Genomic DNA, 41,784 nt, shown 5'->3' with positions numbered 1-41,784 from the left:
CGGCATCGAAATCTTCACGCAATCGCACCGCTGCCGCCATGACGAACCTCCCTCGGTTCGCCAATAAGAATCAGACATTTGCCGATTCGGGAATCCGAGGTGAGTCAGACTCACGGCAGGTTGGTATAAGCCGGCAGCTTCGATCACTTCCCGGGTTTCGCCCCGCAGTTCGTCAACGGCTTCGGTGACGGTATTATTGGCCGCCTTCGCGCGCTCAAATTCCGCGAAAGCCGCGAAGATCGGATCGTCCGCCGCGGCGACGCCAGCAATGGCGGGAAGCCCTGCGACGCGCGCAGCGGCTAGGCCGGCCATGACGGCGCGGCGGGTGGTTTGGGGTCTGCTCATGAGATGGCTCCAGATGCTTATAGGGCGCTTATACGCGCCCAACTGATGCAGTCAGGAAGCCGCCTGGAGCCGATTAAATCATTGTATCAAAGCAACCTTTTTCTGGACGCGAAGCCTTTCAATTGTGAAAGACTATCAGAAGTGCGCGGCGTAGCCGCCGCCGAAGATTTCTTTTACCTGCAATAATCGATCGCGAAGACGTCGTTGGTGAAGGCGCCCGAATATAGGACCTGCCGCGGAAGAGAAGTGACGAGCGTAATGTGCGCGTTCAGGATCTTGCCGTAGGCCTGTATGACATATCCCCCGTTGTCTCTTGTCACGTCTTCGACGGGATAGGCGTCGGTTCGCCCATTGTCGGTTATTGCGAGTGTCGCGCTCGTCGGGGAATAGGCGACCGAGTAGGGGCGCGCATAGAGATTGTCGCCATGGCGGCAAAGCAGCGTCAGGGTCTTTGCTTGCGCCGAATCCGTGAAGCCGAATGCCGCTGCAACCGCAAAGGACGCCGCTGCAATATGTGCTGTCGTCATCCGCGAGCGTCCTTGAAGTTCAGGCCTGAGGCGAGCGTGAATCATGCCCTGTTTCGGGCGGGCCGACAAGCACGCGCTCATGCGTTTCGACTGGACTGCGGACCGTTTGCGGCTTGATGACGAAATCGGCGTCGCTACCATTTTTCGACCAGTCTATGTAACGTCTGCCCGTGCCGCACTGCGGCGGGCCGGCGCGTGGCCAGCCCCCTTGGGCGATCCAAGTCCAACGGTTGTTTAAGAGCGGCGTTTGGAGCAGTGGCTGATCGCCCGGCGGAGCACGCCTCGCGGATCGCTGTCGCCGCGGCGCCCCTCGCGAACAGACGCGATAATTTTCCTTTTAGTCGAACGATGGCCCGTGGAACCTTTTTCAGGAATTGGGCGTTTTTTTAAGGTCACGCTTAAGGGGGATGGTCATGCATAGAGCAAGGGTATCGCTTTTAACCTTTCTGTTTCTGATGGGAAGCGCATTTTCGATCGCGGAGGCGCAATCTTCCCGCGGGTCTTCGGCGGTTAATGCGCTGGCTCAACAATACTCGGTGAGACCAGAGAAGGCCGCATGTTTTGGTTGGGGTCCGTTTTGTCCGCCAGGATTGGTGCGCAGATGCGGCCCTTGGCGTTGTTGGTGTGGTCCCTGCTTTTGATTGACAGGGATGAACTCAAGTGGATCTCAATCATGTATCAGGAGAGAAATTACATGCGAGCGGCGCTCTCAGTTTTACTGGCCGTCGTCTTTCTGGGTATTGAGCTTTTCGCCATCGGTTACGTTTCGGCAAATCCTTTCGGCGGCCCGGTGAGAGTTCACTCGGGTCCAGGACCGAAATGGTCGGTGGTCGGAGAACTCCACGCAGGGGACGAGGTCTCGGTTTCGGACTGCGTCAGGGGCTGGGGTCAGCATGACTGGTGCAAAGTCAGCTCCGCCGGGATTGAGGGCTTCGTTCACGAAGGTGCGCTCGCCCCGTCGGGAGATCGCATTTTCGTCGCGCCCGTTGTTGCGGGCGCGCCCGCCAAACTGAGAAAGAGGCCAGGCTCGGGTTCTGCCGTGGTGGCTACAATCCCGGCATCAGCCCAGGTGCATGTTGCACACTGTACTCATGGCTGGCTCCGCGGCTGGTGCAAAGTTAATTTGGACGGAAGGACCGGTTTCGTCAGATCCGAATCCCTCCGGCGGGGCGTCGCCGCCCAATGAGCTTGCCCTGTCGGGGCCAGCAAAATATTCATGGTGAGATATTCCGCGGAATCGGATCGGCGCGTGGGGAGGGACAGATCCCTGCGCGCCCCGCGCGCCACGATTTTCCGCGATAATTATTCGAAGCGCCGCTCTGGCCGGAGAATCGCGCGCGTGACAAACGCCTTATGGGTTATTGTTGCGACGGCTTTCGCCGCGGCGGCGATCTTTGCGTCGCCGGCGCAAAGGCTCAAGCGCCCTTGATCAAGGCGAAGAACGCCCCGACGAGCGCCAAGGTCGCGGCGAGAATGATAAAATTCTGGGTGAGTTCGAGGGCCTTGTGGGCCTCGGTCAGGACTGCGGCAAAATAGTTGCTGTGCAGCAGAGCGTCCATGTTTGCTCCCAAGTCCGCCACGCGCCGGCGCGGCGATGTCATGAAGGGTCAGACTCCGGCAAGTCCGCGAAGGCTTAGGGCTGCGAGCGTGTCGACGAGCCGCTCGAGCGCGTCATCGTCAAATTTGAGCGAGAAGGGCGGCTGCGCCAGCCGCTCGGCTTCGCGCACGAAGAACATCGGCTGCTGGGCGAGCCACAGCATCGCGAATGTGACGGTCTCCGCAGAGGCGTCCCGCGGCAGAAAGCGCCGTACGACGCGCTCCGCCAAAACGAAGATTCGTGGCGGTGAGTGAGCGACGAAAGCGCTGAAGACCTCGCTCGGCCGCACGCTTTCCCAGGCGAAGATGCGCAAATAGCGGCTGACGCGATCGCGCTTGACGAGCGGCAGGAGAAATTGATGCAGATAGCGTCGCAGCGCGTTTTCCGGCGAAAGCGAGTCGAGTTCTTCAGGGTCCAGGAACGCATTTTCTTCGAAGGCGCGCGTCGCTTCGATCAGCACTTCGCGATAGAGTCCGTCCTTCCCGCCGAAGTGGTAGTTGACAGCGGCTTGGTTGGCGATCGCCCTTTGGGTGATAAGCCGCACCGAGCCCCCGTCATATCCATATTCGGCGAAGACGGACGTCGCGGCCTTGATGAGCGCCGTGCGCGTCGTCTCCGTCGAGCGAGTAGCGACACGCCCCTGATCCAGATTGCTCAATCCTGGTCCTCAAAAATGATAGGCGCTGACGAAGCTCGACACCGCGCCGGTGAGCGATGTCGCGCCGTTCCAAGCCTTTTGTCCGAGCGGAGCCAGTTTTGACGGAAGCCCTCGCGGGTCGAGTTTCGCCAACAAACTCACTTCCTGCTGCTCCGCGTTCTCGCCCGTTGTCTGGGCGGCGGCGGCCGGCGTGGCGTTCTCGGTCGGGGGCGACGGCACCGTCGCCTCGACAGGGATTCTCTTGTCGGCGGAGGTCTTACGCAGAGCGACCAGTTTGGTCGGCTTGACGGGGCTCGTCGCAGTTTTTTCGGCGGGGCTGTCCGTCGACCAGTCGGAGATGCGCTCCTGCGGATAGACGGCAAAGACCGCCGGCGCCAGGGAAACGCCTCCTGTCTCGAAAGACGGGCGCTCCGTTTTCGGAGTTTCGATCCGGTCGATGATTTTGCCGCTCACCGGGTCGGTCGTGAAAACGATGTCCTTCAGCGCTTCGCCGCTCTTCCATTGCGGAGGCAGCAAGGCGACGAGCGAGGTCGCGACGAAACACACCGCGGCGTCGACCAGCAGCCGGCGCGACTTGGCGCTGACCACAGCAAATTTTGTTTCGAGATGGTTCCCCATGGCGAACTTCCGTATCAGACTGACCGAAATTCAAACGGCCGTTTGAAGCGGAATTATGGCGTCGCGACTGGCGGCGAGGCGATGTGCGTCATTTTAGCGCTTGGGGCCCTGGCCTCGGCCCGCGACGGCGGCCGCTCTTCCCGTCGCGCCTTCGCCGTGATAAGCGACCCCTCTCACGATGCGCGTCCCAGGGACCGGCTTCGCCGCTAAATGCCGGGAGCCGGTTTTTGCTTTCGTTCCGCGCCGTTAGGCATAGAGGTCCATTCAAATGAGCCATTCTGGTTTCTTCACCGCCTCCGTCAGCGCTTCCGATCCGGAAATCGCAAAGGCGATCGAACTCGAACTCGGCCGCCAGAGGCAGGAGATCGAACTGATCGCGTCGGAGAACATTGTCTCCAAGGCGGTGCTAGAGGCCCAGGGCTCGGTTCTCACCAACAAATACGCCGAAGGCTATCCCGGAAAGCGCTATTACGGCGGCTGCCAGTTCGTCGACATCGCCGAAAATCTTGCGATCGACCGCGCCAAGAAGCTGTTCGACTGCGGCTTCGCCAATGTGCAGCCGAACTCGGGGTCGCAGGCCAATCAGTCGGTTTTCCTTGCGCTGCTGCAGCCGGGCGACGTCTTCATGGGCCTCGACCTCGCCGCCGGCGGTCACCTGACGCATGGCTCGCCGGTCAATGTCTCAGGCCGCTGGTTCAAGCCGGTGAGCTATACGGTGCGCAAGGACGATCAGCGCATCGATATGGACCAGGTCGCCGCGCTCGCCAAGGAGCACAAGCCGAAGATGATCATCGCCGGCGGCTCGGGCTATTCCCGCATCTGGGACTTCGAAGGCTTCCGCAAGATCGCTGACAGCGTCGGCGCCTATTTCATGGTCGACATGGCGCATTTCGCCGGTCTGGTCGCCGCGGGGCTGCATCCGTCGCCCTTCCCGCACGCCCATGTGGTTACGACCACGACTCATAAGACGCTGCGCGGTCCGCGCGGCGGCATGGTGCTGACGAATGACGAAGATCTCGCCAAGAAGATCAATTCGGCGGTCTTCCCCGGCCTGCAGGGCGGGCCGCTGATGCATGTCATCGCCGGCAAGGCCGTGGCCTTCGGCGAGGCCCTGACCCCGCAGTTCAAGACCTATCAGCAGCAGGTCAAGGACAATGCGCAAACGCTCGCGCAGACGCTCGTCGACGCCGGCCTCGCGATTGTCTCGGGAGGCACCGACAATCATCTGATGCTCGTCGATCTGCGCCCCAAGAAGATCACCGGCAAGGCGGCTGAAGCCGCGCTTGGCCGGGCGCACATCACCTGCAACAAGAACGGCATTCCCTTCGATCCCGAAAAGCCTTTCGTCACCTCCGGCATCCGTCTCGGTTCGCCGGCGGCGACGTCGCGCGGCTTTGCCCAGAGCGAGTTCAAAGAGGTGGGGCGGATGATCGTCGAGGTGCTCGACGGCCTTTCCGCCAAGGGTGAAGAAGGCAACGCCGCGACCGAAGCGGCGGTGAAGGAAAAGGTTCACGCGCTGACCGCGAAGTTCCCGATTTACTGAGCGGGCGCGCTGCGTCGCACGAACTAGCCCTCACCCGACCCCGCTTGGCGGGGCCACCCTCTCCCGCAAGCGGGAGAGGGGAAAGGCGCCCAACATGCGCTGTCCCTATTGCGGTTCCGCCGACACGCAGGTGAAGGACTCTCGTCCTGCCGAGGACTCGTCCTGCATTCGGCGGCGCCGCGTCTGTCCGACCTGCGGCGGCCGCTTCACCACCTTTGAGCGCGTGCAGCTGCGCGACATCATCGTCGTAAAGAAGTCGGGCCGCCGCGCGCCGTTTGATCGCGACAAGCTGACGCGCTCAGTCGAAATCGCCTTGCGCAAACGTCCGGTCGAGCCGGAGCGCGTCGAACAGATGATTTCGGGAATCGTGCGCCAGCTCGAAAGCCTCGGCGAAGTCGAGGTGGAAAGCCAGCGCATCGGCGAACTCGTCATCGAAGGCCTGCGCTCGCTCGACGCCGTCGCCTTTGTGCGATTCGCGTCGGTCTATCGCGATTTTCGCGAAGTCAGCGATTTTTCGGCGGTGATCGATGAATTGGAGAGCGGTGGCGACGGCGCGGCTTTTGCACCGGACGCCGGCGACCCCGAGAAGGCATGACGATCCACGAATCCTTTCCGCAGACGGCGACCGACGACGCCTATATGGCGGCGGCGCTGGCGCTCGGACGGCGCAATCTGGGCCGCACGGCGCCCAACCCCGCGGTCGGGGCGCTGCTTGTGCGTGACGGGGCCGTCATCGCCCGCGGCTGGACCGCGCCGGGCGGACGTCCGCATGCGGAAGCGATCGCCATGGCTGCGGCTGGCGAGGCCGCGCGCGGCGCGACGCTTTACGTCACCCTGGAGCCTTGCGCGCATCATGGGGCGACGCCGCCTTGCGTCGACGCCATCATCGCCGGCGGCGTGGCGCGCGTCGTCACTGCGCTGGAAGATCCCGACCCTCGCGTATCGGGCGACGGCCACGCCAGACTGCGCGACGCTGGGATCGACGTCCTTATCGGTCCGGGCGCCGCGGCTGCGCGCGCCGATCATCTCGGGCATATTTTGCGGGTCACCCGTCGCCGGCCGATGATCACGCTTAAGCTCGCCAGGACGGCGGACGGCTACGCCGCCGGCGCGGCGCATGATCCGCGCCTCCACATCACCGGACCCGTCACTGACGCCTTCACCCATGTGCAGCGATCGCTGCATGACGCGATCATGGTCGGCGCCGGCACGGCGCGCGACGATGATCCGCTGATGACCGTGCGCCTGCCGGGCATGCAGTGCTGCAAGCCGCTTCGCATCGTGCTTGATGAGAAGCTGTCGCTCTCGCCGCGTTCGCGTCTAGCTTCGACGGCGCGCGAAACGCCGCTGCTGGTGATCACTGGCGCCGCCATCTCCGATGAAGCGGTCAAGGCGTTCGAAAGCGCCACTGGCGCGGAGGTCGTCTGCGTCGGAACGCGCGACGGCTTGCTCGATCTGACCAGCGCGCTCAGACTTCTCGCCGACCGCGGCGTCACCCGCGTGTTCAGCGAAGGCGGTCCGCGCGTCGCCGAAAGTCTGCTCGCCGCCGATCTCGCCGACGAGGTGATTCTGCACACCGCCGTCAAACCATTGGGGCGGGCGGGGCGCCCGGCGTTGACGTCGGCGGCGCGCGCGGCGCTCGAGGACGACACGCGCTATCGTCTGATCGAAACGCGCGCGCTCGGCGGCGACGCGATGACCCGATACGCGCGGGTCGACTGATGTTCACCGGCATTGTCACCGATGTGGGCGAAGTGGTTTCGATCGCGCCGCGCGGCGAATTGCGGCGCCTGCGCATCGGCTGTTCCTATGAATCCGACAGCATCGCGCTTGGCGCCTCGATCGCTTGTTCGGGCGTCTGTCTGACGGCGGTCGCCGTCGCCCGTGAAGGCGCGCGAACCATCTTCGAGGTCGACGCCGCCGCCGAGACGCTTGCGGTCACGACGGTCGGAGCCTGGGTCGAAGGAACGCGCCTCAATCTTGAGCGCGCGTTGAAAATCGGCGACGAACTCGGCGGCCATATCGTCACCGGCCATGTCGATGGCGTCGCGCGCATCATATCGCGCGACGATTTCTGCGATAGGGCGCCCGAAGGACGCCCGTCCGAAGAAATAAGCATGTCCAGGTTCTGGATAGAAGCCCCGCAAGACCTGTCACGCTTCATCGCCAAGAAGGGCTCAGTCGCGCTCGACGGCGTGTCGCTTACGGTGAACGAAGTCGACGGCGATCGCTTCTCCGTGCTGCTCATTCCGCATACGCTGGCGGTCACGACACTCGGCGCGCGCCGGGCAGCGGATTCGCTCAATATCGAAGTCGATCTGATGGCGCGCTATGCGGCGCGATTGAGTGAAGTGCGATAAGCTGGCTGACATCCGCTCTGGCTTATGACATAAGGCGCGGCCAACACTTCTGGGCGCGACAACCCTCTCCCGTCGGGAGAGGACCGGAGCGTGGGGTGTCAGATTTGAACGAATGCGCGTGATCGCGCTTTGGCGTTTCGCCCCGACTCTCAAACACGTCGCCGCCCCTCACCCGGCTGCTTCGCAGCCACCCTCTCCCCAAGGGAGAGGTTTGTGCGCATTCCTGGAGTCGCCTGAATGGCAGGTTTTGCACCCGACGACGCTGACTCTGCGCCCGTTCCCGGCGCGCGCATTCTCGTCGTCGCGACGAAGTTCAACGCCCATATCGTCGCCATGCTGCGCGAAGGCGCGCTTGACGCTTTGCGCGCGCTGCAGGCGCAGGCAAAGGTGATCGAGGTTCCCGGCGCGCTGGAGATCGCCACCGCGACCGCGATCGCGCTCGACGACGCCGAGCTTGCCGGCGCGCCCTATGACGGCGTCGTGGCGCTCGGCTGCGTTATCCGCGGCGAGACCTATCATTTCGAACTCGTCGCCAATGAAAGCGCGCGCGCGCTGACAAATCTTTCGGTCTCGCGCCGCATGCCGCTCGGCAATGGCGTGCTCACCGTGGAGAATGAAGCGCAGGCGATCGTCCGCGCGGACCCGAAACAGGGCGACAAGGGCGCCGACGCCGCCCGCGCGGCGCTCGCGCTCGTGCGCCTCAAACGGGGCGTGGCATGAGCGTCGATCAACGCTCGGCGGCGCGTTTGGCGATTGTCCAAGCGCTGTATCAGATGGAAGTCGCCGGCAAGGGCCTCAACGAAATTTTCGCGGAATTCGAATCTCACTGGATCGGGCGCGAGATCGAGGGCGCGCAATATAAGCCGGCCGACGCCGGCTTCTTTCGCGACGTGCTGCAGGGCGTGCTGACCGATCAGGTCGCCATCGACCGGCAGATCGATCGCGCGCTTTCCGGCGGCTGGCCGCTGTCGAGATTGGAGTCGGTTATGCGCGCCGCCTTGCGCGCGGGCGTCTATGAGCTGCGTTCGCGCAAGGACGTTCCGGCGCGCGTCGTCATCAAGGAATATGTTGACGTCGCCGGCGCCTTCTTCGGCCCGACCGAGTCGGGCATGGTGAACGCCGTGCTCGACCGGATTGCGCATGAGGAGCGCGCCGAGGAGCTGAGTTGACAGGAAAGGAGCCTCCGGCTTCCTCGTCCTTCGAGACGCCCGCTTCGATCTCGGGTTTACCCGAGATCGGCATTTGAAGCCCAAGTCGAGCAAGCCCGACTTGGGTGCGTGCTCCTCAGGATGAGGAAGCCGGCGGCACCGAACCCTCGCCCTCATGCTGAGGAGCGAGCGAAGCTCGCGTCTCGAAGCATGAGGGCGAAGCCATGCCGCGCTATAGCGAAGACGACATCATCGCCCGCATCTTCGCGCCGATCGCCGGCGCGGCGGCGCTAGGGCTAAAGGACGACGCTGCGCTGCTCGCGCCGCAAAGCGCGCCGCTCGTGCTCACGACCGACATGGTTGTCGCGGGCGTGCACTTTTTCGCCGACGACGCGCCGGCGCTGATCGCCAAGAAGGCGCTGCGCGTCAATCTCTCCGATCTTGCCGCCAAGGGCGCCGAGCCGATCGGCTTTCTGTTGGCCTTGGCGCTGCCCGCCGACTGGACTAACGACTGGCTCGAAGCTTTCGCCGCAGGGCTCGCCGAGGATGCGCGCGTCTATGGCGCGCCGCTGATCGGCGGCGACACAGGGGCCACGCCCGGTCCGCTGACGATTTCGATCACGGCGCTCGGGCGGGCGCTGCGTTTCGTGCCGCGCAGCGGGGCAAAGCCCGGCGATGACATCTATGTCTCAGGGCCGATCGGCGACGCGGCGCTCGGTCTCGCGGTTCGGCGCGACCCTGCGCTTGCGGAGCACCTGTCCGAAGAAACGCGCGCCTATCTGATCGGCCGCTATCTGCTGCCGCAGCCGCGCCTCGATCTTACGGGCTGGCTCGCCGCCAACGCCAGCGCCGCCATGGATATTTCCGACGGCCTCGCCGGCGATCTCGCCAAGCTCTGCCGCGCCTCGGGGGTGAGCGCGATCGTCGATCTTCCCTCCGTTCCGCTGTCCGGCGCCGCGAGAGAGGCGATCGCCATCGATCCCGCTCTGTTCGAAACGGCGATAACGGGAGGAGACGACTATGAAATCCTCATCGCCTGCGGCAGAGGCGCGGCGCCGCCCGCGCCGGCCTGCCGCATCGGCGAGATTGTGGCGGGTAGCGCGCCGCCGAGCTTCCTTGACGCACAAGAAAAACCCGTTTTTTTCAAAAAATTGTCCTTCCAGCACTTCTAAAAAATAGACGCGCGCCCAGCATTGCCGCCCGGCCACGTTTCTGGCAGAAAGCCCGCCGGAAAGCTGCTGTCCCCGCCCGATTCGCTCGGCGGGGCAGCTATTCTTTTTTCCGTTGCGCGACATCCGTTCGCGGCGACGCGACCAATTCGACCATTCTCCCGGTCGAAGAACGAAAAGGCGAAGCCAAAATGGTTCTGTTTCTAACCATCGTCTTCGGATTGATGTCCATCGTCTATGGCGTGAAGACCTCGCAGGAATTGCTCGCGGCTGATCCGGGATCGGCGCGGATGCAGGAAATTTCGGGTGCCGTCGCCGAGGGCGCACAGGCCTATCTCAACCGCCAATACAAGACCATCGCCATGGTTGGCGGCGTGATCTTCGTCATTCTCGTCATTCTGCTTGGCTGGGCGGTCGCCTTCGGCTTCCTGCTCGGCGCCGTGCTTTCCGGCGCGGCCGGCTATATCGGCATGAACGTCTCGGTGCGCGCCAATGTCCGCACGGCGCAAGCGGCGACGAAATCGCTCGCCGGCGGCCTCGACATCGCCTTCAAGGCCGGCGCGGTCACCGGACTGCTCGTCGCCGGTCTCGCGCTGCTTGGCGTCGCCGTCTATTACGCGATCCTGACCTGGTTCTTCGGCTACGCGCCCTCGGATCGCACGGTCGTCGATGCGCTCGTGGCGCTCGGCTTTGGCGGGTCGCTGATTTCGATTTTCGCGCGGCTTGGCGGCGGCATCTTCACCAAAGGCGCTGACGTCGGCGCCGATCTCGTCGGCAAGGTCGAAGCCGGCATTCCCGAGGACGATCCGCGCAATCCCGCGACGATCGCCGATAACGTCGGCGACAATGTCGGCGACTGCGCCGGCATGGCGGCCGACCTCTTCGAGACCTATGCGGTGACGGTCGTCGCCACCATGGTGCTCGCTTCGATCTTCTTCGCCGGCCAGGAAGGGCTGACCTCGGCGATGGTCTATCCGCTCGCGATCGGCGGCCTTTCGATCCTCACCTCGATCGCCGGCACCTATTTCGTGAAGATGGGCGATGACGACACGCCATGGGGCGCTTTCGCCGCTCCCTATTTCAAGCAGCTCGGCATCGACGATTCGATCATGGGCGCCCTGTATAAGGGCCTCATCGCTGCAGGCGTTCTGTCGGTCGGCGGCCTGTTCCTGGCGACGACCTTCACCGTCGGCTGGGGCGAGATCGGCAAGGCCAATGGCGAAGCCATTCACGGCTATGGTCTGTTCCTCTCAGGCATTCTGGGCCTGATCGTCACCGGCGCCATCGTCTACATCACCGAATATTACACCGGCACCGGCAAGCGTCCGGTGGTCTCGATCGCTCAGGCGTCGGTGACCGGACACGGCACCAACGTCATCCAGGGCCTCGCCGTGTCGCTTGAATCGACAGCCGCGCCGGCGCTCGTGATCGTTTTCGGCATCATCCTCACTTATGAGCTGGGCGGTCTCTATGGCACGGCGATCGCGGTGACGACGATGCTCGGCCTCGCCGGCATGATCGTGGCGCTCGACGCTTTCGGCCCGGTCACCGACAACGCCGGCGGCATCGCCGAGATGGCGGGCCTGCCGAAAGAGGTGCGTCGCAACACCGACGCGCTCGACGCCGTCGGCAACACCACGAAGGCGGTGACCAAGGGCTACGCCATCGGCTCGGCCGGCTTGGGAGCTCTGGTGCTTTTCGCCGCCTACACCAATGATCTGAAGCATTTCATCGAAGCGGGCGTGCCTTTCTTCAAGGGCATCGAAAAGGTCGATTTCGATCTCTCCAACCCATACGTCGTGGCCGGCCTCCTGTTCGGCGGCCTCATCCCTTATCTCTTCGGCGGCATCGCGATGACCGCGGTGGGGCGGGCCGCCGGCTCGGTCGTCGTCGAGGTGCGCCGGCAGTTCAAGGAGAAGCCCGGCATCATGGCGGGCACGGACCGTCCGGATTACGGCCGCGCCGTCGACATGCTGACGCAGGCGGCGATCAAGGAAATGATCGTGCCGTCGCTGCTCCCGGTGCTGGCGCCGATCGTCGCTTTCGTCGTCGCATGGATCCTCGGCGGCAAGGCCAACGCCTTCGCCGCGCTCGGCGCGCTGCTGTTAGGCGTCATCGTCAACGGGCTGTTTGTGGCGATTTCGATGACGTCAGGCGGCGGCGCCTGGGACAACGCCAAGAAATCCTTCGAGGACGGCTTCATCGACAAGGATGGCGTGAAGCATGAGAAGGGCTCCGAGGCCCACAAGGCGGCGGTGACCGGCGACACGGTCGGCGACCCCTACAAGGACACCGCCGGTCCCGCCGTGAATCCGGCGATCAAGATCACCAATATCGTCGCGCTGCTGATGCTGGCGATCCTGGCGCACTGAGCGAAGCGCGACGCGCGATAAGGGGCGGGGGAGACCTCGCCCTTTTGCTTTGTTAGGCGAAGGTCTGCGAATTTTGCGGCGATCGCTGTATGATCGCGTCATGACCCACCCCTTCTATTGTCTGCACACGCATGGCTTCGTTCGGGCCGCCATCGCGACGCCGCATGTGAGAGTCGGCGATCCGGCGTTCAATGTTGCGCGGACGATCGAATTGGCGCGGGAAGCCGATACCCATGGCGCTTCGCTCGCGCTGTTCCCCGAATTGGGGCTGTCCTCATATGCCATCGATGATCTCTTGCACCAGGAGGCGCTGCTCGATGCCGTCGATGCGGCGCTCATCGAACTCGTCGAAGCCTCTTGCGGCATTCACTCGCTGATCGTCGTCGGCGCGCCGCTGCGCCATCGCGGCCGGCTTTATAATTGTGGCGTCGCGATCCTGCGCGGCCGCGTGCTGGCGGTGACGCCGAAGGTCTATCTGCCGAATTATCGCGAATTCTACGAACAGCGGCACTTCTCTTCCGGCGCTTTCATCGCCGACGAAGAGATCGAGATCGCTGGCCAGACTGCGCCCTTCGGCTCCGACACGCTTCTGGAAGCGACGGATTTCCGCGGGCTCGTCATCCATATGGAAATTTGCGAGGACGTATGGGTCGCGATCCCGCCTTCGGCGCGCGCCGCGCTGGCGGGCGCGACCGTGTTGCTCAATCTCTCGGCGTCCAATGCGATCGTCGGCAAGTCGGACTATCGCGAGACTCTCTGCGCGGCGCATTCGGCGCGCTGCCTTGCAGCCTATCTCTATTCGGCGGCGGGGCAGGGCGAGTCGACGACGGATCTCGCCTGGGACGGCGAATCGCTGATTTGTGAAAAAGGCGACGTTCTCGCCAAGGCGCCGCGCTTTTCCGATGAACCGCAGTTGACGCTCGCCGACATCGACATTGGCCGACTTCTCGACGAGCGCATGCGGCAGGGGACATTTGGGGCCTGCGCCGACGTGGAGCAGGGCGCGACGCGCTTTCGCCGCATCCCGTTTGAACTCGCGGCGACTTGCGATCGTGATCTGGGGTTTTTGCGCGAGGTCGGGCGCTTTCCCTTCGTTCCTGCCGACCAAGCGCGTCTCGCTGAGCTGTGTTTCGAGGCGTTCAACATCCAGTCGCATGGGCTTGAACAGCGCTTGCGTGCTGCGCAGATAAAAAAGGTGGTGATCGGCGTCTCGGGCGGGCTGGATTCAACCCAGGCGCTGCTGGTGGCGGCGACGGCGATGGATGCGCTCGGCCTTCCACGCGAAAATGTGCTGGGCTTCACTTTGCCGGCCTTCGCCACGAGCGCACACACCAAGGCGAACGCATGGCGCCTGATGAAGGCGCTCGGCGTCACCGCGCAGGAAATCGACGTGACCGCCGCCTGCAAGCAGATGCTCGTCGATATCGACCACCCCGCTGCGCGCGGTGAAGCGGTTTACGACGCGACTTACGAGAATGTACAGGCGGGGGCCCGCACGTCGCTGCTGTTTCGTCTCGCCAATCGCCATGGCGCGATCGTCGTCGGCACCGGCGATCTCTCGGAACTCGCGCTCGGCTGGTGCACCTATGGCGTTGGCGATCAGATGTCGCATTACAATGTCAACGCCTCGGTCCCCAAGACGCTCATCCAGCATCTGATCCGCTGGTGCGCCCGCGACGCGCGCTTTGGCGCGGAAACGGCGCCAGTGCTTGAGGACGTGCTTGCGACGGAAATTTCTCCCGAGCTTGTGCCAGGCGAAACGACGCAGCGAACGGAGGAAACGGTCGGACCTTACGCTCTGCAGGACTTCAACCTTTACTACGCGACGCGACACGGATTTACGCCGGCGAAGATCGCCTTTCTCGCCTGGCGCGCCTGGCGGCATGAGGCGGCCGGATCTTGGCCGACCGGCATCGCGGAAAGGGACAAGGTCGCCTATGAGCTGTCGGCCATCAAGCATTGGCTCGGCGTTTTCGTGAAGCGTTTTTTCGAGGACAGCCAATTCAAGCGGTCGGCGCTGCCGAACGGTCCCAAAGTCAGTTCGGGAGGATCGCTGTCGCCGCGGGGAGATTGGCGCGCGCCATCGGATGCGAGCGCAGACGCATGGCTACGTTCGCTCGACGACATTCCGTGAACTCACCGAGCCGGCCGCTCCAAAAAGAGCGGTCGGCTCGTGGACTGCAGGCGGTGCGGGTGGCCGTTCAGGCGCGCCGGATCAGGCCGACGACCACCGAGACGATCAACAGAACCAGCGCAAACCAGAACAACAGTCGCGCGCCTTCGACCGCGACCCCGGCGACGCCTCCGAAGCCTAGAAATCCGGCGATGAGCGCAACGACCAGGAACACGACGGCCCAATACAGAAGGTTGCCCATTTTAACCTCCGCGATTCAACTCACGTCCTAGAACGCGCTTACTGTGCCGATGTTCCGAAGCCGAAAAGCGCGGAACTGCGGGGAACGCACTGCCCAGGTCTCGACGCCGCCAAAATTGGCGTTAGAATGGTTGATAGCATCCACGTCACTTGCCCTTGGACGTCATGTGCTATTCGCTTGAGGCAAGCATTACCGCCGGGTTCGGGCTGGGACTGGCCGGTTACGGCATGGTCGCAAAAGCGCTGCGCCACGACAGGCGCATGTTGCTATTCGCCCTGTTTCCGGTGGTGTTTTCGGCGCATCAGTTGGTCGAGGCCGGGGTTTGGTTCACGCGCAGCGATCCGGTGGCCGGCCAGCCGTTTCGATATCTCTATACGCTGATCGCCTTTACGATGTGGCCGGTGTTGACGCCTTTGGCCGCCGCGTATGCGGAATCCGATCCGGAACGAAAGCGCATTTGGCTGAGCATGGGCGGCGTAGGCTTCGTTCTGTCCGCCTATCTCATCGCCAAGCTTGCCGGCGCCGACGGCATCGACTTGTCGGTGTATCGGCATTCCCTCGCCTATGACCCGTTGTTCGAGCGTCCGCCGCTCGTAACCGATTTTCTTTACCTCCTGCTAACCGTGACGCCGCTTATCCTCAGCGATCGCAGGGCGATCAATGTTTTCGGGGTTGCGGTGCTGACCACGTTTTTCCTGGCGCTCGCATTCAATCGTCCGGCCTGGTATTCCGTCTGGTGTCTCGCCGCCGCGGTGTTCAGCCTGGTCATCGCGTTTGCAATCGAGGAGGAGCGCAGCTCCGACTACGACGAACTGGAAATGCAGCGTTAGCGCGCCGCGCCGGGATTCGTCGCCCATTCGATGTAGAGCGTTCGAAGCAGGCGACTCTTCGCGCCCGGCGCGCCTGACCCGATGGGACGGCCGTCGATCGAGACGACCGGCAGGACGAGATTGGAGGCGCTGGTGAGAAAGGCCTCCTTCGCTTCATAGGCCTCAGTCACCGAGAAGCTGCGCTCCTCGAGCGTCAGTCCTTCGCGGGCCGCGAGCGATTGAACGGCTTTGCGGGTGCAGCCGGGGAGAATCGCGGCCGAGTTCGGTCGGGTCACGAGCGCGTCCGCCTTGGTGAGGATGAAAGCGGTTGAGGACGAGCCTTCGGTCACGAAGCCGTCGTCATCGACCATCCAGGCTTCCTGACAACCGGCGTCGAGCGCCGCCTGCTTCGCCAGCACCTGCGCAAGAAGCGCGATGGATTTGATGTCGCGCCGCGCCCAGCGAATATCGGGGACGGTGAGGACCTTCACGCCGGTCTCGGCGGCGGACGAGGCGAGGATGTTCTTCTTCGTCGCGAAGGCGATGAATGTCGGCGTCGCTCCGCTTGGAAAACCGAAGTCGCGATCGCCGGCGGCGCCTCGGGTGATCTGCAGATAGACGAGGCCTTCGTTCAATTCGTTTCTTGCGACAAGTTCGGCTTCGACGTCCGCAATCGTTTGGATCGGTAGGGGACTCTCGATGCCCAGTTGGCGCAACGAATTCTCAAGCCGCGAAAGATGCGCTTCATTGTCGATCAGTCTGCCTCCGATGACGGCGGCGACTTCATAGACGCCGTCGGCAAAGAGGAAGCCGCGGTCCAAAATTGACACGCGCGCGTCGGCAAGAGGAAGGTAGGCTCCATTCACATATGCGATATCAGGCAAGGTCGGCTCCGGGCGCAGGCGTGCAAATCTACCGCAGCGCTTGCGGCTTGTCCCGCCGCCGCTCCGGTTTTATCGATAAGGCTGACGGCCTACATTAGAATGATCTGCGGCTCTCGAGGCCGCTTGTCGAGAAACGCCGCTGTGCGCACGGGCGGAAGGGGAAGTCTTGGGCGAAGAAATCAAGGCGACGGGCTTCACTCCGGCCGACAAGGCGCGTTTCGCCAGCCGCCTTGCGCACGAAACCAGTCTTGCCAGGACGCTCTACGAGCGGGACAAATTTTCGCGCGACGGCCACATGGTGGGTTTCGAAGTCGAAACCTGGATTGTCGATCACAATTACGCGCCGGCCTCGATCAACCAGACTCTCCTCGAAACCCTCAATCACCCGCTTGTCGTCCCGGAGCTGTCGCGATTTAACCTCGAGCTGAATTGCGCGCCGGTCCGCCTCGCCGGCGACGCGCTGACGCAAGCGCACCAGTCGCTGACGCGCCTGTGGGCGACATGCAACGACGCCGCCCACCGGCTCGACGCCAATCTCGTGCTGATCGGCACGCTGCCGACGATCCGCGACTCCGATCTGACGCTGGCCAATATGTCGCCGCTCAACCGATACTATGCGCTGAACCAGGAGGTGCTGCGGCTTCGCGGCGGTCAACCGCTGCATGTCAACATCGCCGGCCGCGACCGGCTTGCCTCCGTCCACACGGACGTGATGCTCGAGGCGGCGACGACGTCGTTTCAGATCCATCTCAAAGCGCCGGCCGATCTTGCGCATCGCTATTACAACGCCTCGGTGGCGGCTTCCGGGCCGATCCTCGCGGCCTGCGGCAACGCGCCCTTTTTGTTCGGCAAGGCATTGTGGGAGGAAACGCGCGTTCCGCTTTTTGAGCAGGCGGTGAAAGTGCCGGGACCGGCCAGAGTGTCCATGGGCTCTGGCTATGTGACGAGATCTCTGATCGAAATCTTCGAGGAGAATTTGCGCGACTATGACGCGCTCCTTCCGATGGCTTTTGACGATCCGCCAGAGGAGATGCGGCATCTGCGCCTGCATAATGGCGTGATCTGGCGCTGGAATCGCCCGCTGATCGGCTTCGACGAGAGCGGCGCTCCGCATTTTCGCGTTGAGCACCGCATCCTGCCGGCGGGGCCGACCTTTATCGACATGATAGCGAACGTGGCGCTTTATCTCGGTCTCGCGCGCACCCTCGCCATGGCTGGAGAGGGCAATGGAGGGCTGGCCTTCAACGACGCCAAACGCAACTTCTATTCCGCGGCGCGTTTTGGCCTCGATGCGCGGCTCGACTGGCCGGGGTCGGGCGAAATCGCAGCCGATCGACTGCTGCTCGAGCGTCTCATTCCCGAGGCCAGGGCAGGGCTTCGCGACCTGGACGTCGACGAAAACGGCTTCCTCGACATCATCGAAGCGCGGGTGCGAACCCGCCAGACGGGCGCGGCCTGGCAGCGAAAAGCGCTTGAGGCGCGCGACGGCGATCTTTATGGCCTGATGGCGGCCTATTGCGAGCGCCAGCGGAGCGGCGCGCCGGTCCATCAATGGGAAACATGAGAAGCAAAGTGACTGACGCGCCCTGCGCCCTGCTCGATCGGCTGCCTGACGGATTTCTCGACTGCCCCGCCAACCGCCTGAAGGACATCCTGCCTCGACCAACCCTGTTCGATCTTCCAGGCCGCGATCCGCAACCGCTGTTCGTCTCGACCCTGCTGCATGGAAACGAAACCAGCGGGCTTGCCGCGGTGCAGGAGACGCTGCGCCGGCAGACCGAGCGCGGACTCAACAGATCGCTCATCCTGTTCATCGGCAATGTCGAAGCTGCGGCGGAGAATATGCGAACGCTGCCGGGTCAGCGCGACTTCAACCGGGTTTGGCCGGGAACGGCGTTTCCTGACGATCCGCTCGCGCATATGGCGCAGTGGATTTACGATTATGTCAAGAAGCGCGACGCTTTCGCCGCCGTCGACATCCACAACAACACCGGCTTCAATCCTCATTATGGCTGCATCAGCAAGCTCGAAGCGAAATATGTCGCGCTCGCGCAGCTCTTCTCTCGCATCGTGGTGCTCTTTCAACGCCCGCGCGGGACCTGCGCGGCGGCTTTCGCCGAGCTTTGTCCGGCGGTCACGATTGAATGCGGCAAGCCCGGCGTCGAGGCTGGCGCCGAGCATGCCATCGAATTGCTGGAAGCCTGTCTCTCGATCACGCAGCTTCCTTGCCACCCGCCGGCCACGCGCGACGTGGAGTTGCTGCGCACGCACGCCATCGTGAAGCCTCCCGCTGGCGCAAGCTTTTCATTTGATGGAACGCCGGCGGATTTTCTCTTCCGTCCGGACATCGATCATCTCAACTTCAGCGAATTGGAGGCCGGCGCCTTGTTTGGCGCACTCGGCGACGGAAAGGCCCGGCTCGACGTCCTGCCGGGCGACGGATACGACACGCAGCCGACCAACTACTTCGATTACGCCGGCGGCGAAATCAGACTTGCGCGTCCGGCCATTCCGGCGATGCTGACGGTTGACCGGCGAGCCGTGCAACAGGATTGCCTGTGCTATCTGATGCATCGCATCGGCATGGACGGCGACGGCAAATAACGCGCGTTCGAAACCGACCTAAGGCTTCTCCGGCTGAACGTCCTCGATGACGTAAAGGCCTTTTGCGTCGCGACTGATCGTGAATTTGATCTTCACGCCTTTGGTCAGGGTAGAGAGGTCGACGCTCGGCGCGACACGAAACGCCATTGTCATCGGCGACATTTCCAAGGCACCCGAGACGGGACCGTGCGTGATCATGATCCGTCGCTCGTCCGCGTCGATGGCCCTGACGACGCCGTCGCCGTGACCGGTCGTCTTGCCCGCCGTCTCCGCGGCCTGGGCGATGACGATGCGCGCCGCATCACGGACCGCCGCGTTGGCCGAGGCGCCGCCGATCCCAGCGGAAACGGCGACGCCGGCCGTGATGAGCCAAAATGTAATACGCGTGGTCTTCATCGCGGCTCTCAGTCTTGTCGCTTTGCGTCGGCTAGGCTTTGCGGCACTCGTCGGCGCACTTTTGGCACGCTTTGCCGCAGGCCACGCATTCGGCGATCTTCGGAAACTTGTCGCACTGTTTCTTGCAGTCCTCGCAAATCAAAGCGACCGTTTTCGCCAGCGCGACGGCGTGCGAAGAGTTGAGCGCCGCCAGCGATGCGAGCGCATTGCATGCAGCGACAAGCTGCAGCGAGGCGTCCGCACATTCGGCCATGCTCGTGTCTTTCATCGCAAACATGCCAATACAGTGCCGAAGGCAGTCATTTCCGGTGGAGACGCATTCGATGGTGGCCTTTTCCAGGTCTTTGTAGAGAGCCGGATGCATATCCTCCATTTTGGCGCCGCTGTTTGTCTCAGCGAACGCTTGGGTGGCGGTCGCAACAGCGGCGGCAGTCCCGACAGCAATAAATTCACGACGTTGCATGGTCTCTCTCCGAGTGGTTTGACTGGAATTCACTGACGCTGACGCGTAGCGCCGATGGAGCAGTTGGGCTCCATCGGGATGGTTGCGGTCACGCTACTTCCGAGCTGCGGGGAAGGATGACCGGCGTTTGCACGATCTAAGGGCCTTTCCAAATCCCTATCTTGTGCGGACGCGGACCCTTGCGGCCGCTTCCAGTTCCGCGCACGCCGCAGGCGGCGTTGAGAGCGCAAAGGCTCGCCTCGAACGCCGCATCGCCTCGGCGCGCTTTGCGCGCCGCCGCGCCAGTATGAACCGTATAAATAGAGCGGCGCACGTTCAGGCAAGGTCCGGCGAGCGCCCTCGAACAAGGCGTCCACAGCGCTCAACGGCGAAATGTGAATCACATCGATGCAGATCATCGCGTCAGTAGCGCCGATGGGCCGGGAAGTTTCTTCGACATCAAGCGCAAGCGGCGCACGCACATTGCGACTCCAGCGGCGGCGCACGCCGCGCTTCAGCGTGTGAGTCCGAAGGATCGGCGTGAAGATTCGCTTGTCATTCATTATCGCTCTTTGCTTGCGCGCGCAACGCCGGCCGCAGGAGTTCTAGCGGCGTTCGATCGCATGCTCATGACACGGGCCTGAGGCTGCGGAACTGCGCCGCGGGGCCGCGTCCCGCTCTGTGGGCGCGGCGTCAGGACAGGCTGGCGCTCGACCGCCGCGCCGACCGTGAGACGATATAGGTCCTGGAATTGCATGGGTGATGAGCGCCGGCGGGCGCCTCAGAGCGCATATTCATGAACGGCGCCTGACGCCATCGCCGCGTCGCTTGCTTGTTTGACCTGCGGCGGGTGCCAGGAAATGTCGCAAATGTTCGAGCTTTTGGCCGCCAGTCATCGGACGTTTGTCGCATTGGCGACGCTGAGCCTTCCCGGCCACCCCCCGCGCCGCTTTACGAGAGAAGAAGCGGGCATCCTTTCGCGGGCCCTCGACTCAGTCGCAAACGGCTATCGCCGCGACCAGCAGATCTATATGAGCCCGATCGGCAGCAATCACGATTTCGATGCAAGAGTCGAACAGATGGGCCTTGTCGTTTCCATCGAAGGTCATGAAGACGTCACGCTCGACTGGAGCGAAACGCGCGCCCTGGCCCAAGTGCTGAGATCGTTCGCGTCTGAATAATCACAGGGGCTTACTTGGAGGTAAGTTGAAACTCAGCGACTACCGGCGCGTGCAGCGACGTTTCAATGAACTGCTTCGCATAGACTTCGTCCTGAAGCCCTTCATTCAAAATCGTGGTTTTGCGCCAGGCGGCGGCGAGCGCAGGCGATGCGAGGAGGTGGTCGATCAGCGTCGGACGACCTGCATGGATGACGGTGAAGCGCCGCGCCGGCTCGACGCACTCTTCCAAAGGGACGAGAACGCGCGATCCTTCGGCGCCGTCATCTCCCCCGCCGCGAAGCAGTCGCGTCGGCGCGTCATGTTCGTCGGCATTGAAGTCGCCGGCGACCGCGATGAGCGCTTCCGGCTCCGCGTCGAACAGCAATTCGGTGAACAGCCGGGCTTCGAGCGCTTGGCCTTCGCGCTTGAGCGCCGCCACGAACTGCCCCTCGATCTGCGCACGGCTTGATCCCAGCCCGCGGGCGGTGGCCACGGGAAGGGCGCGCGGCGCGCGCAGATGCAGATTGACGATATGGAGCAAGGGGCCGTCGGGAAGCTCCACAGACGCGTAGAGCAGCGGCCTGTCCCAGACGATCGCCACCGGCTCGGATCGGGAGCCGTCCGCCTCGCGCGGCGGCGGCCAGTCCCACCGCGCGACGATGTCGTGATGGATCTGGCGGCGCGCGCGCATCGGCCATCGCGAAAGGATTGCAAGGTTATGGACGTCGGCGGGAGCGTCGGTGCCGGGCCTCACCGTCGTCGCCCGATGAAAAGCTTCGTATCTTGTGCTCGTGAGCAATCGTTCCAGCGCGATATATTGCCGCGCGCCGCGCTTATGAATGCGCTGCGCATGGATTTCCTGCAGACACAAGATATCGGCGTCGAGCGCCTCCAGCAGCGGGCGCAGCGCGGCGGTTCGGCGCGCGAAAGCATCCGCCTTGGTCGCGGACCAGTCGAGATTTTCCAGATTGAACGTCGCGAGTCGGAAGCTTTGCATCCGCCGATCATCGCCCGAAGAGTCTGCATCCGCCAGCAGATTGCGCCTCGACGACGTCGACGTTTCGCGGCAATATCGGCGCTATTTCTAATCCGGGAGCGCAATGTGTCCCTATTTGACGGGATTCCCTTTTTCGCCGGCCTCGACCCCGCGCGCAGCGAGCAGCTTGCGCGGCAATGCGTGCGCAGGCGTTACGCCGAGCAGGAATTGGTACTCGATTTCGATGATCCGTCGACCGATGTCTATTTCATCGTCAGCGGCGACGTTCGAGTGCTCATTCGTACCGCCGCCGGCAAGGAAATGATCTTTGGCGACTTCGGGCCGGGCAAATTCTTCGGCGAGATGGCGGCGATCGACGGGGCGAAGCGCTCCGCCAACGTAACAGCGCTCACCAACGCGGAACTTTTGCTGGCGCCGCCGGCGGTCTTCAAGGAAATTGTATTCACCGAGCCGGTAATATGCGAGCGGCTGTTGCGTCTGCTGACGTCGCGCGTACGGGAGCTGAATACGCGCCTCTTCGAGCGCTCGGTGCTAGACCTTAAGCATCGGCTCTATTCCGAATTGTTGCGCATGTCGGCGCCGCGCAAAGGCTCGCCGGAGCAGTCGATCGTCTCGCCGCCGCCGTTTCAGCACGATCTCGCCGCCCGCATCGGCTGCCGGAGAGAACAAGTCAGCCGCGAACTTTCGGCAATGATCGACGAAGGCCTTGCCGAAAAAATCCGCGGCGGGCTCGTGCTCTTGCGCCCGTCGGTTCTTGAAGCGCGCGTACAGGAGGCGCTCAACGAAGCGGAATGACCCGTGTGCGTTCTCGCACAAACAGATGATGAACGACGCGCTACCGTCGCTATGTTGCCGGTAAGAGGCGAAGGCCCCCGGCAGGCCAAGCGATTGGGAGAAGCCAAATGAATCCCGAATTGATGCCGATCGGGCGTTGCGCGGAGATGGCGGGGCTGCGCAGTCACGAACTTGTGTTGGGCGTGAGCCCGAGCGACAAGCACCATCAGATGCTGGCGCGATATCGCCGCGCCGTCTCGCTCGATACGGCACGAGGGCGAGTCGTCGCTGACATCCGCAGCGCCGTGAAGATCGGCGCGGCGCGACGCGCCGCCGACCTGCTGATCGTGCTGCGCTGGCTGCTTGCCCCGGAAGCGTCTGTCGACGAGTCGCGCCCGACCGCACGCCCCCGCCGTCGAATCCTCTCGGCCCGCCGGCGCCGAACGATTGATCCGTCGGCCCTCGCGCACGAGTCGTTGAAGAGAGTCGGCGAAATTGTCCGTCTCTCCGATCGCGGGCGCCGCCGCCGCTAGCCGCGCCGTCGCCTGTGGTTTTCGCGCCACACTAGTGAATTTGTCTCATCCGCTGCTTGGAGGCGGATGAGGATGCACAATGGCGATAAGTCATTGCTGCATAGAGTAATCCGCAGCAAAAGCATCGAGCCGTCCCGGTTTTGGAGCGGAGGCGCGCGCCGCGCGCCAGCTTGCCGCGTCAGGCGACATGAGTCAGCTTCCCCTTGAGCTGACGGTCAGCGCGCGGGGAGCCGTTTTTCCAGACTTTTAGGAAGGTTGCCTTTGATGTTTTCATATAGAGCGGCGACGAGGCTTGTTGGCGCAGTGTTCGCCGCGTTCGCGCTTTTCAGTGCGGCGGCGAGCGCGCAGGAAGACCCGCGGGCCGAACAGGCACGCCTCGCAGCCTATATTCAGCACAATCCGACGGACTATGAGGCGACCTATCGCTACGTCCTGCTGTCGACCGAGCTGCGTGACTACGAGGCGGGAATCGGCGCCCTCGAACGCATCCTGATGTTCAATCCGAATCTGACCCGCGCCCGAAAGGAGCTTGGCTTTCTCTATGCGAGGCTCGGGTCGTATGAGCTTTCGGCCCAGCATTTGCGCAAGGCGCTCGCCGAAGGCGGTCTCGATTCGATCCAAGTTGCGCAGATCGAGGCGCAGCTCCCAGATATCGAAAAACGCACCCAGGCCAACCGCCTCTATTTGCGGATTCACACTGGTCTGCGGGCGCAATCGAACGCCAATTTCTTTCCGACGAACAATCTGTTCCAGGTTGGCGGCGTCGGCGTTGCGTCGGCGGCGTCGCGAAAGTCAGACATCAACGCCTTCCAGATGGTGCAGGCGGCGCATGATCTCGATTTTCAGAATGCGCGCGGCGATCAACTCGAGACGCGAGTCACGGGCTACGCCACCGAGCAGTTTCGCCTGCCGCAATATAGCGTCGCCCTGTTCGCGGGGTCGATCGGGCCGCGCATCCACATCGCGCCTGTTCTCTATCCGGGCCTGTCGATCAAGCCATACCTGACCGGCGCCGTGGCCATGCTCGGCGGAACGAACTATCTGAACGCCGGCGGCGCCGGCATGAGTTTTGGGGCCGAACTCAACCCCGACTTCTGGTTGGAGCCAGGCGCTGAATGGCGGTCGATCTGGGTCAATCCCGCGCCGGGCTACCTCAGCTATTTGGGCGCGTCGCCATACCAGACTGTGTCGACGCTGGCGACGGGCGACGTCGTCACCGGCTATGTGAGCGGGACATACAGACTGACCAATGACCTGCGGTTCGAGGGTCGCGTCGCCTATACCCGCGCCTTTGCGGGCAATCCGCAACAGTCTTCAGATCAGGTCGACGTTCAGGCGATGCTGCGACTCGAGCTTGATCCGCCATTTCAGATCATCCCTCGCAGATGGACAATCGCGCCTTACGGCCGCTTCACGAATCTTGCCTTCGACGCTGCCAATCCGGTGATCAATCCGTTCGTCGCGCGTCGCGACAATGTTTGGATCGGCGGGCTGATGGTCGACTTGCCGGTCTCGCCAACGTTCGGTTTCGCCGGAAACGTCGAATTCGCGCGCAATGATTCCAATTTGCAGAATTTCAAAACCGAGAACGTGTCCGTCAGCTTTGGTCCGACGGCGAAGTTCTGACGGAGACGATCATGAAAAAGCTCTCCGCAGCCGCCACAACCGTTCTGACGCTCGTCGCCGGCCAGGCGCTCGCAGATAATGTCGGAAATGTTGGCGCAGTGAATCAGACCGCGCATGGCACGCCGCCGGGCGCGGCGAAGCGCTCGCTTTCGGTCGGCCTTGGCGTGCAGCGGCGCGAACGCATCGAGACCAGTCCCCAAGGCAGCGCCCAGATTGTCTTCAACGATACGTCGACGATGACCGTCGGCCGAAACAGCGCGATCACCATCGATGACTTCGTCTATTCCGGCGGCGGGCGCGGCCAGCAGGGCGTGTCGATGGCGAAGGGCGTGATGCGCTTCGTCGGCGGCGGCGTCAGTCACGAGGGCGGGGCGAAGCTGCGAACCCCGACAGCATCGATCGGCGTGCGTGGCGGGACGGCGCTGATTCAAATTGGCGGCTCGTGCGGCACGCTCGTCGTGCATCAATATGGCTTTATCGACGTAGGCGGGCAGACGCTCACGCGCTCCGGTTACGGCGTTTGCGCGCCGCGCGGCGGCCCGGTGTCGGAGCCTTTCCTTGTGCCGCCGGAAAAGATCGCCGAAATCATTGCGGCGTTGGAGAGCGGCAAAAGGCAGCGCGGCGGCGCAAAACGCGAGCCGACGAGCGAGGAGGCGCATCTTGCGCTCGGCAACGATCGTCCGCCGGACGTCGTGACTCCGCCGGGGCTGGACGCGCTTGGCCCTGTATGGTTCGGCAATGCGCTGGTCCAGAGCCGCGCCAATGTCGACAATCAGCCTGCGCCGCTGCCGACGCCGGCGCGCCAAGGCGGACATGACGACCATCACGGCGGCGGCGACCACGGGGGTCACGGCGAGGGCGGCCACGGCGAGGGCGGCCACGGTCACGGCGGTCACGGCGGTCATGGCGAGGGCGGCCACGGTCACGGCGGTCACGGCGGTCATGGCGAGGGTGGCCACGGTGGCGGATCCGAGGGTGGTGAAGGCGGGCAAGGCGGCAATTATGGCGGCGGCCAGGGCGAAGGAAGTCATGGCGGCGGCGAAGGCCAAAAAGGTGGCGGCCTGTACGGCGGCGGCCAGGGCGGAGGCGGCCAGGGCGGCGGATCCACAGGCGGTGAAAGCGGGCGAGGCGGCGATTCCGATGGCGGGCAAGGCGGCAATTATGGCGGCGGCCAGGGCGAAGGAAGTCATGGCGGCGGCGAAGGTCAGAAAGGCGGCGGCCAATACGGCGGCGGCAGCGGCTACCACGGAGGCAGCGGACAATATGGCGGCGGCTACGGAGGCTACGATCAAGGAGACGGACCTGTTGCGCTCGATGGGCCTGGCGACTAGTTCTGCGGCTTGGCCAGCCTTGCCGAGCGCTGCGACGACGGCGTAACCGTGATGCGAGGTGGATGTGCTAAACCGGCGTCGCGCTTATCTTCTCGCGCTTATCGCCGCTGCGGTGCTCATTTTCCCTTGGGGCGTCATTCAGCCGCGGGCGCTCGACGATCTGCGTAACTTCGTCTTCGACACGTTCCAGCGTCTGGCTCCCCGCGCGTATGATCCGGAGGCGCCCACGCGGGTCGTCGGCGTCGACGAGAAAAGTCTCAGCGCATATGGGCAATGGCCTTGGCCGCGGGCGCGGCTGGCGGAACTCGTCGACCGGCTGCGCGAATTGGGCGCGGCGTCCATCGCCTTCGACTTCATCTTCGCGGAGCCGGATCGCGCGGGAGCGTCCCAACTCCTCGACGCAATCTCCGACGCCCGCGCCCGCGCCGAGGTGGCGAAGCTCGTCGCCAAGGCGCCGGGCGGCGACCAGCTTTTCGCCGAAGCGCTGTCGCGGGCGCCGGCGACGCTCGGAGTCACTCTTACGGACGCTGTCGTTGCGCCGCTGCCGACGAAATCGGGGTTGGCGATCGCCGGCGACGATCCTGCGCCATTCCTCGCCTCCTTTGCCGGCGCGGTTGGGCCGGAGCGGCGGCTTGCCGATGCGGCGCAGGGGCTTGGCGCGACAAACTGGCTGCCGGATCACGACCAGATCGTTCGCCGGGTGCCGCTCGTCACGCGCGCCGGCGACGTCCTGATGCCTTCGCTGGCGCTCGAAGCCCTGCGCATCGCGCAGGGCGAGTCGGCGATCGTGATCCGCTCTTCAAACGCCAGCGGGCAGACGGCTTTCGGCAAGCAGACCGGCGTGAACGCGATCAAGGTCGGCGCCTTCGAAATCGACACTGGGCCCAATGCAGAGGTTCGGCCGCGCTATTCGCACGGCGCCGCCGCGCGTGACATTTCCGCCAAGGACGTACTCGAACGTCGCGTCGGACGTGATCAAATCGAGGGACGCATCATCTTCATTGGCGCGCTGGCGACGGGGCTCGGCGACGTCCGCGCGACTCCATTGGAGCCGGTGGCGCCCGGCGTGGACGTGCACGCGCAGATCGTCGAGTCAATCGCCGCTGGCGCGCTGCTGGCGCGACCGGACTGGGCGCCGGGACTGGAGTTCGTCGTCGCCGCGCTTGCGTTCGTGTTGATTATGGGTCTGCTCTATGTCGCGCCGCCGCTCGTCTCGGCGGCGGCCGCGCCGCTCATCGTCGTCGGGCTTTTCGCCGGCGCGTTTTATCTGTTCGATCGTCACGGCCTGCTGCTCGATCCAGCCTATCCGAGTCTCGCGATGGTCGGGGGCTATCTCTTCGGCGCCGTCACGCTCTGGCGCGCCGAAACGTCGGCGCGCCGCCACGTGCGTCAGGCCTTCGGCAAATTCGTCGCCCCTGCTGTCGTTGACCGTCTTGCGGAACATCCGGATCGTTTGGTGCTTGGAGGCGAGACGCGTGAACTGACCGTGCTGTTTTCGGACCTGCGCAATTTTTCTCGCATTTCGGAAGGCATGAGCGCACGCGAACTCACACAGTTCATGAACGATTATCTGACGCCGATGACCGACGCCATCCTCGAACAGGAAGGGACGGTCGACAAATACATGGGCGACGCTGTGCTCGCCTTCTGGAACGCGCCGCTCGACATCGACGATCATCCGCGCAAAGCAGTGCGGGCCGCGCTGATGATGCGAGATGCTCTCATTGGTCTCAACAAGCGGCGCGCCGCCGCCGCAGCAACCTCAGGCCATGACGCTCAGCCCGCCGCGATGGGGCTCGGCCTCCATCTCGGGCCGTGCAGCGTCGGCAATATGGGGTCGATCCGCCGCTTCGACTATTCGATCCTCGGCGACACTGTGAACCTTGCGTCAAGGCTCGAAGGCGCCAGCAAGGCGTTTCAGACGGACATTGTCGCGTCAGGCGCAGTGCGCGACGCGGCGCCCGACTTCGCCTGGATCGATCTTGGACGAGTCCAAGTGGTTGGAAAAAGCGAGGCCACTCACGTTTTTGCGATCGCCGGCGATAGCGGCGTGGCCGGTTCCGACTCGTATGTGCGCTGGCACAATGCGCACGATCTCATGCGCCAAGATTATGAGTCGGGCCGATTCGAGGTCGCCGCCGAGCGCGCTTCGGCGTTGGCGAAATCGGTTCCCGAGCCTTGGCTGGCTCTCTATGTCGCTTTGGAGGAGCGATATCTAATGCTGGCGCGGGAGGGGTTGCAGGTTAACTGGTCTTCGGTATGGAAGCTTTCGAGCAAGTGAGGGCTTCGTCCGATCGCGTTTTTTCTCGTCCACCGTGTAGTCGCAAGCGTTACGTTTTCTCTCAGGATCTCTACTCGCGCATGATCTCAAATCTGGTAAAGACTTATTGGGACCTGATCGCATCGAATCACGACCCGAACGCCTTCGCGGCGCTGGACGCCGCCTATCGCGAACCGCAACGCGGATATCACGATTGGGGCCATATCGGCGATCTGCTGGCGAAGCTCGACCACCTTAAGTCGCTGGCCCTGCGGCCCGACCTGATCGCCGCCGCGATCTTCTGGCACGACGCAGTTTATGTCACGCGCGACAGCGACGGTCTGCTCCGTCCTGATGCAGAAAACGTTCGCGCCAGCGCGGAGGCGTTCGAGCGCCACTCCAAATTCGATCGTATGGAATCCGAGGCGATTCATGATCTGATCATGGCGACGGCCAACCACCTCGATGCGGGCCCAACGACCGAGCATTATCCCGGCTTCGCCCGCGACCTCGATCTGTTTCTTGATCTCGATCTCTCCTCGCTCGGCGCGCCATGGCCCACATTCGCGCGAAATCTCGAACAGCTTCGCTTCGAATACAACTGGGTGCCTGAGCCGCTGTTTTGCCTCGGACGACTGCAGATGATCGACACGTTCGCTGCGCGCGGAGATGAGCTTTTTCGGCGCGACGAGACACGAAAGTTGTGGAGCGCGCAAGCGCATGAAAATCTCGTGCGCGCGCAGGACGAATTGCGGCGCCAGGTGGCGCGGCTCGCTTCGACAGCGTAGCTACAGAGCAAGCGCCTCGCGCACCTTTGCCGAATAGCCGTACAGATCGTCGTAAAGCTTCAGCGCGCCATCGTCGTCAACCACGGCGGTGAAATACTGGATGTGAACCGGTATCGGCTTGGCAAGATTGATGCGATGCTCCTTCTTGCCGATCAGGGCGCGCAACCGCTTTTCGTCGTAGTCTGGACTTCCGACCACTTCTTCGGCGAGCTTGAACGGGTCTTGCACGCGTACGCACCCGTGGCTGAACGCGCGCTTCGCTTGTGCGAAGAGTTTTTTCTGCGGCGTGTCGTGCATGTAGACCAGAAGGTCGTTGGGAAATACGAATTTCACCCGGCCGAGCGCGTTCTTCTCGCCCGGCGGCTGCTGAACGATGGCGCGGCCGTTGCGGTAGGTCACCTTGTATCCGCGCGCGCGAAGCTTGGAGAGCTTTCCGCCGGTTTTGGGCTCCAGCTCGTTCTCGACGATCGACTCGGGAACGTTCCAGGTCGGATTGATGACGATGTATCGCATCTCGTCCGAGAAAACCGGGGTCGGCGTTTTGGGCTTCCCAACGATCACGCGCGCGCTGCACGAGGCGATCGTCGCGCGTGAATTTGGTTTCGAACTGCGGAATGTTGACTTCAAGTCGCGTCCCGGCCATTTCGCGCGGCGCCCAGCGCCACCGCTCCATATTGGCGATGATCTCCGCCTCGACGCGCTTCGCCTTGGCTTCCGGAAGCGACGCGAAATTCGTGATCGATCCCGTGTCCGAAGCGCGGGCCGTGCTCGCCTCGCGCTTCGGATGCGCACGCGCGGCGCGCAATTCGGCGAGCTTCACGCGCAAAGCGGCGTAGGCTGGATGGTGCGGATTGAAGGCGGCGAGACGCGCGCCGGCATCGCGCCCAGCGCCGGCGACGGCGTCTAGCGCTTGCGCTGGCTTCGCGACCTTAGGGCGATTTCTGATTTCGTCGGAAATCTTTTCGGGATCGACTCTGGCGCCGCTCGCCTGCGCCGCATAATCGGCGACAGACTCGGACAGGGCGAGTTCGGCGGCGGCGCTCCAGCGAGACGTCTCCTCCGGAGCCTCAACGCGCAAGCCGTCACGATCAGCTTCGCGCAGGGCGCCCATCGCGCTCTTCGCGGACTCCGTGAAGCCGTCCTCGGCCCGCCAGAGCGGCGCGGAATGGCGCTTCTTGTAAAAGGCGGCGATCTCCGACCGCTTGGCCTCTCGGTCGACGCGCGGCTCTTCATTCGTCCAGCTTTGCAGCGCGTCGGTGATCGCTTGACGCGCGTCGGTAGCCTGCTGCTCATCGAGCCGCCGCCGTTCCTCGACCCGCTGGCGCTCATCGATCCGCTGCTGCTCATCAACTTCTCGCTGCGCGTCGGCCGAAGACTGGTCTGACGGCTCGCGTTCCATCGCTGGCGGCGCCTTGCGCTCCATTTCTCTTGAGGCGGGCGCATCGCTCGAGGCGCTCGACATTTGCGCCATCCCGGGGCCGGCGAGCAGGGCGGCTAGAACGGCGAATGGGGCGACCCGGCTGCGGAGCGATACGCGAAACCTGACTCGAAACTCCTGCGACCGTCACAGCGCCTTTCGGCAGACGAAGCGGATGGCCCGTCCGCGCACGCCATAGCCTTCGTCAGTCTCGACGAAGACGCCATGGCAATTCTGCGCGGGATCGGACTGCGCGACCGTCGTCGGCTCCTGCCAGTCGACGGGAAGGATGAACGGCTGCACCGGCGAGGCGGCCGCGGCGACGCGAGCAGGCTGCGATTCCGGCGACTTGACGAGGAAGGCCTTGGCGGCGGCGAAGCTGACGTTGGCGGCGAGGATCGCGAAGGCGATCTTCATTGCGAGCGCGACGCGCACCGGCCGCGAGGCGAAGCTGGTCCTTGTCTTGCGTTGCGTGCCGTTCATTGAGCGGATCATGGCGAGTTCCCCGTTGGCGCTGGGCCTGTACATCCGCCAGATCAGCGGATGGTCGGACCCTATAGCGCCGCTCGAGGAGTCGCGGTGCGCTGGCGCACAGGGCGCCAAATGCAAGAACTCCTCCCGGCCCTTGGGGCCGGGAGGTTGTCTTGTTAGACGTCGAAGCCGCCGTCGCCGCCGCTGTCGAAGCCGCCGCCGTCGTCGTAGCCGGGGTCGTAGTCGGCGTCCTGCGTCCCTCCGGCGTCGTCATAGCCGGCGTCAGTCGCGCCGGACTGGTCGCCGTAGTAGTTGTTGATGACCGTGTCGCCGCCGGCCGGCGCAAAGCCGGAGCCGATGCCAAGGTTGCCCATCCCGCCATAGCCGGCGCCATGGGTGAAAAGGCTGCGGATGCCGTCGGCAAGCAGGACGCCGCCCGCCACGCCTGCGGCGGTGCCGAGCGCGCCCCTCAGGAAGCCGCCGCTTTCAGCCGGAGGCTGCTGCTGACCCCAGCCCTGCGGCGCGTAGCCGCCCGCCACGGGGTTCATGCCGCCCTGCTGGGCGCCTTGAGCGCCCCAAGGTCCGCTCGGACGCGCCGGCTGGGAGGGGTTTTGCGGTCCCGGACGGGACCCGCCCCCGAACAGGTCGCCGAGGAAGCCGCCGGCAGGCTTCGACTCAAGCTCCTGCACGTGCGCTTCGAGCTCTTCGATGCGCGCGTTGGCGCCTTGCAACGCCTGGTCCTGCACGATCACGGTCTGCGCCAGGAGATAGGGCGCGGCAGGCTGGGCCTTGATCTGTTCGTTGATGAAAGCTTCCGCCTCCCGGTCGCGCGGCGTCGAGGCGGCGCCCTTCGTGCGCTCGAACAGACCCGCGATAAGTTGGCGTTCTTCCGGTGACATAGGGGTTCTCCATTGTCGCCGCCCTCAAAGGCGCGGCGCAGATCATATGGCCCCGCAACAAAACGCCGCCAAGGCCCAGGCGCAAGCGCGGCCGATTAAACTTTCGACATCTCCCGTCCGCATCGCATCGGGGATGAAGCGGAAGCCGCTAAGGGCTTCCGTTTCGACCCGCGCTACGACGCAAGCCGTGCGGCGCTTTCGGGGCTCGGGATTTGGGCGGAAATTGTCCAGAAGCGCGCGCCTGCGCTGAACATCTGCTGCGCGTCGGAGAACAGGCGTCGAGTATCCTCTGTCGTCAGTTCGACGTGCTTGCTCGTCCAATCCTGGAGAGCGGCCGCGGTGTCGGAGAGCGAACGCGACGCCGCAAGCTTTGAGGCAAGCTCCGCCGTCAGAGCCGCTTCCTGCTGCATATGCGCCGCCCAGACGCGATTGGCGTCCTGCACACAATCCCAAATCTCGTCGCGCGTCTCGGTGAAATCGTCCAGCCGCCGCCGGCCTTCCGCAGCTTCTTGCGATGCGCGGGCCGGTGCGCTGTCATTGCGCCGCTCTTCGTGCTGGGTCATTTCGCGTCTCTCCGTCTTCGTTTGAAACGCCAGCGCCCCCGAGGGGACTATATAACACCGTCATCAGGAATATCTGTGACGATCGCTGATTTCCGCGCGCTGGCGACGAGCATCTATCGGCGGCTGCTGGCTCGACAAGCGGCGGCCTTTCGGCTATGGACCGGGCCTCAACTAGAACAGCGTCCCGAAACGCTCGTCGGCCAAGCGGCCAAGACGAAACGGCAGGAGTTTACGTGATGAACATTATCGAGCTGCTCGAGGCGGAACACGCCGCCAAGCTCATCGAGGGCAAGAAGATCCCGGAGTTTCGTCCGGGCGATACGGTCATCGTCAATGTCAAGGTGAAGGAAGGCGAGCGCTCGCGCGTGCAAGCCTATGAGGGCGTCGTCATCTCCCGCCAGGGCGGCGGGCTGAACGAGAGCTTCACCGTCCGCAAGATTTCCTATGGCGAGGGCGTCGAGCGCGTGTTCCCGCTTCATGGGCCGCTGATCGACTCGATCAAGCTCGTGCGCCGCGGCAAGGTGCGCCGCGCCAAGCTCTATTATCTGCGCGACCGCCGGGGCAAGTCCGCTCGCATCGCCGAGCGCGTCGAAACCAAGAAAGCCTAGAAAGCGCTTAAGCCTGACCGGAACGAGGAGCGGGGCCGCTGACGGAGTGTCAGCGGCCCTTTTGCGTGAGTCCAGGTTTGCTCGCAGCGCGCTTGCGGGCAAGGCTAATTGCGGTATTTTGACGTTACAGAAGCGCCGGTTTTGGCGCCTGACGCGCGGTTTTGCGTGGGATCGAATGATTATTTTTACGGAGACATTGCTATGGCGTCATTGGCCGCGAAGAGAATCGTTCTCTGCTCGGACGGCACGGGCAACAGTTCCGCCAAATCCCAAAAGACCAATGTGTGGCGTCTTTATCAGGCCCTTGATCTTTCCGGTCCGGATCAAGTTGGCGCCTATGACGATGGCGTCGGGACGTCCCGATTCAAATACTGGGCGATCATAGAAGGAGCGTTCGGCATCGGGCTGAAGCGCAACGTGCTCGACCTCTATAAGTTCGCCTGTCGAAATTATCCCAATCCTAATGGCGTCGCGCCGAAATCCGACGTTCCTCCGCCAGATATATACGGGTTCGGCTTCAGCCGCGGCGCTTTTACGATCCGGCTTTTGGTCGACTTCATGATCCATGAAGGGCTGGTCTGTTATCGCTCCGAGGAAGAGCTGGAGCACAACGCCCGCGCGGCATATCGGAATTACCGCCGGAAGGCGTTTCCGGCCAAGTTGCATCTGCTCACATGGGTCGGACGCCCTATTCGCGATTTGCTTTTCTGCATCAAGGACTCGGCGCTTGGTTTCCAGCCGTATTCGGTGGTTCAGGAGCAAACCAAAACCGCAGGGCGCGCAGACATTCGCATCAAGTTCCTCGGACTATGGGACACGGTCGAGGCCTATGGTCTACCTGTGGCGGAACTCAAGGATGGCGTAAACAAATTCCTTTGGCCGCTTGTCTTCGGCAACCTGCAGCTCTCCCCAAATGTGGATCGGGCGTGCCACGCTCTGGCGCTCGACGACGAAAGACAGACCTTTCACCCGCTGCTTTGGGAAGAAGCATCTGAGAATCCCCAAAAAGCCGGACGCGTTACGCAGGTCTGGTTCTCTGGCGTCCATTCCAATGTCGGCGGGGGTTACCCCGAGGATCAACTCTCCTATGTGCCGCTCGAGTGGATTTTGAGCGAAGCGAAGGCGCATGGCCTCGCTCTCGATATGGGCGTCTTTCGTCAGTATGCGGACGCCAAATCGCCCTTTGCGCGACTCTATGATTCCCGGCAGGGGCTTGGCGCATATTACCGCTATGGTCCACGCCAGATTGCTTTGCAAAAAGACCATCAGGGCAATGATATCCTGCCGATTATCCATGGAAGCGTAATTACGAGGATGGTGCGGGGAACTGACGATTACACCTCGGTTCCCCTGCCTGGAAAGTTCTGGGTTCTCGCGCCCGATGGCGAACTCCTGCCGGGAGAATATGACGGGAATATTCCGGCCCTCGACGCCACAAAACGCTCGCCCGCCAGCATTCCCAGTCCGTTGGCCGATCCGAAAAAGATCGCCGCGGAAAAGGCGACGCTGATCGAAACGATCAAGCAATTGCCGCGAAGCGCGGACAGACAAAAATCAGTTGAACTCGTCCTCGACACGATCTTCTGGCGGCATGTCCTTTATGTGTTGACGCTTGCGCTCACATTGTATCTTGCGGCCTTTCGGTGGATTGGTGGAACCTTTACGACAGTGGCGGGCCACGTGTTGAAAAGAATTCCATACGTCAACGAAGTTTGGGAAAATTTAAGTCGCGCTGGCAACGCCACAACCGGCGGGGTCATAAGGCAAGGAGCCGATGTCGCTGGCGGGCCGATTCCCTGGTTCAATCCCTGGATTGAACAGTTTCAGAAGCATCCTGTTGAAGCGTTCCTTGTGGCAGCGTCGATCGTCGTCTGCCTTCGGGTGAGTTCTGCGTTGCAATTACGTATCCACGACCTTGCTCGCGCAGGGTGGAACGAAGAATTTCGAAAGGCATATGCTAGTTCGAGAAAAGATGCGAAGCACGCCGTCATTGCACGTGCGGCGATTTGGATTTTCGTGCCATTTATTGGCGGCTTCCTGGCCGCTTGGAGGGCCGCGCCGCCCTGGATCGTGAGCGCTCTGTTTGGCGCAAGTGGCATAGCCGCGGTCTTTGCGCTGTTCTTCCTGCCGCGTATATTGGAAGACGCTGAAAAGAAGGTCATGGCTTTCGAAGCAACGCGGGCTCAGCTTGTTGCGCGCTTTTTGAGGACATTCCCGCCATTTCGGTACGGCTATCCTGCAATCACCAAAGGCGTTGTTCCTGCTCTTTTTGCTATTACGGTCGTTGCGGTCAGCGCGCTGCTAATCAACCGCGTCGCCTATGTCGGAGTGAGCAGCACCAATCATTTTTGCAAGTCTTCGGGGAGCAACGCGAAGGTCGTTGAAGGGTCGGCGGAGGCGGCCGATTTCAGCGCCAATCAAATATGCTGGCCCACGAAATTGAAACTCGAGCAGGGCAAGACTTATCGAATTACGCTTACTTCAAATGGAGACTGGTTCGATCGAAGTTTCCGAACGGACGTGATCGGCTTTCACAATTCACGTAGTCTGATCCATGAATTGTATGCACCATTTAAGCGGTGGCCCGACTTGAACTGGTTCACACCGATCATCCGTGTGGGCGAATGGGGCGGACAAGAATATCCGCTCGTGGCGGGTCAGCAAGAGCCCAACAGCTATAATCAATGCGTCGCGGAAATCGAATATGAAAAGACCGCGTTCTATTTTGACGCTCCACTCACCGATGAATCAGCGAAGCGCCTGCAGGCCTGTCCGCCGACGGCTTCGACAGGACTTTTCGTTTCTCGGGACATTACGCCTGAACAAACCGGCGAACTTTTCGTTTATGTGAATGACGCCGCGCTGATGCTGCCGTTTCTCGCGGATTTTTTTACAGCGAACAACCGCGGGACCGCGACAATCAAGGTGGAGCGATTGGATCAGAACGTCGCGAGTTCGAGTTCGCCCGCTAGCTCTCCAGCGGGGCGTTGAGGATCCAGCGGTGGCCGAAGGGGTCGCGCAGAGACGCGTAGCGCGTCCCCCAGAAGGAATTGGTCGGGGCGGTTTCGATCTTGCCGCCGAGCTTGGTCACGCGGGAACAGATGTCGTCGACTTCCTGGGCCTTGTCATATTCGAGGCTGATGGAGATCGTCGAGTGCTCGCCGGGCATCGGCACCCGGGTCTGGCCGAATTCCGGAAAGACGTCGGCGAGCATGACCGAGCCGCCGTTGATCAAGAGTTCGCAATGGGCGATGCGCAGCCCGTCGACCGACGGCATGAGGGCGCGCTGCTGGGCGTCGAAGGCGCCGGTATAGAAAGCGATCGCTGCCGCGGCGGGGCTGACGGTCAAATAGGGCGCGACCCTCGGACGTGGTTGTTTCATCAAATTTCCTCCGCCGGGGCGCGCAGCGGATCGCCCCAGTCCTTTCTTCGAATCTTTTCGTAGCGCGCCTTGTCGCGCTTGGGAATGAATGTCTCGCGGAATGCTTTATCGGCGCAGAGTTTTAGGGAAACGCCTGCCTTGCCGGCGCGCGGCGGGCCGATGATTCGCGCCGAAGGCGGAGAAAGCCCGCCGAGCCGTCCGACGGCGAGATAGGCGAACTTTTCGTCCTCGAACGGGACCTCCGCGTCTTTCAGCCGTTTGTGCGCGCGCCGCCGCGGCAGCCGCACCGAGAAATGGCACCAGTCGGGCGTGGCCAGCGGACAGGGCGCGGCATGGGGGCAGGGCGCGAGAATATTCGCGCCCTGCGCGACGAGGCGGCGCCGCACTTCCATGAGCCTGGCGTGGTCGCGCGGCGTCCCCGGCTCGACGATGACGAGTGCGCCGCTCGTTTGCGCCCAAAGCCGATCGACGGCGGCCGGCAGCTCGGATTCGGCGATTTCGGTCAACGCATAGCCGGCGACCACGAGGTCGATCTGGGCGGCTGCAAGCGCGTTTGGCTCGGCAAAATCGGCCTGGATGGCCTCTATCACGGCAGGCGCGCCGCACTCCTTCATCAGTTCGGTCGCGAGGCATAAGAACAGCGCGCTGCGGTCGAGGAGAGCGATCTGAGCGACGCTCGGCCATACGGTCGCGGCGGCAAAGGCGGCCGCGCCAAGACCGCAGCCCGCGTCGAGCATGAGCTTGGGCGCAAAATCGGGACTTTCCTCCTTCAGCCGTCCGAGCGCCGTTACAATGGCGGCGAAAGTCGCCGGCATGCGCGTCGCCGCATAGGCCAGAGCGTCGGTCTCGTCGCGGATCGTCTCGAACGTCGGCCGGCGCGCCCGATAGCTCTCCGACAGCAGGCGCGCCCTTTCGCGCAGCACGACGTGCGCGCGGCCCGCGAGCCGCGTCTCGATCGCCGCCGCAAGCGGCACAGGAAGCTCCGGAGAGGGCAGGCTCATCGGGGCCTCGGAGAAGGGCGCTCTTCCATGGCGCTTGCGTAACGGGTAGAAGACCCTCAATTCAAGGGGACGACGAGACGCGGCGCATTCACTCGTCCTCATGCTGAGGAGGCTGCTCGCAAGTCGGGCTACCCGACTTGCGCATCGAGCGTCGATCTCGGGCAAGCCCGAGATCCGAGAGGGCCGTCTCGAAGTACGAGGGCGCCGCGCGTGATTTCCTCGTCCTTTGAGACGCGGCCTGCGGCCGCTCCTCAGGATCAGGAAACCAAGTAAGCGCGCCGGATCGTGACAAGCCGGCAAAAGGAAGAGTTAGACAAATGTCCGCCAACGCCGCGCCCCGCACGCTCTACGACAAGATCTGGGACGACCATGTCGTCGACCGCCAGGACGATGGCGCTTGCCTGCTCTATATCGACCGCCATCTCGTCCATGAGGTGACGAGCCCACAGGCGTTCGAGGGCTTGCGTATGGCGGGCCGCACGGTGCGCGCGCCCCAAAAGACGCTCGCCGTCGTCGATCACAATGTGCCGACCACCGACCGTTCGCTGCCGATTGAAGACCTGGAGAGCAAGGCGCAGGTGGAGCAGCTGGCGATCAACGCCAAGGAATTCGGCGTCGAATATTTCAACGAGCACGACAAGCGTCAGGGCGTGGTGCATATTATCGGGCCGGAGCAAGGCTTCACCCTGCCAGGCATGACGATCGTTTGCGGCGACAGCCATACCTCGACTCACGGCGCCTTTGGCGCGCTCGCGCATGGCATCGGCACGTCGGAAGTCGAGCATGTGCTCGCTACTCAGACGCTGATCCAGAAGAAGGCCGCCAATATGCTCGTGCAGGTCGACGGCAAGCTCGCCGACGGCGCCACGGCCAAGGACATCATTCTCGCGATCATCGGCGAGATCGGCACGGCAGGCGGCACCGGACATGTCATCGAATATGCCGGCGAGGCGATCCGCGACCTCTCCATGGAAGGGCGCATGACCGTCTGCAACATGTCGATCGAAGGCGGCGCCCGCGCCGGCCTTGTCGCGCCGGACGAGAAGACTTTCGCCTATCTCAAGGATCGCCCCAAGGGTCCACAAGGCGAGGCCTTCGACGAGGCGTTGCGCTATTGGCGGACGCTGTTCTCGGACGAGGGCGCGAACTTCGACAAGGTGATCCGGCTCGACGCGAGCAAGCTCCCGCCGCTCGTCACCTGGGGCACTTCACCGGAGGATGTCGCGCGCATCGACGGTCTTGTGCCGACGCCCGATTCCGCCAAGTCGCCGCAAAAGCGCGCGGCGATCGAACGTGCGCTGGAATATATGGGTCTCAAGGGCGGCGAGCGGATGACCGACATCGAAATCGACCGCGTCTTCATCGGCTCCTGCACCAACGGCCGCATCGAAGATCTGCGCGCGGCGGCGAAGGTGGTGGATGGCAAGAATGTCGCCGAGCGGGTCAACGCGATGGTCGTGCCGGGCTCGGGTCTGGTGAAGGCGCAGGCCGAAGCCGAAGGCCTCGACAGAATTTTCACCGCCGCCGGCTTCGAATGGCGAGAGCCCGGCTGCTCGATGTGTCTGGCGATGAATCCCGATCGTTTGGCGCCTGGCGAGCGCTGCGCCTCGACCTCCAATCGCAATTTCGAAGGTCGCCAGGGTTTCAAGGGCCGCACGCATCTCGTCTCGCCGGCGATGGCGGCGGCGGCGGCCATCGCCGGCCGTTTCGTCGACGTGCGCAACTGGCGGTAGACTGGCGGCGCTGACGCAAACGGAATCAGTCCCCGTCGGGACCGGAACCCTCTTCGTCCCAATCGGGATTGCGGCGCCACTCGTCGTCGCTCCACGGACGAGGATCGCGCCAAGAGGGACCGCCGCGACCCCACCAATCGCCTTGGCGCTGCTGATCAGCGCGTTCGTCTGTCAGGTCCTGCTGGCGATCGTCCGCCTTACGCGCGACGCCTCCGGACTCCGGCGCGAGACGGCCCAGGGCTAGAGCTGAAGTTGCGGAGGTCACGAAGACAAAGCCGATCGCGCTGAGCGCGAGCGCTGCGACCAATAGCTTGTTCATGTGGATCTCCTTTAATAATGATCCCTTGCCTGAACATTGCATCCCGCCGAATGTTCCGGCGCAGCCGCGCGGTTTCGCGCGCAATGTGATGTGACTATGACGGAACAGGAATGGAGCCGGTTGAGACCGCCGACGCTTGCCGATATCGAAACGCTCGCCGACGCGGCCTATGCCGCTTTGCCAAGACGCTTCACGCGGCTCTGCGAAGGGCTTGTCATTCGCGTCGAGGATTTTCCAGACGAGGAAACGCTCGACGACATGCAATGCGAGAGCGAGTTCGATCTCTTGGGTCTTTTTCGCGGGCGCGGCCTGACGCAGGGCGCGCATCTTTCCGAGACAGGTGAGCAGCCGAATATGATCTGGCTCTATCGGCGGCCGATCCTCGACTATTGGGCCGATAGCGAAGACACGCTCGAAACGATCGTCACGCATGTGCTCGTGCATGAGATCGGCCATCATTTCGGATTGACCGACGACGATATGGAGGAGATCGAACGGCGCGCCGAATAGCGATCAGGACGTGGGTTCGGCGAGCAGCGCGCCGATGATCGCGCCGAGCGCCATGTCGTCTTCCTGCCCGAAGCCGTGATGGCGAATGCCGCCGTCGCGGCCGATGAGGATTACTGTCGGCGTCCCGCGCATTTCATAGCGCGCCATGGTGACGGGAATCGGCCCGTCCTCTCCCGCTTGATCGACGCCGATCGGGAAGCTCAGCCGATATTCATGGATGAAGGCTGCAAGCGATACGGGCGTCATCGCCGCGTGATGTTCGAACACCGTATGCAGGCCGATGACCGCAAGATCGGAACTGCGGAACAGCGTATGGGCGCGCTGCGCCTGCGGCGTCCCATGGGCGACGCAGCCGGGACACAGCATCTGAAAGGCGTGAAGTAAAACGACGCGGCCGCGCAGGTCCGCAAGCGCGATCTGCGCCGGCGTATTGAACCATTGCGACACGGCGAGTTCCGGCGCTTGCAACGATGACTCCCTGGCGCGCCCATGTCTCCCCTGCGCGCCCGCTTTTCAGTTAGCGCGCCTCTCGCGTAATGACATGAGGATCACGCCTGTCGATCGTCATTCAAGCCTATCGTCATATACCCTTCGCGCTCGAAGGCTTCCCTTTCGAACGGAATATTGCGGTAGGCGGCGTCGTGATTGCGCAGGCGCCAGAGGTTTGAAAGATAGTCGCGCAGATAGATGAGATAGAAGCGCGCGATCCCGTGCCGGTCGATCTGCTCCTGATGAATGAGCTCATGCCGAAAGAGCGTCGGCGGGACCTCCGACTCATCGCCCTTGAAGAGAATCGTGCGTCCCACCACCATGCCGCGGTAATTCCGCGCGAGCGGCAGTTTGAAAATCCAGTGGCGATAGCGCACCCGGGGCGCTTGGCGGGGGCGGGGTTGGTTCGATTGCATGTGAGGCAGCCGAATTTCAGGCGGAGGCGCGAACAGGCGCAGCAGCGCGCATCCTAATCGCCTTGTCCAGAACCATAACCGCCGTTCCAGCCGCCATAGACGCCGCTCCAGCCGCCGCGGCTCCCGGAGTCGCCGCTATTGCCTCTCTCTCCGTGACCGCTCCTTCCGCTGTCGGCGCTCCAGCTTTCGTGACCGCCCGAGCCGCCGCCGCGGCAGCGCCGCTGCGGACCCTGCGGGGTCTGCGCCATCCAGCAGCGCTGTAATCCGCCGCCGGCAAGCTCGGTCTGCGCGTCGGACAGGGGCGATTGCGCAACCGACTCGGCGAAGGTCGGAGCAGTCGTCGCGACGCAGCCGGCGAGGGCGAAAGATATGAAGATGGGTCTGGTAGTAAGGCGCATGTCAGATGGCTCCGAAATCAGCGCATCGCGCGACGATGGGACATGGGCCCTGAAATGGGCAGGAATGAGAAGCCGAGCTTGGGCGTCACTGGGCGAGGAAATGCGCGGGGCGGCGACCACGTCTCGCGGGCGTGCTGACGTAGCCCCTTAATTGCCCGGACACGGCCCACCCTTAAGATAAGGGTTAGGAGTAATGCCGTGTCTATGACTGGTTCTTTTCCGAAAGCCGAAATCCTGACCGACCCGCAGCGCCGGCGGCGGT

At 63.2% G+C, this 41,784-nt stretch carries 48 protein-coding genes and 2 pseudogenes; 28 read left to right on the top strand and 22 right to left on the bottom strand.

Annotated features, from left to right (window positions below; translation table 11 throughout):
- Both QZ964_RS15735 and QZ964_RS15730 read right to left on the bottom strand, forming a co-directional pair.
- The coding region (locus QZ964_RS15735; protein WP_292532619.1) for a hypothetical protein at positions 1-345 on the bottom strand (345 nt) is incomplete at its 3' end.
- A gap of 173 nt (positions 346-518) precedes the next feature.
- Positions 519-872, bottom strand: coding sequence for a hypothetical protein (locus QZ964_RS15730; RefSeq protein WP_292532618.1), 354 nt, complete (start codon positions 870-872; stop codon positions 519-521).
- A 556-nt stretch (positions 873-1,428) separates the two neighbouring features.
- Here QZ964_RS15730 and QZ964_RS21580 point away from each other — a divergent pair.
- Positions 1,429-2,058: an SH3 domain-containing protein gene (locus tag QZ964_RS21580; RefSeq protein WP_367119283.1), complete on the top strand. Its 630-nt coding sequence runs from the start codon at positions 1,429-1,431 to the stop codon at positions 2,056-2,058.
- 229 nt (positions 2,059-2,287) lie between these two features.
- On the opposite strand, the gene QZ964_RS15725 is transcribed toward QZ964_RS21580, so the two are convergent.
- The 3 genes from QZ964_RS15725 to QZ964_RS15715 are packed head-to-tail and all read right to left on the bottom strand — an operon-like array spanning position 2,288 to position 3,745.
- Positions 2,288-2,431, bottom strand: coding sequence for a hypothetical protein (locus QZ964_RS15725; protein WP_292532616.1), 144 nt, complete (start codon positions 2,429-2,431; stop codon positions 2,288-2,290).
- 48 nt (positions 2,432-2,479) lie between these two features.
- Positions 2,480-3,127 carry a TetR/AcrR family transcriptional regulator gene (locus QZ964_RS15720; RefSeq protein ID WP_292532615.1) on the bottom strand — a complete coding sequence of 216 codons (648 nt, stop codon included), beginning with the start codon at positions 3,125-3,127 and terminating at the stop codon, positions 2,480-2,482.
- Positions 3,128-3,136: 9 nt separating this feature from the next.
- Entirely contained in the window at positions 3,137-3,745 is a 609-nt protein-coding gene (locus QZ964_RS15715; protein ID WP_292532614.1) for a hypothetical protein, read from the bottom strand.
- Positions 3,746-4,013: 268 nt separating this feature from the next.
- Between QZ964_RS15715 and glyA the strand changes: the two genes are divergently transcribed.
- The 9 genes from glyA (at position 4,014) to QZ964_RS15670 (ending at position 14,471) form a co-directional block, all read left to right on the top strand.
- Positions 4,014-5,288 carry a serine hydroxymethyltransferase gene (gene glyA / locus QZ964_RS15710; RefSeq protein WP_292532612.1) on the top strand — a complete coding sequence of 425 codons (1,275 nt, stop codon included), beginning with the start codon at positions 4,014-4,016 and terminating at the stop codon, positions 5,286-5,288.
- A 94-nt stretch (positions 5,289-5,382) separates the two neighbouring features.
- Positions 5,383-5,883, top strand: a complete 501-nt coding sequence (nrdR, locus tag QZ964_RS15705; protein ID WP_292532610.1) for a transcriptional regulator NrdR — start codon at positions 5,383-5,385, stop codon at positions 5,881-5,883.
- A complete protein-coding gene (ribD, locus tag QZ964_RS15700) occupies positions 5,880-7,010 on the top strand; it encodes a bifunctional diaminohydroxyphosphoribosylaminopyrimidine deaminase/5-amino-6-(5-phosphoribosylamino)uracil reductase RibD (protein ID WP_292532609.1) in 1,131 nt (376 codons plus the stop codon). Before nrdR ends, ribD begins: the two co-directional genes overlap by 4 nt.
- On the top strand, positions 7,010-7,648 hold the full coding sequence (locus QZ964_RS15695) for a riboflavin synthase (RefSeq protein ID WP_292532601.1): 639 nt from the start codon (positions 7,010-7,012) through the stop codon (positions 7,646-7,648). The genes ribD and QZ964_RS15695 overlap by 1 nt, the downstream gene beginning before the upstream one ends.
- Before the next feature lie 237 nt (positions 7,649-7,885).
- Positions 7,886-8,368 (top strand): 6,7-dimethyl-8-ribityllumazine synthase, encoded by a 483-nt coding sequence (gene ribH / locus QZ964_RS15690; protein ID WP_292532599.1) that lies wholly within the window; start codon positions 7,886-7,888, stop codon positions 8,366-8,368.
- The gene (nusB, locus tag QZ964_RS15685; protein WP_292532598.1) at positions 8,365-8,817 is read left to right on the top strand and encodes a transcription antitermination factor NusB; all 453 of its coding nucleotides are present in this window, start codon (positions 8,365-8,367) and stop codon (positions 8,815-8,817) included. Before ribH ends, nusB begins: the two co-directional genes overlap by 4 nt.
- Before the next feature lie 203 nt (positions 8,818-9,020).
- Positions 9,021-9,968, top strand: a complete 948-nt coding sequence (gene thiL, locus QZ964_RS15680) for a thiamine-phosphate kinase (protein WP_292532596.1) — start codon at positions 9,021-9,023, stop codon at positions 9,966-9,968.
- Between the two features lie 188 nt (positions 9,969-10,156).
- Entirely contained in the window at positions 10,157-12,337 is a 2,181-nt protein-coding gene (locus QZ964_RS15675) for a sodium-translocating pyrophosphatase (RefSeq protein ID WP_292532595.1), read from the top strand.
- Between the two features lie 100 nt (positions 12,338-12,437).
- Positions 12,438-14,471: an NAD(+) synthase gene (locus QZ964_RS15670; protein WP_292532593.1), complete on the top strand. Its 2,034-nt coding sequence runs from the start codon at positions 12,438-12,440 to the stop codon at positions 14,469-14,471.
- 67 nt (positions 14,472-14,538) lie between these two features.
- On the opposite strand, the gene QZ964_RS15665 is transcribed toward QZ964_RS15670, so the two are convergent.
- On the bottom strand, positions 14,539-14,712 hold the full coding sequence (locus tag QZ964_RS15665) for a DUF1328 domain-containing protein (RefSeq protein WP_292532592.1): 174 nt from the start codon (positions 14,710-14,712) through the stop codon (positions 14,539-14,541).
- 164 nt (positions 14,713-14,876) lie between these two features.
- Between QZ964_RS15665 and QZ964_RS15660 the strand changes: the two genes are divergently transcribed.
- Complete coding sequence (locus tag QZ964_RS15660) at positions 14,877-15,542, top strand: DUF6629 family protein (RefSeq protein ID WP_292532590.1); 666 nt, start codon at positions 14,877-14,879, stop codon at positions 15,540-15,542.
- Here the strand turns inward: QZ964_RS15660 and QZ964_RS15655 are convergent.
- A complete protein-coding gene (locus QZ964_RS15655) occupies positions 15,539-16,405 on the bottom strand; it encodes a D-amino-acid transaminase (RefSeq protein WP_292532588.1) in 867 nt (288 codons plus the stop codon). The two genes, QZ964_RS15660 and QZ964_RS15655, sit on opposite strands and share 4 nt — an antisense overlap.
- Positions 16,406-16,571: 166 nt before the next feature.
- On the opposite strand from QZ964_RS15655, the gene QZ964_RS15650 reads away from it, so the two are divergent.
- Positions 16,572-17,969 carry a hypothetical protein gene (locus tag QZ964_RS15650; protein WP_292532586.1) on the top strand — a complete coding sequence of 466 codons (1,398 nt, stop codon included), beginning with the start codon at positions 16,572-16,574 and terminating at the stop codon, positions 17,967-17,969.
- Positions 17,970-17,977: 8 nt separating this feature from the next.
- Positions 17,978-19,009, top strand: coding sequence for a M14 family metallopeptidase (locus QZ964_RS15645; protein ID WP_292532585.1), 1,032 nt, complete (start codon positions 17,978-17,980; stop codon positions 19,007-19,009).
- Positions 19,010-19,027: 18 nt separating this feature from the next.
- Here the strand turns inward: QZ964_RS15645 and QZ964_RS15640 are convergent, their stop codons facing one another.
- The 3 genes from QZ964_RS15640 to QZ964_RS21575 are packed head-to-tail and all read right to left on the bottom strand — an operon-like array spanning position 19,028 to position 20,410.
- Positions 19,028-19,405: a copper-binding protein gene (locus QZ964_RS15640; RefSeq protein ID WP_292532583.1), complete on the bottom strand. Its 378-nt coding sequence runs from the start codon at positions 19,403-19,405 to the stop codon at positions 19,028-19,030.
- Positions 19,406-19,436: 31 nt separating this feature from the next.
- A complete protein-coding gene (locus QZ964_RS15635; RefSeq protein ID WP_292532581.1) occupies positions 19,437-19,868 on the bottom strand; it encodes a four-helix bundle copper-binding protein in 432 nt (143 codons plus the stop codon).
- 29 nt (positions 19,869-19,897) lie between these two features.
- Positions 19,898-20,410: a DUF938 domain-containing protein gene (locus tag QZ964_RS21575; protein ID WP_367119282.1), complete on the bottom strand. Its 513-nt coding sequence runs from the start codon at positions 20,408-20,410 to the stop codon at positions 19,898-19,900.
- A gap of 306 nt (positions 20,411-20,716) precedes the next feature.
- On the opposite strand from QZ964_RS21575, the gene QZ964_RS15630 reads away from it, so the two are divergent.
- Positions 20,717-21,028, top strand: a complete 312-nt coding sequence (locus tag QZ964_RS15630) for a hypothetical protein (RefSeq protein WP_292532579.1) — start codon at positions 20,717-20,719, stop codon at positions 21,026-21,028.
- A 10-nt stretch (positions 21,029-21,038) separates the two neighbouring features.
- Here QZ964_RS15630 and QZ964_RS15625 read toward each other — a convergent pair whose 3' ends face one another.
- Positions 21,039-22,004 carry an endonuclease/exonuclease/phosphatase family protein gene (locus tag QZ964_RS15625; RefSeq protein WP_292532578.1) on the bottom strand — a complete coding sequence of 322 codons (966 nt, stop codon included), beginning with the start codon at positions 22,002-22,004 and terminating at the stop codon, positions 21,039-21,041.
- Positions 22,005-22,109: 105 nt separating this feature from the next.
- Here QZ964_RS15625 and QZ964_RS15620 point away from each other — a divergent pair, with 105 nt between their 5' ends.
- From QZ964_RS15620 to QZ964_RS15595, 6 genes are all read left to right on the top strand, one after another.
- On the top strand, positions 22,110-22,799 hold the full coding sequence (locus QZ964_RS15620) for a Crp/Fnr family transcriptional regulator (RefSeq protein ID WP_292532576.1): 690 nt from the start codon (positions 22,110-22,112) through the stop codon (positions 22,797-22,799).
- Between the two features lie 107 nt (positions 22,800-22,906).
- On the top strand, positions 22,907-23,311 hold the full coding sequence (locus QZ964_RS15615) for a polysaccharide deacetylase (RefSeq protein ID WP_292532574.1): 405 nt from the start codon (positions 22,907-22,909) through the stop codon (positions 23,309-23,311).
- A 264-nt stretch (positions 23,312-23,575) separates the two neighbouring features.
- A complete protein-coding gene (locus QZ964_RS15610) occupies positions 23,576-24,937 on the top strand; it encodes a lipopolysaccharide assembly protein LapB (RefSeq protein ID WP_292532572.1) in 1,362 nt (453 codons plus the stop codon).
- Positions 24,938-24,948: 11 nt separating this feature from the next.
- Entirely contained in the window at positions 24,949-26,268 is a 1,320-nt protein-coding gene (locus QZ964_RS15605; RefSeq protein WP_292532571.1) for a FecR family protein, read from the top strand.
- A 64-nt stretch (positions 26,269-26,332) separates the two neighbouring features.
- A complete protein-coding gene (locus QZ964_RS15600) occupies positions 26,333-28,549 on the top strand; it encodes a CHASE2 domain-containing protein (RefSeq protein ID WP_292532570.1) in 2,217 nt (738 codons plus the stop codon).
- A gap of 80 nt (positions 28,550-28,629) precedes the next feature.
- Positions 28,630-29,316 (top strand): hypothetical protein, encoded by a 687-nt coding sequence (locus QZ964_RS15595; protein WP_292532568.1) that lies wholly within the window; start codon positions 28,630-28,632, stop codon positions 29,314-29,316.
- On the opposite strand, the gene QZ964_RS15590 is transcribed toward QZ964_RS15595, so the two are convergent.
- A complete protein-coding gene (locus QZ964_RS15590; protein ID WP_292532566.1) occupies positions 29,317-29,877 on the bottom strand; it encodes a L,D-transpeptidase family protein in 561 nt (186 codons plus the stop codon). It abuts the gene before it with no gap.
- Positions 29,878-30,100: 223 nt separating this feature from the next.
- Here QZ964_RS15590 and QZ964_RS15585 point away from each other — a divergent pair, with 223 nt between their 5' ends.
- On the top strand, positions 30,101-30,223 hold the full coding sequence (locus QZ964_RS15585) for a hypothetical protein (RefSeq protein ID WP_292532565.1): 123 nt from the start codon (positions 30,101-30,103) through the stop codon (positions 30,221-30,223).
- Here QZ964_RS15585 and QZ964_RS15580 read toward each other — a convergent pair.
- A pseudogene (locus tag QZ964_RS15580) lies at positions 30,188-30,508 on the bottom strand (L,D-transpeptidase); the annotation flags it as partial. The gene QZ964_RS15585 and the pseudogene QZ964_RS15580 overlap by 36 nt on opposite strands.
- On the opposite strand from QZ964_RS15580, the gene QZ964_RS15575 reads away from it, so the two are divergent.
- Positions 30,482-30,700: a hypothetical protein gene (locus QZ964_RS15575; protein ID WP_292532564.1), complete on the top strand. Its 219-nt coding sequence runs from the start codon at positions 30,482-30,484 to the stop codon at positions 30,698-30,700. The pseudogene QZ964_RS15580 and the gene QZ964_RS15575 sit on opposite strands and share 27 nt — an antisense overlap.
- Positions 30,701-30,880: 180 nt before the next feature.
- On the opposite strand, the gene QZ964_RS15570 is transcribed toward QZ964_RS15575, so the two are convergent.
- From QZ964_RS15570 to QZ964_RS15560, 3 genes are all read right to left on the bottom strand, one after another.
- The gene (locus tag QZ964_RS15570; RefSeq protein ID WP_292532563.1) at positions 30,881-31,228 is read right to left on the bottom strand and encodes a hypothetical protein; all 348 of its coding nucleotides are present in this window, start codon (positions 31,226-31,228) and stop codon (positions 30,881-30,883) included.
- 152 nt (positions 31,229-31,380) lie between these two features.
- Entirely contained in the window at positions 31,381-32,103 is a 723-nt protein-coding gene (locus tag QZ964_RS15565; RefSeq protein WP_292532562.1) for a DUF2076 domain-containing protein, read from the bottom strand.
- Between the two features lie 173 nt (positions 32,104-32,276).
- Positions 32,277-32,666, bottom strand: coding sequence for a hypothetical protein (locus QZ964_RS15560; RefSeq protein ID WP_292532561.1), 390 nt, complete (start codon positions 32,664-32,666; stop codon positions 32,277-32,279).
- Between the two features lie 75 nt (positions 32,667-32,741).
- Between QZ964_RS15560 and QZ964_RS15555 the strand changes: the two genes are divergently transcribed.
- The 4 genes and pseudogenes from QZ964_RS15555 (at position 32,742) to QZ964_RS15535 (ending at position 36,265) form a co-directional block, all read left to right on the top strand.
- Positions 32,742-32,903: a hypothetical protein gene (locus QZ964_RS15555; RefSeq protein ID WP_292532559.1), complete on the top strand. Its 162-nt coding sequence runs from the start codon at positions 32,742-32,744 to the stop codon at positions 32,901-32,903.
- On the top strand, positions 32,903-33,274 hold the full coding sequence (gene rplS / locus QZ964_RS15550) for a 50S ribosomal protein L19 (protein WP_292532557.1): 372 nt from the start codon (positions 32,903-32,905) through the stop codon (positions 33,272-33,274). The genes QZ964_RS15555 and rplS overlap by 1 nt, the downstream gene beginning before the upstream one ends.
- A gap of 201 nt (positions 33,275-33,475) precedes the next feature.
- Positions 33,476-34,330: pseudogene (locus tag QZ964_RS21570) on the top strand (DUF2235 domain-containing protein); the annotation flags it as partial.
- A gap of 51 nt (positions 34,331-34,381) precedes the next feature.
- The gene (locus QZ964_RS15535) at positions 34,382-36,265 is read left to right on the top strand and encodes a hypothetical protein (protein WP_292532552.1); all 1,884 of its coding nucleotides are present in this window, start codon (positions 34,382-34,384) and stop codon (positions 36,263-36,265) included.
- Here QZ964_RS15535 and QZ964_RS15530 read toward each other — a convergent pair.
- Both QZ964_RS15530 and QZ964_RS15525 read right to left on the bottom strand, forming a co-directional pair.
- Positions 36,243-36,656, bottom strand: a complete 414-nt coding sequence (locus tag QZ964_RS15530) for a glyoxalase/bleomycin resistance/extradiol dioxygenase family protein (RefSeq protein WP_292532550.1) — start codon at positions 36,654-36,656, stop codon at positions 36,243-36,245. The two genes, QZ964_RS15535 and QZ964_RS15530, sit on opposite strands and share 23 nt — an antisense overlap.
- A complete protein-coding gene (locus QZ964_RS15525; protein WP_292532549.1) occupies positions 36,656-37,657 on the bottom strand; it encodes a small ribosomal subunit Rsm22 family protein in 1,002 nt (333 codons plus the stop codon). Before QZ964_RS15525 ends, QZ964_RS15530 begins: the two co-directional genes overlap by 1 nt.
- A 317-nt stretch (positions 37,658-37,974) precedes the next feature.
- On the opposite strand from QZ964_RS15525, the gene leuC reads away from it, so the two are divergent.
- Positions 37,975-39,390, top strand: coding sequence for a 3-isopropylmalate dehydratase large subunit (leuC, locus tag QZ964_RS15520; RefSeq protein ID WP_292532548.1), 1,416 nt, complete (start codon positions 37,975-37,977; stop codon positions 39,388-39,390).
- A 25-nt stretch (positions 39,391-39,415) separates the two neighbouring features.
- Here leuC and QZ964_RS15515 read toward each other — a convergent pair whose 3' ends face one another.
- Positions 39,416-39,709: a hypothetical protein gene (locus QZ964_RS15515; RefSeq protein WP_292532547.1), complete on the bottom strand. Its 294-nt coding sequence runs from the start codon at positions 39,707-39,709 to the stop codon at positions 39,416-39,418.
- A 96-nt stretch (positions 39,710-39,805) separates the two neighbouring features.
- On the opposite strand from QZ964_RS15515, the gene QZ964_RS15510 reads away from it, so the two are divergent.
- Positions 39,806-40,219, top strand: a complete 414-nt coding sequence (locus tag QZ964_RS15510; RefSeq protein ID WP_292532545.1) for a metallopeptidase family protein — start codon at positions 39,806-39,808, stop codon at positions 40,217-40,219.
- A gap of 3 nt (positions 40,220-40,222) precedes the next feature.
- On the opposite strand, the gene QZ964_RS15505 is transcribed toward QZ964_RS15510, so the two are convergent.
- The 3 genes from QZ964_RS15505 to QZ964_RS15495 form a co-directional block, all read right to left on the bottom strand.
- Positions 40,223-40,687, bottom strand: a complete 465-nt coding sequence (locus QZ964_RS15505) for a peroxiredoxin (protein ID WP_292532544.1) — start codon at positions 40,685-40,687, stop codon at positions 40,223-40,225.
- A gap of 80 nt (positions 40,688-40,767) precedes the next feature.
- A complete protein-coding gene (locus tag QZ964_RS15500) occupies positions 40,768-41,085 on the bottom strand; it encodes a hypothetical protein (RefSeq protein WP_292532543.1) in 318 nt (105 codons plus the stop codon).
- Positions 41,086-41,177: 92 nt separating this feature from the next.
- Positions 41,178-41,522: a hypothetical protein gene (locus tag QZ964_RS15495; RefSeq protein ID WP_292532542.1), complete on the bottom strand. Its 345-nt coding sequence runs from the start codon at positions 41,520-41,522 to the stop codon at positions 41,178-41,180.
- Positions 41,523-41,784 lie beyond the last annotated feature (262 nt).

The sequence above is a fragment of the Methylocystis sp. genome (assembly GCF_021731785.1).
Taxonomy (GTDB): Bacteria; Pseudomonadota; Alphaproteobacteria; order Rhizobiales; family Beijerinckiaceae; genus Methylocystis.
This window is presented reverse-complemented; position numbering and strand designations above follow the sequence as displayed.

What these genes read in the sequence shown, in the direction of transcription:
- QZ964_RS15730 (WP_292532618.1), bottom strand. Translation starts at nt 872, where the DNA reads ATGACGACAGCACATATTGCAGCGGCGTCCTTTGCGGTTGCAGCGGCA.
- QZ964_RS21580 (WP_367119283.1), top strand. Translation starts at nt 1,429, where the DNA reads ATGTTTTGGTTGGGGTCCGTTTTGTCCGCCAGGATTGGTGCGCAGATG.
- QZ964_RS15725 (WP_292532616.1), bottom strand. Translation starts at nt 2,431, where the DNA reads ATGGACGCTCTGCTGCACAGCAACTATTTTGCCGCAGTCCTGACCGAG.
- QZ964_RS15715 (WP_292532614.1), bottom strand. Translation starts at nt 3,745, where the DNA reads ATGGGGAACCATCTCGAAACAAAATTTGCTGTGGTCAGCGCCAAGTCG.
- glyA (WP_292532612.1), top strand. Translation starts at nt 4,014, where the DNA reads ATGAGCCATTCTGGTTTCTTCACCGCCTCCGTCAGCGCTTCCGATCCG.
- nrdR (WP_292532610.1), top strand. Translation starts at nt 5,383, where the DNA reads ATGCGCTGTCCCTATTGCGGTTCCGCCGACACGCAGGTGAAGGACTCT.
- ribD (WP_292532609.1), top strand. Translation starts at nt 5,880, where the DNA reads ATGACGATCCACGAATCCTTTCCGCAGACGGCGACCGACGACGCCTAT.
- QZ964_RS15695 (WP_292532601.1), top strand. Translation starts at nt 7,010, where the DNA reads ATGTTCACCGGCATTGTCACCGATGTGGGCGAAGTGGTTTCGATCGCG.
- ribH (WP_292532599.1), top strand. Translation starts at nt 7,886, where the DNA reads ATGGCAGGTTTTGCACCCGACGACGCTGACTCTGCGCCCGTTCCCGGC.
- nusB (WP_292532598.1), top strand. Translation starts at nt 8,365, where the DNA reads ATGAGCGTCGATCAACGCTCGGCGGCGCGTTTGGCGATTGTCCAAGCG.
- thiL (WP_292532596.1), top strand. Translation starts at nt 9,021, where the DNA reads ATGCCGCGCTATAGCGAAGACGACATCATCGCCCGCATCTTCGCGCCG.
- QZ964_RS15675 (WP_292532595.1), top strand. Translation starts at nt 10,157, where the DNA reads ATGGTTCTGTTTCTAACCATCGTCTTCGGATTGATGTCCATCGTCTAT.
- QZ964_RS15670 (WP_292532593.1), top strand. Translation starts at nt 12,438, where the DNA reads ATGACCCACCCCTTCTATTGTCTGCACACGCATGGCTTCGTTCGGGCC.
- QZ964_RS15665 (WP_292532592.1), bottom strand. Translation starts at nt 14,712, where the DNA reads ATGGGCAACCTTCTGTATTGGGCCGTCGTGTTCCTGGTCGTTGCGCTC.
- QZ964_RS15660 (WP_292532590.1), top strand. Translation starts at nt 14,877, where the DNA reads ATGTGCTATTCGCTTGAGGCAAGCATTACCGCCGGGTTCGGGCTGGGA.
- QZ964_RS15640 (WP_292532583.1), bottom strand. Translation starts at nt 19,405, where the DNA reads ATGAAGACCACGCGTATTACATTTTGGCTCATCACGGCCGGCGTCGCC.
- QZ964_RS15635 (WP_292532581.1), bottom strand. Translation starts at nt 19,868, where the DNA reads ATGCAACGTCGTGAATTTATTGCTGTCGGGACTGCCGCCGCTGTTGCG.
- QZ964_RS21575 (WP_367119282.1), bottom strand. Translation starts at nt 20,410, where the DNA reads ATGAATGACAAGCGAATCTTCACGCCGATCCTTCGGACTCACACGCTG.
- QZ964_RS15630 (WP_292532579.1), top strand. Translation starts at nt 20,717, where the DNA reads ATGTTCGAGCTTTTGGCCGCCAGTCATCGGACGTTTGTCGCATTGGCG.
- QZ964_RS15625 (WP_292532578.1), bottom strand. Translation starts at nt 22,004, where the DNA reads ATGCAAAGCTTCCGACTCGCGACGTTCAATCTGGAAAATCTCGACTGG.
- QZ964_RS15615 (WP_292532574.1), top strand. Translation starts at nt 22,907, where the DNA reads ATGAATCCCGAATTGATGCCGATCGGGCGTTGCGCGGAGATGGCGGGG.
- QZ964_RS15610 (WP_292532572.1), top strand. Translation starts at nt 23,576, where the DNA reads ATGTTTTCATATAGAGCGGCGACGAGGCTTGTTGGCGCAGTGTTCGCC.
- QZ964_RS15605 (WP_292532571.1), top strand. Translation starts at nt 24,949, where the DNA reads ATGAAAAAGCTCTCCGCAGCCGCCACAACCGTTCTGACGCTCGTCGCC.
- QZ964_RS15595 (WP_292532568.1), top strand. Translation starts at nt 28,630, where the DNA reads ATGATCTCAAATCTGGTAAAGACTTATTGGGACCTGATCGCATCGAAT.
- QZ964_RS15585 (WP_292532565.1), top strand. Translation starts at nt 30,101, where the DNA reads ATGCGCACGCGCGGCGCGCAATTCGGCGAGCTTCACGCGCAAAGCGGC.
- QZ964_RS15575 (WP_292532564.1), top strand. Translation starts at nt 30,482, where the DNA reads ATGGCGCTTCTTGTAAAAGGCGGCGATCTCCGACCGCTTGGCCTCTCG.
- QZ964_RS15570 (WP_292532563.1), bottom strand. Translation starts at nt 31,228, where the DNA reads ATGATCCGCTCAATGAACGGCACGCAACGCAAGACAAGGACCAGCTTC.
- QZ964_RS15565 (WP_292532562.1), bottom strand. Translation starts at nt 32,103, where the DNA reads ATGTCACCGGAAGAACGCCAACTTATCGCGGGTCTGTTCGAGCGCACG.
- QZ964_RS15560 (WP_292532561.1), bottom strand. Translation starts at nt 32,666, where the DNA reads ATGACCCAGCACGAAGAGCGGCGCAATGACAGCGCACCGGCCCGCGCA.
- rplS (WP_292532557.1), top strand. Translation starts at nt 32,903, where the DNA reads ATGAACATTATCGAGCTGCTCGAGGCGGAACACGCCGCCAAGCTCATC.
- QZ964_RS15530 (WP_292532550.1), bottom strand. Translation starts at nt 36,656, where the DNA reads ATGAAACAACCACGTCCGAGGGTCGCGCCCTATTTGACCGTCAGCCCC.
- QZ964_RS15525 (WP_292532549.1), bottom strand. Translation starts at nt 37,657, where the DNA reads ATGAGCCTGCCCTCTCCGGAGCTTCCTGTGCCGCTTGCGGCGGCGATC.
- leuC (WP_292532548.1), top strand. Translation starts at nt 37,975, where the DNA reads ATGTCCGCCAACGCCGCGCCCCGCACGCTCTACGACAAGATCTGGGAC.
- QZ964_RS15515 (WP_292532547.1), bottom strand. Translation starts at nt 39,709, where the DNA reads ATGAACAAGCTATTGGTCGCAGCGCTCGCGCTCAGCGCGATCGGCTTT.
- QZ964_RS15510 (WP_292532545.1), top strand. Translation starts at nt 39,806, where the DNA reads ATGACGGAACAGGAATGGAGCCGGTTGAGACCGCCGACGCTTGCCGAT.
- QZ964_RS15495 (WP_292532542.1), bottom strand. Translation starts at nt 41,522, where the DNA reads ATGCGCCTTACTACCAGACCCATCTTCATATCTTTCGCCCTCGCCGGC.